The sequence below is a fragment of the Candidatus Omnitrophota bacterium genome, from assembly GCA_041648975.1.
In the GTDB taxonomy this organism is placed as follows: domain Bacteria; phylum Omnitrophota; class Gorgyraeia; order 2-01-FULL-45-10; family 2-01-FULL-45-10; genus JAQUSE01.
Window position 1 is genome coordinate 57672 of the sequence record JBAZNZ010000003.1, and the last position, 46750, is coordinate 104421.

43 protein-coding genes (1 of these 43 running past the window's edge) are annotated in these 46750 nt (G+C 50.6%); 41 read left to right on the forward strand and 2 right to left on the reverse strand.

What is annotated here, in order from left to right; translation table 11 throughout:
• The 27 genes in view from WC592_01390 to WC592_01520 are tightly spaced (at most 13 nt apart) and all read left to right on the forward strand, a layout consistent with a single transcriptional unit that may run on beyond the window.
• Window positions 1-1061, forward strand: the 3' portion of a protein-coding gene (locus tag WC592_01390; protein MFA4981109.1) for a GNAT family N-acetyltransferase. 13 nt of this gene lie to the left of the window's left edge; the window shows 1061 of its 1074 coding nt (coding positions 14-1074); its start codon lies beyond the left edge, outside the window; it ends in the stop codon at window positions 1059-1061.
• Window positions 1052-1960, forward strand: coding sequence for an aldo/keto reductase (locus tag WC592_01395; GenBank protein ID MFA4981110.1), 909 nt, complete (start codon window positions 1052-1054; stop codon window positions 1958-1960). Before WC592_01390 ends, WC592_01395 begins: the two co-directional genes overlap by 10 nt.
• 2 nt (window positions 1961-1962) lie before the next feature.
• Complete coding sequence (locus WC592_01400) at window positions 1963-2940, forward strand: Gfo/Idh/MocA family oxidoreductase (protein MFA4981111.1); 978 nt, start codon at window positions 1963-1965, stop codon at window positions 2938-2940.
• A complete protein-coding gene (locus WC592_01405; protein MFA4981112.1) occupies window positions 2937-4052 on the forward strand; it encodes a hypothetical protein in 1116 nt (371 codons plus the stop codon). The genes WC592_01400 and WC592_01405 overlap by 4 nt, the downstream gene beginning before the upstream one ends.
• Window positions 4053-4054: 2 nt before the next feature.
• Entirely contained in the window at window positions 4055-4774 is a 720-nt protein-coding gene (gene pseF / locus WC592_01410; GenBank protein MFA4981113.1) for a pseudaminic acid cytidylyltransferase, read from the forward strand.
• A complete protein-coding gene (locus WC592_01415) occupies window positions 4771-6102 on the forward strand; it encodes a DegT/DnrJ/EryC1/StrS family aminotransferase (GenBank protein MFA4981114.1) in 1332 nt (443 codons plus the stop codon). Before pseF ends, WC592_01415 begins: the two co-directional genes overlap by 4 nt.
• The gene (locus WC592_01420) at window positions 6099-7484 is read left to right on the forward strand and encodes a radical SAM protein (protein MFA4981115.1); all 1386 of its coding nucleotides are present in this window, start codon (window positions 6099-6101) and stop codon (window positions 7482-7484) included. The genes WC592_01415 and WC592_01420 overlap by 4 nt, the downstream gene beginning before the upstream one ends.
• Window positions 7485-7487: 3 nt before the next feature.
• Window positions 7488-8537: a radical SAM/SPASM domain-containing protein gene (locus tag WC592_01425; GenBank protein MFA4981116.1), complete on the forward strand. Its 1050-nt coding sequence runs from the start codon at window positions 7488-7490 to the stop codon at window positions 8535-8537.
• 3 nt (window positions 8538-8540) lie between these two features.
• Window positions 8541-10025: an oligosaccharide flippase family protein gene (locus WC592_01430; GenBank protein ID MFA4981117.1), complete on the forward strand. Its 1485-nt coding sequence runs from the start codon at window positions 8541-8543 to the stop codon at window positions 10023-10025.
• Between the two features lie 12 nt (window positions 10026-10037).
• Window positions 10038-10808: an aldolase/citrate lyase family protein gene (locus tag WC592_01435; protein MFA4981118.1), complete on the forward strand. Its 771-nt coding sequence runs from the start codon at window positions 10038-10040 to the stop codon at window positions 10806-10808.
• A gap of 3 nt (window positions 10809-10811) precedes the next feature.
• The gene (locus WC592_01440; GenBank protein ID MFA4981119.1) at window positions 10812-11603 is read left to right on the forward strand and encodes a 3-deoxy-manno-octulosonate cytidylyltransferase; all 792 of its coding nucleotides are present in this window, start codon (window positions 10812-10814) and stop codon (window positions 11601-11603) included.
• Between the two features lie 4 nt (window positions 11604-11607).
• Complete coding sequence (locus WC592_01445) at window positions 11608-12048, forward strand: MaoC family dehydratase (GenBank protein MFA4981120.1); 441 nt, start codon at window positions 11608-11610, stop codon at window positions 12046-12048.
• Entirely contained in the window at window positions 12048-13685 is a 1638-nt protein-coding gene (locus tag WC592_01450; protein MFA4981121.1) for a radical SAM protein, read from the forward strand. The genes WC592_01445 and WC592_01450 overlap by 1 nt, the downstream gene beginning before the upstream one ends.
• Window positions 13682-15565: an HAD-IIIC family phosphatase gene (locus WC592_01455; protein MFA4981122.1), complete on the forward strand. Its 1884-nt coding sequence runs from the start codon at window positions 13682-13684 to the stop codon at window positions 15563-15565. The genes WC592_01450 and WC592_01455 overlap by 4 nt, the downstream gene beginning before the upstream one ends.
• 8 nt (window positions 15566-15573) lie before the next feature.
• A complete protein-coding gene (locus WC592_01460; protein ID MFA4981123.1) occupies window positions 15574-15825 on the forward strand; it encodes an acyl carrier protein in 252 nt (83 codons plus the stop codon).
• 13 nt (window positions 15826-15838) lie between these two features.
• Window positions 15839-17290, forward strand: coding sequence for an MBOAT family O-acyltransferase (locus WC592_01465; GenBank protein ID MFA4981124.1), 1452 nt, complete (start codon window positions 15839-15841; stop codon window positions 17288-17290).
• A gap of 1 nt (window position 17291) precedes the next feature.
• Window positions 17292-18350 carry a hypothetical protein gene (locus tag WC592_01470; GenBank protein MFA4981125.1) on the forward strand — a complete coding sequence of 353 codons (1059 nt, stop codon included), beginning with the start codon at window positions 17292-17294 and terminating at the stop codon, window positions 18348-18350.
• Window positions 18347-19252, forward strand: coding sequence for a phosphoglycerate dehydrogenase (locus tag WC592_01475; protein MFA4981126.1), 906 nt, complete (start codon window positions 18347-18349; stop codon window positions 19250-19252). The genes WC592_01470 and WC592_01475 overlap by 4 nt, the downstream gene beginning before the upstream one ends.
• Window positions 19253-19254: 2 nt before the next feature.
• Window positions 19255-20181 (forward strand): NAD(P)-dependent oxidoreductase, encoded by a 927-nt coding sequence (locus WC592_01480; GenBank protein MFA4981127.1) that lies wholly within the window; start codon window positions 19255-19257, stop codon window positions 20179-20181.
• 1 nt (window position 20182) lies between these two features.
• Window positions 20183-20860: a cyclase family protein gene (locus tag WC592_01485; GenBank protein MFA4981128.1), complete on the forward strand. Its 678-nt coding sequence runs from the start codon at window positions 20183-20185 to the stop codon at window positions 20858-20860.
• Window positions 20853-21494: an HAD hydrolase-like protein gene (locus tag WC592_01490; protein MFA4981129.1), complete on the forward strand. Its 642-nt coding sequence runs from the start codon at window positions 20853-20855 to the stop codon at window positions 21492-21494. The genes WC592_01485 and WC592_01490 overlap by 8 nt, the downstream gene beginning before the upstream one ends.
• Window positions 21491-23275 carry a hypothetical protein gene (locus WC592_01495; GenBank protein MFA4981130.1) on the forward strand — a complete coding sequence of 595 codons (1785 nt, stop codon included), beginning with the start codon at window positions 21491-21493 and terminating at the stop codon, window positions 23273-23275. Before WC592_01490 ends, WC592_01495 begins: the two co-directional genes overlap by 4 nt.
• Before the next feature lie 13 nt (window positions 23276-23288).
• Window positions 23289-24476: a DegT/DnrJ/EryC1/StrS aminotransferase family protein gene (locus WC592_01500; protein ID MFA4981131.1), complete on the forward strand. Its 1188-nt coding sequence runs from the start codon at window positions 23289-23291 to the stop codon at window positions 24474-24476.
• Complete coding sequence (locus tag WC592_01505) at window positions 24473-25195, forward strand: glycosyltransferase family 2 protein (protein MFA4981132.1); 723 nt, start codon at window positions 24473-24475, stop codon at window positions 25193-25195. The genes WC592_01500 and WC592_01505 overlap by 4 nt, the downstream gene beginning before the upstream one ends.
• Window positions 25192-25785, forward strand: a complete 594-nt coding sequence (locus WC592_01510) for a methionine biosynthesis protein MetW (GenBank protein ID MFA4981133.1) — start codon at window positions 25192-25194, stop codon at window positions 25783-25785. Before WC592_01505 ends, WC592_01510 begins: the two co-directional genes overlap by 4 nt.
• Window positions 25786-27678 carry a glycosyltransferase family 39 protein gene (locus WC592_01515; GenBank protein ID MFA4981134.1) on the forward strand — a complete coding sequence of 631 codons (1893 nt, stop codon included), beginning with the start codon at window positions 25786-25788 and terminating at the stop codon, window positions 27676-27678.
• 2 nt (window positions 27679-27680) lie between these two features.
• On the forward strand, window positions 27681-28799 hold the full coding sequence (locus tag WC592_01520; protein MFA4981135.1) for a radical SAM protein: 1119 nt from the start codon (window positions 27681-27683) through the stop codon (window positions 28797-28799).
• On the opposite strand, the gene WC592_01525 is transcribed toward WC592_01520, so the two are convergent.
• On the reverse strand, window positions 28737-29531 hold the full coding sequence (locus WC592_01525) for a polysaccharide deacetylase family protein (GenBank protein ID MFA4981136.1): 795 nt from the start codon (window positions 29529-29531) through the stop codon (window positions 28737-28739). The two genes, WC592_01520 and WC592_01525, sit on opposite strands and share 63 nt — an antisense overlap.
• Window positions 29528-30283 (reverse strand): methyltransferase domain-containing protein, encoded by a 756-nt coding sequence (locus WC592_01530; protein ID MFA4981137.1) that lies wholly within the window; start codon window positions 30281-30283, stop codon window positions 29528-29530. The genes WC592_01525 and WC592_01530 overlap by 4 nt, the downstream gene beginning before the upstream one ends.
• A gap of 154 nt (window positions 30284-30437) precedes the next feature.
• Between WC592_01530 and WC592_01535 the strand changes: the two genes are divergently transcribed.
• The 14 genes from WC592_01535 to WC592_01600 all read left to right on the forward strand — a co-directional run bounded on the left by WC592_01535 (window position 30438) and on the right by WC592_01600 (window position 46550).
• The gene (locus tag WC592_01535; protein ID MFA4981138.1) at window positions 30438-31346 is read left to right on the forward strand and encodes a glycosyltransferase; all 909 of its coding nucleotides are present in this window, start codon (window positions 30438-30440) and stop codon (window positions 31344-31346) included.
• 3 nt (window positions 31347-31349) lie between these two features.
• On the forward strand, window positions 31350-33191 hold the full coding sequence (locus tag WC592_01540) for an ElyC/SanA/YdcF family protein (protein MFA4981139.1): 1842 nt from the start codon (window positions 31350-31352) through the stop codon (window positions 33189-33191).
• 3 nt (window positions 33192-33194) lie between these two features.
• Window positions 33195-34406, forward strand: a complete 1212-nt coding sequence (locus WC592_01545; GenBank protein MFA4981140.1) for a glycosyltransferase family 39 protein — start codon at window positions 33195-33197, stop codon at window positions 34404-34406.
• The gene (locus WC592_01550) at window positions 34400-35590 is read left to right on the forward strand and encodes a glycosyltransferase family 4 protein (protein ID MFA4981141.1); all 1191 of its coding nucleotides are present in this window, start codon (window positions 34400-34402) and stop codon (window positions 35588-35590) included. The genes WC592_01545 and WC592_01550 overlap by 7 nt, the downstream gene beginning before the upstream one ends.
• Window positions 35587-36555, forward strand: a complete 969-nt coding sequence (locus tag WC592_01555) for a GDP-mannose 4,6-dehydratase (GenBank protein ID MFA4981142.1) — start codon at window positions 35587-35589, stop codon at window positions 36553-36555. Before WC592_01550 ends, WC592_01555 begins: the two co-directional genes overlap by 4 nt.
• A gap of 1 nt (window position 36556) precedes the next feature.
• Window positions 36557-37309: a glycosyltransferase family 2 protein gene (locus WC592_01560; protein MFA4981143.1), complete on the forward strand. Its 753-nt coding sequence runs from the start codon at window positions 36557-36559 to the stop codon at window positions 37307-37309.
• A gap of 15 nt (window positions 37310-37324) precedes the next feature.
• Window positions 37325-38302, forward strand: a complete 978-nt coding sequence (locus tag WC592_01565; GenBank protein ID MFA4981144.1) for a sugar phosphate nucleotidyltransferase — start codon at window positions 37325-37327, stop codon at window positions 38300-38302.
• Window positions 38286-39230 carry an SDR family NAD(P)-dependent oxidoreductase gene (locus WC592_01570; protein ID MFA4981145.1) on the forward strand — a complete coding sequence of 315 codons (945 nt, stop codon included), beginning with the start codon at window positions 38286-38288 and terminating at the stop codon, window positions 39228-39230. The genes WC592_01565 and WC592_01570 overlap by 17 nt, the downstream gene beginning before the upstream one ends.
• The gene (locus WC592_01575; protein MFA4981146.1) at window positions 39224-40279 is read left to right on the forward strand and encodes an MraY family glycosyltransferase; all 1056 of its coding nucleotides are present in this window, start codon (window positions 39224-39226) and stop codon (window positions 40277-40279) included. Before WC592_01570 ends, WC592_01575 begins: the two co-directional genes overlap by 7 nt.
• Complete coding sequence (locus tag WC592_01580) at window positions 40279-41523, forward strand: O-antigen ligase family protein (GenBank protein ID MFA4981147.1); 1245 nt, start codon at window positions 40279-40281, stop codon at window positions 41521-41523. The genes WC592_01575 and WC592_01580 overlap by 1 nt, the downstream gene beginning before the upstream one ends.
• Window positions 41520-42611: a glycosyltransferase family 9 protein gene (locus WC592_01585; protein MFA4981148.1), complete on the forward strand. Its 1092-nt coding sequence runs from the start codon at window positions 41520-41522 to the stop codon at window positions 42609-42611. Before WC592_01580 ends, WC592_01585 begins: the two co-directional genes overlap by 4 nt.
• Window positions 42608-44017, forward strand: coding sequence for a radical SAM protein (locus WC592_01590; protein ID MFA4981149.1), 1410 nt, complete (start codon window positions 42608-42610; stop codon window positions 44015-44017). The genes WC592_01585 and WC592_01590 overlap by 4 nt, the downstream gene beginning before the upstream one ends.
• Window positions 44018-44025: 8 nt before the next feature.
• Entirely contained in the window at window positions 44026-44862 is an 837-nt protein-coding gene (locus WC592_01595) for a glycosyltransferase (protein MFA4981150.1), read from the forward strand.
• 650 nt (window positions 44863-45512) lie between these two features.
• Entirely contained in the window at window positions 45513-46550 is a 1038-nt protein-coding gene (locus WC592_01600) for a glycosyltransferase (GenBank protein MFA4981151.1), read from the forward strand.
• The last annotated feature ends 200 nt before the right edge of the window (window positions 46551-46750 follow it).

Consider the following 46750-nt stretch of genomic DNA (forward strand, 5'->3'; position numbering starts at 1 on the left):
ACGTTTTTCAGGATGGGAGGAAGAATGATTATTCTAAGGAACTGGAGTGCGCTTATAAGACGTACGGCAAGGGCTCTCCGAAGTCGAAATTTCGCGGTATTTCCGTGGACAAGCTCATCGACCACTCCACAGAGGTGATCATATCGAACGGGCTGCCCAAGAACTGGTATTTCATACTGAAGGGCCTCAACATAGTGACGATCACGCTGGACAGGCTGGATAAGCATTTAAATCTGGCCGACATAGTCATAGATTTCAAGAGCCAGGACAGCAACAGGTATTTTACGGGCCCCGATTATTCCATACGCAACAATAAGGACCTGGAATTCGACAGCATAGCGAACCTGATCAAGAAGCTAGAGTGGGACTCGGGGTTCTTCGGTTTCCCCGTGGCCCTGCTCAGCTCGCGCTATCTTACGGAAAACATAATGCACCGAATAGAGAAGTTCATAAAGCGCGAGAATATAAGACTGGTCGAGTATCTCTGCAACTGCCACGACAGCCGGAGCGTCAAGATTGCCGAAAAGAACGGTTTCCATTTCGCCGACATTCGGCTCTCATTCGAAAAGGTCCTCAGGGAAAAGCATGGTCCGCAAATGCCGAAAGCGATACGGTTCGGAAAGGCTGATAAGAAGGATGTGAGGACGCTCAAGCATATCAGCGAGGACCTGTATAAGGACAGCAGGTACTTTTTCGATACCAATTTCAACAGGAGTAAGATAAACGAATTCTACCAGAACTGGATAGAGAAAGCCGTCCTGGGAAAATACGACGATGAATGTTTCTGCCTTTATACGAATGGCGTTCCCGTGGCTTTCTGCTCGTTGAAATATAATATAGGATCGAGCGTCACCATAGGGTTGTTGGGGCTCTCCAACGAATATCAGGGCAAGGGGCTGGGCAAGGTGCTGCTATACAGCATCTTCGATATGCTGATCGACAGGGGGGTATCGAGAGTATCCGTCGTCACGCAGGGGCGTAATTATGCGGCCCAGCGCCTATACCAGAACGTCGGGTTCCTTACCAAGGCCACGGAGCTCTGGTACCACAAATGGATCTGATGGAGAAGATATCGAGGTTTACCCTGGGCGCGGCGCAATTAGGGCTGCCTTACGGCATTTCCGGCAGGCCTCTCGTGGACTCGCCGGAGGACATACTGCGAGCCGCCCGCGAAGCGGGTATAGACACGATCGATACCGCTAAGGCATACGGAAACAGCGAAGAGATGATCGGCCGGTATCTGAAAAAGAACGCGGGATGGTCACCTGATATAATAACGAAGATAAAGATAGAGGGCGCAAGCGCCGCTGAGCTCGTTCGCGAGGTCGAGATGAAGTTGGACGACAGCCTGGAGAAGCTCGGCCGCAAAAGCATATACGGCCTCATGCTCCATAATTACGGAGCGTTAGCCAGGCATAAGCGCTCTCTTGTCGACGCGATGGCGCAGTTGAAAGCGGCCCGTAAGGTAGCCAAGATAGGCATTTCGGTTTACGGCGCCGATGAGCTGAAGATCTCGCTGGGATATGATGAGTTCGAGATATTTCAGGGGCCGGTAAACTTGTTCGACCGCAGGATAACGAGTTCGGGATCGTTGAAAGAGATAGTCCGGCGTAAAAAGTCTTTCTTCGCAAGGTCGGTGTTTCTGCAGGGGCTTTTTTTCATGGATGACGAAGCATTGGCCGGCAAGGTCCCGGAAGCCCGGACCTATATAGGTAAGCTGAGGGGATTGTCCGAAAAATCGGGCATGAGTGTGGCGGAACTGGCATTTTCATATACGGGAAGCATCGAGGGCATAACGAGCCTTGTGTTGGGAGTCAAAAGCAGGAAACAGTTGAGCGATCTGATAGCGTTGTTAAAGACAAAACCCATCGCGCGGGACCTTGCGGGACAAATAGAGAAGATATTCTCGGATGTGCCGCAGTATGTATACGATCCCAGGAGATGGCCTAACGCGGTATGACTATGAAGCGATATAAAACGGCAATAGTAGGGCTGGGGAATATAGCGTGGAAATTCGACGCGAGGGTAAGGTCGGCGGACCCGCTTACTCATGCGGGCGCGTATATGAAAAATCCCCGGACTGTCCTTGTCGGCGGCTGCTCGCCCGACAAGCAGGACCGCAGAGATTTCGAAAAAAGATACGGGGCGCCGGCATTCGCGGGCATAGAGGAGATGATCGGGAAGACGGAGCCCCATATAGTAAGCATATGCTCCCCGTCTGCTCTTCATTACGAGCACGTGGAGTACAGCCTCCGCAAGAGGGTGCCGATGATATGGCTGGAGAAGCCGCCTACATTGACGGTCGAAGATATTGACGGCCTTATATATAAGGTAAGGGCAGCCGGTTCGTCCAGGTTACTGGTCAATTACCAGAGGCGCTATTGCCGGTCTTACGCCCGGCTTAAAGAGCTTTTGGCGCGCCGAGCCCTGGGCAGGATCGTCTCCGTGAACTTGACGTATTCGAGAGGGCTGGCGACCAACGGTTCCCATATCCTTGATATGGCGTTTTTCCTTACGGGAGACAAAGTAGATGCCGTGATCGGGCCTGTCTCTCCGGCTTCCGGGTCTGCCAATCCGTCGTTTATGATGAAACTGGCCGGCGGGATCCCGTGTTCCGTATCCGGCATGGACCTGCCGTATCATTGCATCGACGTATCGGTCACCTGCGAACGGGGGCGCGCTTCCATAATACACGGCGGCATGAAGACCGTCTGGGAGATGAAGGAAGAACATGAGCTTTTCCCCGGGTTCTACAGGCTGCGTGACGCGGCGAAGAACCTTATAGGGCCAGGCGGTTTCAAGGGAAGCATGACTGCTGCGCTTGGTGATATTATTAACGCTCATGAAAAGAGAAGGGAGCCTGTGAGCAGCCTTCGCACCGCCAGACGCTCGCAGCTTGTGATGGAAGAGGTCAATAAAAGGATAAAGGCGGCGGGATGAAGATACTTGCGGTTTCGGGAGATGTAGGCGGGGCCAGGGCCGTAATGCCGGTCCTGAAGAAGCTCTTTGACGAGAAGACGCCGTTCGTCATATCGGATAACGGTTTTCTCGGTAAAGAAGCGCCTGCCGAATGGCCGCGCGCGGTCCTGCCGGATTGGAGCGACAGGGATTCCGTGAAGGGGCTTATTGAAAAAGAGGGCGTCACACTTGTGATCTTCACTACGAGCGTCAAGGACGCTGTGCCTCTCGGCGTTGCCCGGGCCGCGCGGAACGCAGGTTTGCCTGTGATATGCATATTGGATAACTGGATGACCTACCGCAAACGCATGGAGGTCGACGGCCTGGAGACATTCCTTCCGGACGTATATGCGATGATGGACGAGCTTGCCTTTGAAGAGGCCGTAGCCGACGGCCTGCCGCCTTCGATACTGAAGGTCACAGGCCAGCCCGCACTGGCGTCCATCGCGGAGTCCTACAGGTCGATGCGCAGAGAGGACTATGCGGACAAACTGCGTTCCTGCGGGATAATGAAGGATAAACAGCTTATAGTCTTTATCTCGGAACCCGCGGAGAAGGACCAGGGGGCGGGACCGTCATCGACGAATTTCAGGGGTTACACGGAGAAGACCGTGTTGCGGCAGTTGTGCGCCTGTTTGCAGCCGTATTCCGGCCGGATCCAGATAGGTATAGCGCCCCATCCGCGCGAAGACCAGGAGGAATTGAGCAGGTCCTGGGAGGCGTACCGGGGCGGCCTGACGGGCGGTATATTGAAAAATACAAGCGGCAGGGAATCGGTATTCCTTGCGGACGGCGTAGCGGGCATGGCATCCATACTTCTTTATGAGGCGTACCTGGTGGGCAAGCCTTCCATAAGTCTTCAGCCCGGCCTGAGACTGCCGCAGTTAGCCTTTATGAAGAAGAAGAAAGGGTGCCGCTTTCTCGACGATCCGGGATCGTGGAAAGAGTATGTAGACGGCTGGATAGCCGATGTCAGGAAAGCGCCGGGGGCGCACAAGATCGACCCGGAGCTTGAATTTCACCTGAAGGCCTCGGACAGGATCATACGCACCATAAAGGATTCCATGAAGCTTATTAAAAAGAAGGGGGCTTGAGCATGAATGTGGCGATAATACCCGCCAGAGGCGGGAGCAAGCGGGTACCAAAAAAGAATATCAAACTTTTCATAGGCAAACCGATCATAACGTATTCCCTGAAAGAGACCGTGGACAGCGGACTCTTCGATAGGGTCATAGTCTCTACCGATTCGGAAGAGATAGCGGCAATAGCCAGGAGCGCCGGGGCGGAGGTCCCGTTCATGCGCCCCGCCGAACTGTCGGACGATCATACACACATAGCGGACGTCGTAGAACATGCGATCAAGTGGCTTAAGGCGGACGGCTGCGACGTTGAATATGTATGCTGTATATTCTGCACAGCCCCGTTCATACAGAAAAAATATCTAAAGGAAGGCCTTGAGAAGATAAGGAAGACCAAGACCGATTCGGTATTCACGGTCACCAGCTTTCCGTTCCCCATATTGCGGGGGATGAGGATAACCGACAAAGGGACCCTCGAGATGTTCTGGCCGCAGTATGAATTCACCAGGTCCAACGACCTCGAGGAGGCATATCATGACGCGGGGCAGTTCTACTGGCTGGAGGCCGACCGCTTCCTCAAGAATAAGAGATTTTTTACGAAAGACGCCCTTCCGATAATCCTGCCCAGGTATCTTGTGCAGGACATAGATACCCCGGAGGACTGGGAGACGGCCGAGATGCTGTATGAATCCATCCAGAGAAAAGATAATAAAAAAGAGGAGGGAGTAAGAAGATGAAGTTGGCTATTAACGGCGGAAGCCCGGTAAGAAAGAAACTGTTCCCAGGATACAACTATATAGGCGCGGAGGAGAAAGCCGAGGTCATGAGGGTGCTCGATTCCGGAGTGCTGTCCCAGTTCCTGGGGTGCTGGCACGCCGACTTTTACGGCGGGCCCGAAGTGAGGACACTCGAAAAGGAATGGGCCGAGTATTTCGGCGCCAAGCACGCTATCTCGGTAAATTCCTGCACCTCCGGGCTGATATGCGCCGTAGGGGCCACAGGCGTGGAACCGGGGGAGGAGATAATAGTGACTCCGTACAGCATGTGCATATCCGCCGCGGCGCCCCTGTTCTACAACGCCGTCCCCGTTTTTGCCGATGTTGAGGAGGATTACTATTGCCTCGACGCCGATTCTATCGAAAAACGCATCACGCCGAGGACGCGCGCCATACTGGTCGTGGACCTTTTCGGCATGCCGTATGACGCCCAGAGGATAAACGCCATCGCGAAGAAGCACGGCCTGATAGTCATAGAGGATACCGCCCAGGCGCCCGGCGCCCTGAATAACGGCAAGTATACGGGGACGCTCGGACACATGGGAGTCCATTCGCTGAATTATCATAAGCATATCCATTCGGGCGAAGGCGGCGTCATCCTGACCAATGACGACAAGCTGGCGGAGAAGGTCCAGCTGATACGCAACCACGGGGAGGCCGTCGTCGAGAAAAAAGGAACGAAAGATATAGTGAACATCATCGGGTATAATTTCAGGATGACGGAGATGGAGGCGGCCGTAGCGAGGTGTCAGCTCAGGAAGCTGAAGAAACTCTTATCCGATCGCCAGGACAACTGCGCCTATCTGAACGAAAAGCTCGGGCAGGTCCCCGGTATCGTCCCGACGAAGCTGAGGAAGGGATGCACGCATTCCTACTATGTCCATCCCCTGAAATATAAAGAAGAGGTCACCGGCGTGCCCCGGAACGTCTTCATAGACGCGGTCAGGGCGGAGCTCGCGCCGTTGGCGCTGCGCGAAGGCGAAGGCGTAAAGATAACGTCCGGTTACTGCAGGCCGCTGTATTTACAGCCGATATTCCAGAAGAAGATCGCTTACGGGTCCAAGGGTTGCCCGTTCACAAAACCGTGGTATGAAGGCAGCGTAAGTTATGACAAGGGAATATGCCCCACCGTCGAGCGCCTCTTCGAGAAAGAGCTGTTTATCCACGAGATGATAAGCCCCCCGATGACGAGAGAGGACCTTAACGATGTGGTCAAGGCATTCGAGAAGGTATACGAGAACAGAGAAGAGCTAATGCAGAAAGCAGCAGGAAAGGAGACAGTTAGATGAAGTTGCTATTCGTGATGTATGACAATGAAGGGCCGAAAAACAGTATGCCGGTCGGGCCGTGCTACGTGGCGGCCTATGCCAAGGAGAACGGATACGGCGATATAGCCTACTACAGCCAGGATGTTTATCATTATCCGGAAGAGCATCTTACGAAGTATCTTGATGACAACCGTTTCGATGTGGTGGGCATCGGTTTTTGCGCCGGCTATTTCCAGCTGAAAAAGATCAAGATGATATGCGACGCCATCCACAAGTCGAAACACAGACCCTTTATAGTGTTGGGCGGTCATGGGCCGAGCCCCGTGCCGGAGTTTTACATTAAATACATGGGCGCGGATGCCACTGTTTCGGGCGACGGAGAGCTGCCGTTCCTGAATCTTGTGAAGGCGCTTGAGAACAAGACTCCTCTTAGCAAGGTAAAAGGGATATCCTACCGGGACGGCGATAAGGTGGTCGTGAACGAACGGGAAGCGGCCATAAAAGACCTGGATAGTCTGCCGTTCCCTCTTTACGAACTCCTGCCTATGGAATATTATCTTGCCGCCAAACTGGCGGGCCAGAGCGCTACAGACCGCATGATATATCTTACGCCAAGCAGGGGATGTACGTATAATTGCAATTTCTGCCAGCGGCTTGAGCCCGGGATCCGCCTCAGGTCTCCCGGCAACATAGTAGAGGAGATAAAAAAATACAAGAAGGACTACAACGCGACGTTTATACATTTTGTAGATGAGCTGTTCATGTTAAGCAAGAAACGTATCTATGACCTTACGGAGGCATTTCTGAAGGCGGACCTTAATATAAAATATTTCTGCACGGGGCGCCTCAACATCGCCGATGAGGAGATACTCGGCATGATGAAACGCTCGGGTTGCGCATATATAGACTACGGCATAGAACAGTTCGATAACGCTGCTCTCGCTGCCATGGATAAGCAGCAGACCGAGGATGATATAATCCGCGGCATAACGGCGACACAGAAGGCCGGCATCAACATCGTATTTAATATAATATTCGGCAATATCGGGGATACGAAAAAAAGCCTTCGTAAGTCGATAGAACTGCTGAAGAAATACAATGATTACGGCCAGGTCAGGGCGATCAGGCCGGTAACGCCGTATCCGGGCTCGCCTCTTTATTATTATGCCATAGATAAGGGGCTTCTTAAGGGGCCGGAGGATTTTTACAGGAAGCATACGAATCTTGAGCTTCCGACGGTGAACTTCACCAGCATACCGGACAAAGAGTTCATAGACCTGATGTTCGAGGCTAATAAGGAAATACTTCACGACCACTACGACCATGTAAGAGATGAGACCATTGAAACTTTCCGGAAGGTCTATTATGAGAAGGACGCGAGTTTCAGGGGGACGAGGCATTAGAATATGAAGAATAAGGCCGCGGAAAAGGAATGGAAGCAGCTACGGTATACCAGGGACCCGGACGAGATGATCGCCGGTGTAGTGGGTAAAGAGTATATGGAATACCGCAAGCGCTGGGAGCGCGCCGGCCGGTTGCAGGTGACCGGCAAATATCCGACGCATCTCGATTTCGAATTCCGGTACGGGTGTAACTTGAAATGCCCCTATTGCATACTCCAGATAGGGTCCTCGGAATTGGGCGAAAACCACCCTTATCACATCAGGAATAAGTCGCTCAGCATCACGTTCGAGAAGTTCGAGGAGATACTCAAAGAGGGTATATCGCATGGGCTTTCGTCCATTACGATAGGCGGCAATAATGAACCCCTGCTGACGCGAGATGTCGCCAGATACATAAAACGCGCCAGGGAACTGGGCATAGTAGATGTAATTATGCTTACCAACGCTACATTGCTTACGGAGAAGATCTCCGCAGAGCTGCTGGATTCCGGAATAACCAAGATATATTTCTCCCTGGACGCCATACGGCAAGAGACATACAGGATAGTGCGCAAGGGCGGCGATTTCGGTAAGGTCATGAAGAATATAGAATATTTCCTGAAACTGAAGAAAGAGAAAGGGCAGGTCCTGCCGATAACCAGGGTCTCTTTCGTAAAGAATAAGCTGAACGAGGCCGAAGCGGAAGAGTTTGCCGAGTACTGGAAAACAAAGGTCGATTTCCTTTGCTTCCAGGCGTTCGTGACGCCGGCCTACGGGTATTCGGGCTATGAGACGCTCCGGAAAAAGTTCCAGATGGAGAACAAGGAGCTGAAAGAACCGGGCGTCTGCAGCCAGCCTTACCAGCGCCTGACTATTTACAGCGACGGGTCCGTGCATCCCTGCTGCCGGTGGTACGGATCGACCATAATCCTGGGAAATATTAATTCAGAGAGTATCTATGATATATGGAATTCCGCAAAGATGAAAAAATTCAGGCTTGCGGTAAATGACAGCGTTCCGGATAATGTGCCCAAGGAATGCCGGATATGCAGGAAGACTATCTTTGGTGAATAGATAATGGCCACAGCGGAACATAAGATAAAAAATATATTGTTCTACCTTATACCTTCTTTCATAGGCAACGCGCTGCCTTTTATCACGCTTCCTATAATAACGCGTTTCCTGTCGCCGCAGGATTTCGGCATATCGGCTCTTGCTATGAGCACGACGCTGATCATAGCGAATATCCTGGTATGCAATGTCGATACGGCGGCGTACCGGTACTATTTTGAATACAGGAAGAACGCGAAAGAAGTGGCGGGATTGATAAATACGAGCCTGGCGTATATTTTACTGGTCGGCGTCGTCTCCATTCCGATCGTCTATTTTGCCAGTAACGCTATTTCGAGGCTTATTATAGGTTCTGCGGAATATGCGCAGGCTTTATTCATTTCGTACATAAGCGCCTGCCTTTCCGTGCTGGTAAATTTTTATCTGATGTTCTACCGGAATATGGAAAAGGCCAAAGATTTCTCTTATTTAAAGACAATCCAAACGCTTATAGGCACGATACTTACTCTGGTATTGATCATAAAATTCAGAATGGGTTATATGGGGCTCATATACGCGACGTTCGGATCGTTTCTTATCGCGTTCCTGGTAGTTTCCGCGCGGTTCATGATAGATTTTCCTTTTCATTTCAGGGCTAAGATGCTTATCGATAACCTGAAATACGGGATACCGCTTTTGCCTAATATGTTCAGCGGCTCCATATACCAGTTCTTTGATAAATACATGCTGCAGAGGATCGTCTCGCTGTCGAGCACAGGCATATTCAGTATAGCGCAGAACATATCTACGAGGCTCTTCACGTTCATGACCGCGGTCCAATCGACGTTCGAGCCGATATTCATGAAAGACATGTTCGACCGCGGCGCCGAAGGGGCGAGATCGGTCGGAAGGAATTTCACGGTATTTACATACATATCGCTGTCCGTCATCCTCGGCACTATATTGTTCGGGGAGGAGATAATCTATATCCTGGCCCCGAGCAGCTATTATGGGGCTATAAATGTTTTCATGATCCTCCTGGGCGCTATATCAATGCAGACATTCGGCAAGATCGTCGGGCCGCAGCTGGCATATCCTAAAAAAGCCTATCTGTCGTTCCCCATAAGCCTTGCGGGGCTGGCAGTCAACATATCGCTGAACCTGTTCCTTATACCGAAGTGGGGGGCGTCCGGCGCCGCGTTCGCTACATTCGTTACCATCGCTTTGAGTAATGCCATATCGGTCTTCATAGCGCAAAAATTCTACAAAATAGAGTATGAGAAATTTTTCCTGCTGCTTATATATTCGAATGTTTTTATCAGCACATTCCTGCTGATATATATGAGGCTGATTGACGCCCCGATCCTGCTTAAGTATGGGTTGAAGATAGCGTCGTTGGCCGCTTACGCTTATGCCGGAGTAAGGGCCCGGATAATTACAAAAGGCAACATCAGGATCGTTATGAACATATTAAGATTAAGAACCTCTACTGAAAAATATGTAGAGATATAGAAAGGACCGATCATGATAGACCTGAAAGCCAGGTTAAAAGCCAATAAGCTTACTATAGGATCCTGGATCACGCTTGCGTCCCCGGCCATACCGGAGATCATGGCCCGGTGCGGGTTCGACTGGCTCACAGTCGATATGGAACATTCGGCTATAACCATCGAAATTGCCCAGGACCTTATACGGATCATCGGGCTGTCAGGCGTCGTGCCTCTAGTGCGCGTCGGCAAGAACGACCCTAATCTAATAAAGAGGGTCATGGATGCCGGTGCGCACGGCGTGATCGTGCCTATGGTGAATTCGCCGGAAGATGCCGAGAGGGCGGTCAGCGCCGTCAAATATCCGCCTGTCGGGAAGAGGGGCGTCGGCCTTGCGCGGGCGCAGGGGTACGGCCTTGAATTCGGGAAGTATAAAAACTGGGTCAATAAAAAAAGCGTAGTTGTCGTCCAGGTAGAGCATATAGACGCGGTCGAAAGCCTAGAAGGCATACTCGCGACCCCGGGGGTGGATGCTTTTATTGTGGGACCGTATGACCTGTCGGCTTCGCTGGGAAGACCTGGGGAATTCGAACATCCCGACGTCAAGGCGGCGCTTAAAGAGGTGATTTCTGTATCGAAACGGATGAATAAATGCGCCGGGTTTCACGTCATCCCGCCGGACAGCCGGCTGCTTGCTAAAAAATCCGAAGAAGGCTATAGGTTCTTAGGGTTCAGCCTCGATACGCTCTTTTTGGGCCGGTCATGCATGGATGAAACAACCGCCGCGCGCAGGAAGATGAGGAGATAAGAGATGAATATCGCAGCTATAATACCCGCCAGGATGGCGTCGACAAGATACCCCGGAAAGCCCCTTGCCAGGATACTCGGCATGGAGATGATAGGCCATGTCTATTTCCGCAGCCGCATGTCCAAGCTCCTTAACGGTATATATATAGCCACATGCGATAGCGAGGTGAGTGATTACGCGAAATCGATAGGCGCGCCGTACATCATGACAAAGGATACTCATGAGAGGGCGTCCGATCGCGCGGCGGAGGCTATGCTTAAGATCGAGGCGGATACCGGAAAGAAGCTGGACATAGTCGTGATGATACAGGGCGACGAGCCGATGATTGCGCCGGAAATGATAGACGAGGCCGTGAGGCCGCTTGTCGAAGACAGCTCGATACTCGTGTCGAACTCCATGGCCGATATCATGACCAGGCAGGAGCAGGAGGACCCGAACGAGGTGAAGGTCGTTGTCGATAATGACGGCTTTGCGTTATACTTTTCGCGCGAGCCGATACCGTCATGGAAGAAAGGCGCGAAGGCCGTGCCGATGCGCAAACAGGTATGTATAATACCTTTCAGGAGGGATTTTCTTTTGAAGTTCAACGGGCTTAAGCAGACGCCGCTCGAGATCGTCGAGTCGGTCGACATGCTGAGGGTCCTCGAAAACGGATATAAGGTAAAGATGGTCCCGACGAAATATGTGACGTACAGCGTCGATACGCCGGAGGATCTAAGGACCGTCGAAGAGGCCATGAAGGGCGATAAGCTCCTGGCCGGGTATTTCCGGGCCGCAAAGGCAGGGAGGGGGTAGCCGTATGGAAAAGGTCTCCGCGCTGAAAATAGAGGACTTTAAGGAAGGCAAGAGCTATTCGTTCGAAAAGACCGTGACGGCCGCGGACATCGACGTCTTTGCCGCTATAACGGGCGATATCAGTCCTCTGCATATGAGCGATGAGTTTGCCCGGGCTAGAGGGTTCAAAGGCAGGGTCGCGCACGGCGTGCTCCTCGCGGGATTTGTGTCGAAGATTATAGGCGTGGACTTTCCCGGCGAGAACTGCCTCCTACAGACCATGAGCCTGAAATTTTCCACGCCATGTTACGCCGGAGACACATTGCGTATCACCGCGTCCGTCAGCCAGGTTTCAACCGCCGCAGGCGCAGTGGTCCTTGATATAGTGATAGAAAATGCGGCAGACCGCGTAACTGTGGCAAAAGGGAAAGCGCAGGTAGGTTTTACGAAGACGACAGGAAAATAATGAAGGATATAGAGTTCATTTTTATAGCGCAGTCGGAGACGATCGATTACGGAGGGTATTCAAAGCTGCCCGCCGACAGGATCGAACTTTACAGGGATCTCGTCTATCCGCGCATGGTGTATTTTAAGGGAGCCTTCCGTTCGCATCTCGACCTGATAAATTATTTTACGGAAGGAAAATTCTTTAACGAGGCAGGATACGCTGAGCGCCGTAAGCTTCTTAACATGTGGAACCTGCCCGGCATGAACAGCCTCCATCTTGCGAACTACCTCGCGCAATACGGCATTGCGGCTAAGGTTATAAATAATTTCGACGCGGAATGGGATATATTCCGCGACGCGTACGGATCCGCGAAACGCCCTCCGATCGTCGGCATTTCGACTACGTTCCATCTTTCTTATATGGAGGCTAAGCGTATCGCAGGAGAGATAAGGAAGGAATATCCGGACGCTGTCATAGCGCTGGGCGGCGCATTCGTGAACGAGCAGTCCATAAACGGGGAACTCAGGGACATGGAAAAGCCTATGCGCAAATACGGCATAAATTACATACTCCATGCGTTCAATTCCGAGGCCGATCTGAGGGACCTTGTCCTGGCCTCAAGAAAAGGCGCGCTGCCGGGCAGCGTTAACAACCTCGCCTATCTCGGCGGCGGCGATCTCAAGTCCTGCGCATTCGGGACGACGGGGACGAAATGGAACGACCCTGTCCTGGAGGATGATCCCGAGTTATGGGATAAGCTGGATATGAAGTTCGTGAACCATACCGTCCAGACGAGGACTTCGTACGGCTGCCCGTTCTCCTGCGCGTTCTGCTCATATCCGAAGACGGCGAAAAAATTCTGCCAGATGGACATCGATGCTGTCGAAAAACAGGTAAATGGGCTTCTGAAGATTCCGGGCGTCGATAAGATAATATTCGTCGACGATACATTTAACGCGTCTCCTGCCCGTTTTAAGGACATATGCCGCAGTCTCGGCAAATATAATTTTGAATGGTTCGCCTTCCTGCGGGCCAACCTTATAGATGAGGAAACGGCAAGGCTGATGGTCAGGTCCGGATGCAGGGGCGTCTATCTCGGTATAGAATCGGCCGATGACGCTGTGCTGAAGAATATGAACAAGAAGGCCACGCACTCTCAATGTCTCGAGGGCATAAGGTTTCTGAAGAAATACGGCGTAACTACCGTGGCCGCGTTTATAATAGGTTTTCCGGGCGAGACGGAAGAGACCCTTAAGGAAGATGTAGAGTTCATAGAGTCGAGCGGGGTCGATTTTTACACCCTGAAGGAGTTTTATTACATGAAGCATACGGCCGTATACGAGGATCGCGGCCGGTTCGGCCTGTCGGGCATTGGGAACAAGTGGCGGCACGATACGATGGATTACAAAAAGGCGCAAGCTGCGAAGATAGATATGTTCAGGTCAATCAAAAACAGCGTATATGTCGATGCGGATACGAGCCTGTGGTATATAGCTTACCTTTATGACCAGGGATACGATATAAGCCGGACAGCGGCGGCACAGCGCCGTATAAACGGCATCGCGGCCCGGCAGATAGACGGTATGACGGATGATAACGACAGGCTCTTTAAAGAGCTAGGCGAAATATTATCGAAAGAGGCGGTGCGCAAATGAACGGTCAGGATAAAAAAGAAGCCTTGAGGAAGGTCAAAGAGGACATCAAACGCTCCGAATATAAGAGCGCATTTTCGCGCCTCGATCTCATAACCAGCCACGACGACGATTTTGTCCTGCAATCGAGGTATGCCGCCCTTTTCAGATCGATCAGGACGGAAGGCCTCGATCTTAAAAAGATCCGTGTAGCGGTGCTTGCGACCAGCACCGTCAGCCATTTCAACGATATATTAAGGTACTGGCTGGCGAAAGAAGGATTCGACGCCGACATATACGAATCGGAGTATGATACTGTCAGGCAAACGATAATGGACAAGAACAGCCCCCTCTACGACTTCGGACCGGACATAGCCGTGATATTTACGAATTACAGGGATGTCGCGTTCGATGTGCCGCCGGGCAGCTCCCGCGAGGAAATTAAAAGCGCGGTTTCGTCGGCGGTCCGCGATGTAGCGTCCCTCTGGGACGCGCTTAACAGGAATTCGAAATGCCATATAATACAGAATAACGCGGACCTGCCGTACCACCGCACTTTCGGAAACTTCGAAGGCGCGGCACCATGGACGAAGATCAATGTCCTGAGGCTGTTCAACCTTGAGCTCGCCAGCGCGGCCGTGCCCGGCGTGACCATATTCGATCTCGATTTCGTATCGTCGGCGTACGGTAAACGCAAATGGCATGACGCCGAGTATTGGTACCATTCCAAACACGCTTTCAGCCTGGATGCGACAGGGCTGGTCGCACACGACCTGTCTAAGGTGATAGGCTCGATAAAAGGGCGGGCAAAAAAATGCCTCGTCCTCGACCTCGACAATACCATCTGGGGCGGAGTAATAGGCGATGACGGTATCGAGGGCATCGCGCTCGGCAGCGGTCCCGACGGCGAAGCATTCGCGGATTTCCAGCGGTATCTCGCGCTCCTGAAGAGACGCGGGGTCATACTTGCCGTATGCAGCAAGAACGACGAGGAGACCGCCAAAGAGCCGTTCCTCAAACACCCGGACATGCACCTTAAGCTGGAGGACATGGTCGTATTTAAAGCGAACTGGGATGATAAGCCGTCCAATATAAGGCAGATAGCGTCAGAGCTGAACATAGGGCTCGACGCAATAGTCTTCGTCGACGACAATCCGGCCGAGCGGGAGCTCGTGAGAAGCACTCTTCCGATGGTGAGCGTCCCGGAACTGCCGCCGGACCCGGCCGGTTACGTCCACGCGTTGACAAGCCACTCATATTTCGAGACGGTCTCATTCTCCGACGAGGATAGGGCTCGGACCGAATATTATAAAAGTAATGTCACGCGCCTGGGGTTTCAAAAGCAGTTTACCGATCTCGCCGATTATCTGAAGAGCCTTGGCATGGAGATGGCGGTATGGACATTCGACGATTTCAACCTCCCCCGTATATCGCAGCTTGTGAATAAGTCGAACCAGTTCCATCTTACTACGACCAGATACACCGAACAGGAACTGAGATCGATGCGGGACGACCCCAAGAGGATCTGCCGGTCATTCAGGCTTAGGGACCGTTTCGGCGACAACGGCCTGATATCGGCGGTAATACTTGAGAAGAAGACGCCCGGCGAGGCGGTGATAGATACCTGGGTCATGAGCTGCCGCGTCCTGTCGAGAAGCTGCGAGGAATTTATCTGCCGGGAGATGATAACCCTGGCAGAAGAGGCAGGTGTGAAGAGGATAACGGGTAAGTATATACCGACGAAGAAGAACAGGCTCGTCAGCGGATTATACGAAAGACTCGGCTTCCGTACCGCAGGTCAGGAAGCCGAGGCGTTTCTATGGTCGCTCGATATCGGCCGGGGGACAACGCTTCCGGAGACATTCATAAAGAGGGCCGTTGAAACAGATAGTGTAAGGATGTAAGGAGGGCTATGACCGGCAAGAGGGATTCTATAAAGGAGCGCCTGAACGGGATTTTCAGGGAAGTCTTTGACGACGATACGATCGAGATATCGGATACTATGACAGCGAAGGATATCGCCGAGTGGGATTCGCTGAATCATATAGTACTCGTAGTCGCCGTGGAGAAAGAGTTCGGCCTGAAGCTTAACGCCGCAGAGGTCGGGAAGCTGGAGAATGTCGGATCGATGCTGACGCTCCTCGAAGGCCGCGCTACAAAATAATAACGAGGCACGGATGGATTTCATATCTATTAAATTTGCCGTCTTTGTAATGCTTGCGCTTACCGCATTTTCGGTCTGTCCGAAAGCGCGCCGCATGAGTGTTATCATGCCGTTTATCAATCTGGCGTTCCTAGCCACGTTTGTGACCGATCTGCGGCAGCTTGCGCCCCTGGGGCTGTTTTTAGCCGCGGGGTTTGTTTCCATAAAGATGATTGAACGTTTTCCGACGCGGGCGAACATGGTAGCCGCGCTGGCTGCTATACTTGCCGTATTCGTATATTTGAAAAAATACACGTTCTTATCGTTCGTTCCGGCCCTGCCGTGGCCGTATCTCATGGTCGGACTGTCCTATATATTATTCAGGGTCCTGCATCTTGCCGCGGACATATACGGCGGCGCGATAAAGGAAAGGATATCATCGACGGTATTTTTTAATTATACATGCTCTTTTCTCACCTTTATCGCGGGGCCTATCCAGCGTTATGAGGAATTCGCCGCCCAGGCCGAAGCCGCCGGGGAGAAGGCCGTTTCGCAAGACCAGGCATTCTCGTCGTTCTCCAGGATGCTGAACGGCCTTCTGAAGATAGCGATACTGTCGCCGTTCCTGCTTGCGATACATAGCGAGTTCCTGAGCCGCGTGGCAGAGACAAGATACGCGCTCACCATGCAAAGCGCATTTATTACATATGTGGGCGCGTCGTTCTTTTACACGCTTTACCTGTATATCAACTTTTCCGGATACATGGACGTAGTGATAAGTATCGGCCGTTTCTTCGGGTTCGATCTGCCGGAAAATTTTAATAAGCCGCTTTCGAGGTCGCGCAGCTTCCTCGACCTTTGGTCAAGATGGCACATGACCCTTTCGGACTGGTTCAAATTTTACGTGTTTAATCCGCTTGTGAAATTCATGACATACAAGCGGGAGAACCCGGCGCTGATCCCATATTATGCCGTCGCGGCGTTCTTCGTAACATTCCTTTTAATGGGGATATGGCACGGCACGTCGTATTCGTTCGTCGTCTTCGGACTTTTTCTCGCTTTCGGCACGAGCGTCAATAAGCTTTACGACATAGTGATGCGCCGTCTCGTCGGGAAAAAGGCGTATGGACAGCTGTGCGATAACGGCATTTACGCAGCGATATGTTCCGGGCTTACATTCTCTTATTTCAGCATGGGGCTCACGTGCCTCTGGCTGGATTTTGACAGGCTAATCAGCCTATTTTCCGGGCTTGGGATCGCGGGATCCGCGGTTATCTTTATTTTAGGCGGACTGCTGGCCGCGGCCATTATTGTGTCATACCGGGCTCTCACGACTATAGTTTCAGGTATGCGTAGACTTATCTGGCGGGCCGCTGAAAATTTTTATTTGAAACAGTTAGGTCTTTCGTTCAAGGCCTTTGTGCTGCTGCTCTTCGTGGTATCTAAACTGCAGACGGTGCCAGAATTCATATATAAGGCATTCTGATATGAAAGCTGTAGCAAGACAATTTTTGATACTGGCGGTATTCTTCGCGGTGTGGTATATGTCCGCGATCGCGCTTTCTTACGCTTTTTTTCCGCAGACGGTGATCCCGAAGCCGGTAGATACTCAGGAGGCGGATCGTACGATATACCAGGTGCCGTCGAGATACATTACGATGTGCATGCCCAATTTCGCGAAGTCGGCGGATAAGAAGATATTCATAGTGGGCTCTTCCAATGCGCGGGAGGGATTCCGGCCGGAGGAGCTCGAGGAATATGCGCCCGGCCGGGAGATATTCAATCTCGGCATGGGCTCATCGAACATCACGCAGGCGCGCGATACGGCGGATCTGGTGTGCGCAGTATTCCCGGAGTCGTCCATAAAGGGATCCGTCTTCGTCCTCGGGATATGGTACGGCTTATTCGTGACGGACGATATGCGCTGGGGCCGAAAACCGCCGGATCTGGTAACGGAGGAAACGCGCTACGGTCTCTACAGGACGTCCGGGGATGAAGTCAGCCTTTCGGTCAGGCCGGAGCTCTTACCTTATATAGTGACGATACTGCGGCCGTATCTATTGCTGCATGCGCCCATGTACAAGTTCTATTCGTTCGTCGAGGATCTTAAGACTTTTGCGCATAATGTGCTCAGGGAGAGGAAGATCGACCTGTCGGTGTTTAGGCCCGGCTATCCGGTGGTCGATCAGGCATATAAAGATGCTGCGCTCAGGCGTTGGAGCGATTACATGGGGCCGCGTATAGGCCGCCTGCAGAACGAGCAATTCGAAAAGCTGCTTGAGCTGTGCCGGCTGCTTGATAGGCGCGGTGCGCGACTTGTCATAGTCGATATGCCGCTTCCCGCGTGGCACAGGAACGCTTCGCCGTTTTACGGGGATTACCGCGCGAAGGTCGGGTATTACATGGAAAAGGCGCGGCGGTCCGGCAATGTCCGCTATATCGACATGTCGGGCATTGCGCCTGATGAAGATTTTTACGATTCCGCCCATCCCAAGAGGGGAAGAACGAAAGGGTGGAGCGCAAAACTGAAAGAGGCAATATTATGAAGATATTCGTATCGACATCGTCATTCGGGAAAATTGACAGGTCTGCCGTCAATATGCTGAAGAAGAAGGGATGTGTTGTTAGCTTCAATCCGCATGGCAGGACGATGAGCGAGGCGGAAATCGGCGCCGCCATAAAGGATGCTGACGGCCTTATAGCGGGAACCGAGCCGCTCACGAGGAGAGTGATGGAAGGCGCCCGCAGCCTGAAGGTCATATCGCGCTGCGGCACGGGGATGAGCAATATCGACATGTCCGCGGCGGGAAGCGCGAACATTAAGGTATTCAACACTCCCGATGCCGCAACATCGGCGGTGGCGGAGCTGACGGTCGGACTTATGCTCGGCATTCTGAGAAAAACGGTTGCTATGGACGCGTCGATCAGGAAAGGCAAGTGGGACAAGTCCATGGGCAGTCTCCTGTGCGGCAAGAGAGTCGGGATCATCGGTTTCGGCAGGATAGGCAGGAGCGTCGCGGCGCTGCTGAAGCCTTTCGGATGCGAAATAGCGTTCGCGGATCCGCGTGTCAATTCCGCGCCCTCCGGTATCCGCCGGATGGGAGCAGGCGCGCTGCTCCGATGGGCCGATATAGTGACGATCCACGTCTCGTCGAAAGATGAGCTGATAGGAGCCAAGGAGCTGCGCATGATGAAGAAGGGGTCGTGGCTTGTCAATGTCTCGAGGGGCGGTGTTGTAAATGAAGATGCCCTCTACGGCGCGTTGAAGGATGCCCATCTTGCGGGCGCGGCGCTGGATGTGTTCGAAGAAGAACCATATAACGGCAGGCTTACTGAGCTAGACAATATAATACTGACTCCGCATATAGGTTCGTACGCAAGGGAGTCGCGGATACTTATGGAGAGAGAAGCCGTGCAAAACTTATTAAAAGGACTGAAAGCGAGGTAACGATGAAGGTCGTTGTATTCGGAGGTTCGGGGTTCATAGGGAGCCACGTGGCGGATGCGCTTAGTCACGCCGGCCATGATGTGACTGTCTACGATATGGTCAGATCACCTTATCTTGCGCACAGGCAAAAGATGGTGATCGGCGACATCATGGACGATCTCCTCGTAGAGAAGACGCTGAAAGGCTGCGATGTTGTCTATAACTTCGCCGGCATAGCTGATCTCGATGAGGCGAGCAGAAAGCCGCTCGAGAGCGTTAAGTCTAACATAGTAGGAAATTCCATAATACTGGAGGGGTGCCGTAAATTTAAGGTAACGAGGTTCGTTTTTGCAAGCTCCCTGTATGTATATTCGAAGGCGGGCGCTTTTTACAGGAGCACGAAGCAGGCATGCGAGCTGCTGATAGAGAATTACGAAGAGGTCTTCGGCCTGAAATACACGATATTAAGGTACGGCTCGCTCTATGGCCCCCGCGCCAACGGCGGCAATTTCATACACAAGATACTTAAGCAGGCGTTCGACGATAAAAGGATTGTCAGGCAGGGCGACGGCGAAGAGATACGCGAATACATACACGCGCTCGACGCGGCGCGTCTCAGCGTCGACATCCTGTCCGACGAATTCGAGAACCAGTATGTCATAATAACCGGAAGCCAGCAGATGAAGGTGAAGGACCTGCTTACGATGATACGCGAGATGCTGAGCAACAAGATCAAGGTGGAATATGTGGAGCCGCGGTTGAGCCACCATTACGAGATAACGCCTTATTCGTTCGCGCCGAAACTTGCGAAGAAGCTCGTGCCGAGGACATACCTCGACTTAAGTCAGGGCATACTCGACTGCATGCACAGCATCTACAAGGACAAGAACCCGCTGCCGTCGTACGACGGTCTCGTAGTGAGCGCTAAGACAAGGAACAACAGAAGATAGCATGACGCGATATATCAGGTTGTCCTATCCGATCACGAAGGATATGCCGCTTTATCCCGGCCTGGAGCCCGTTGTGCTTGAGCCGAAGAGGAGCATTGCCGGCGGCGATACGTCGAACTCGTTCCGCTTTACGATGTCGAACCATGCGGGGACCCACGTAGACGCGCCGAGACACTTCGCCGGGAAAGGACGCGCGATATCCGAATACGGCATGGATGAGCTTATCTTCTCGAAACCGCTGGTATTGGATTGCCCAAAACAGCCAGGCCAGAGGATCGATGCGCGCGACATAGAAAAAGCGCTCCCGGGCGATTGCGATATTCTGTTAATACGTACGCATTTTTCGAGATGGAGGGTCGCAGGTAAGACGCGATACGCCGAAGAGAACCCGTTCCTTGATCCGTCCGCCGCAAAGCTGATAAGGGAGGGATTTGCCGCCATAAAGGCGATAGGCATAGATACCATTTCAATCGCCTCCGCGACAGACAGGGAGCGCGGCAGGGAATCTCACAGGATATTATTGAAGGACGACAGTTTTGGGACAGGACCTGTCCTTATAGTGGAAGACATGATGATCCCCGAGGGGCTATCGCGACTCAAGTCGGTGATAGTGTTGCCGGTCATGGTCGAGGGGCTCGACAGCGCTCCGTGCGCCGTATTGGGGGTAATCGATGATTAAGGCGGTATTTTTCGATTTTGACGGTGTGATAGTGGAATCGGTCGATATCAAGACGGCGGCTTTTGCAAAAGTTTTCAAAGGCGAAGGCGATGAGGTCGTTCAGAAGGTGATCGATTATCATGTCCGCAATACGGGCGTTTCGAGATATGACAAGTTCAAATACATATATAAAGAGATATTGAGTAGGCCGCTCACGGACGCTAAGTTCGGCGAGCTCTGCGATAATTTCGCGGCTATCGTCCTGGACGAGGTAATCAAAGCTCCTTACGTAAAGGGCGCGCTGGAGTTCCTTAAAGATAGCGTCAAACAATATAAATATTTCATTGTATCGGCTACGCCGCAGGATGAGATAGAAGGGATCGTCAAGGCCCGCGGTATCAGCGGCTTCTTTGAGAAAGCGTACGGCGCGCCTACGAAGAAGGCGGACGCGGTGCGTGAAGCGCTGGATTCGTATAAGATAAAACCGCGCGAGGCTGCATACATCGGCGATGCCATGAGCGACTATGCGGCTGCAAAAGAGAACTCGGTAAATTTCATAGCGCGACTGAGCGGCGGCGAGAACGTCTTCGAAGGAATCAGCTGCATTAAGATAAAAGACCTGTCGGTCCTCGATGGGATAGTGAAGGGATTATGATCACGATAGCTTTTGCGGGTAAACTCAAAAAAATGGAAAACGGACTGAGCCGGGGCGCGCGCTGGTGTTATCTTGGAAAAGATATTGCCCTGAGAGCTAAGGTCTCGGCCGTTCTGGGAGAAGAAAAGAGACTTTATCTTAAAGACAGGCTTCATAAGGTGTCGCTGGATATGAGGCAGCCCTATCTCGACTTTGTCGGAGATCTCGGAAAAGACCGGCCCGACAGGCTAAACTGGTGGGCGGGAAGGTTCGCGTCGAAGAGCCATTTTCAGACGGACTTTTTTCTTCTCGTCTGCTATAAGGTGTTGGCGGCGAGCCTGATCGAAGCGAACGGGGATGGCGAGGAGCTTGTCATATTTGTAGAGGACCCGTGGTTGTTTACAGATCTTAAGGATGAAAATTCCGGCAAATCTGTTATCTTCCTGGGGACCCCTGACCTTTTCTTTAAGAAAGCGGCTTTATTACTGAGGGGGATCGCATACAGGAAATTTTTGGTTTTATGGTTTGTCGTCGCGTGGGCAATGGCGCGTTACTACCATGGCGCTAAAAAGCCTAAGGCCCTGGATTGCGGCGGTCCCGCAGTGTGTATTCTGAACCCGTCGGAGACAAGGACGTTCAAGGGCGGCAGATATGTAGACAATTTTAAACCGGGGCTTTCCGAGCTCTATGAAAAGAAGGGGATAGCGTATTTTTACCTGTATCTCTTTAATTTTCCGCTGTCTACGGCAAAATATCTGCGCAGTAATAAAGATATCCTGTGGCCGCTTATATTCGACGTAAAATTTTCGGATGTTATCAAGGCGGCATTTACGAGATGGAGGATCGGAACGCCGGAAGGCGCCAAGGTCTTTGCCATAAAAGGATGCGGCGCAGCAAAGCTTTTGGAAAGGGAAGAGTGGGTCGAATTCTCAAGCATGGGATTCAATGTCAGGCTCGTCCTTTTTAAAACACTGAGCGCTTTTTTTAAAAAAGGATGGTGCCGGTCGGCCATATATGTATTCGAGAACCAGCCGTGGGAGAAGATGCTCTGCATGGCATCCGCCGCCAATAATATAAAGGCTTTCGGCTATCAGCACAGCTCGATCTGGAAACAGTATCTATCCCAGTTTATCGGCGAAGGCGAAAGCGATATCGCGCCGCTTCCTTACAGGATAATAACATCGAGCGGTTATTTCGCCGGCCTCTACAAGGAAGGCGGGATACCCGACGGGAAACTTGCTGTAGGCGGCGCATGGAGATACGCGCATTGTTCGGACCAAGCGGCCCGGAAGGTGCCGTCCGCCGGGTCTGTGGCCGCAAAACCAGTGGTCATGGTAGCCTTGCCCATAGACCGCTTCATAGCGAAATCCATGCTCGAGAGCGTTCTTAGGGAAGTGAAAACAAAGGGGTTGGGCGCCGCGGCGGATTTTTGGATAAAACCGCATCCCGGATTTTTGAAACAGGACAACGACATGGTTAAGGCGATCGTGTCGGGATACCCGATAGTCTCGAAACCGTTCAATGAATTGCTGGATGAGGTCGATATAGTCATATCCTCGGCTTCGACGTCCGGGCTTGAGGCGTTCCTGTACGGCAGGAAGGCCGTGGCCTATGTCGCGGAGAATCTTCTCGCTTCGGACCCCCTGCTTGACATAAAGGACCCGAATGTTCTTATATGGTATGAAGGCGAAGATCTCGACGCAGGTTTTTTTAGACCCAAGAGCTTAAATAGTGAAGGAATGAAGAACAAATATTTCGACAATATAAACCAGGACGTATGGCTGGAATGCGCTAACGCCTAAGGAGAGGTATCGTATGGACAACTTTATCCCTTTTGCTCTTCCCGACATAGATGAAAACGATATAGCCGAGGTCGTAGACACCTTAAGGTCCAATTGGATCACTACCGGCCCTAAGGCCAGGGCATTTGAGGAAGCTTTTTCTAAATATACCGGCGCCCGTTACGCGCTCGCGGTAAATTCGGCTACAGCCGCTCTGCACCTCGCATTGGAGAGCGTAGGCCTAAGGCAGGGAGATAAGGTTATAACGACGCCTTACACATTCGCGGCGACAGCCGAAGTGATCAGGTATTTTAATGCCGATCCGGTATTTATAGATGTCCGGAAGGAAGACTGCAATATCGACCCCGCGGGAATAGAAAAATTCTGCTCGGAAGAATGCGCTGTTAAAAAAGGCGTCCTCTGCCATAATAAGACGGGGAGCGCCGTAAAGGCTATCATACCCGTCCACATAGGCGGCGTACCGTGCGACATGGATGCCATATCCCGGATAGCGAAAAAATATGGCCTGAAGGTTATCGAGGACGCCGCTCACGCCCTACCCGTCTCTTATAAAGGTAAAAGGGTCGGGACGATATCGGATATAACAGCCTTCAGTTTCTACGCCACGAAGACGATAACGACTGCCGAGGGGGGCATGGCCGTTACCGGCGACAAGGCCCTTTACGAACGGATGAAGGTCATGCGCCTTCACGGTATAGACCGCGACGCGTGGAACAGGTATTCCGGAAACGGCGCCGGATGGTATTACGAGATAATAGGAGCCGGTTATAAATACAATATGACCGATATCGCCGCAAGCCTCGGTATAGGCCAGCTCAAGAAAGCCGACTCCTTTTATGAGAAGAGAAAACATATCGCGCAGATATATAATAAAGGATTGAAAGGCATCAAAGGGCTGGAGTTGCCGCCTCACGCGATGGACGGTAGCTCATGGCATTTGTATATCGTTAAGATCGATTCCGATAAGGTATCGCGCGACGATTTTATAAAAAAACTCCAGGAGAAGGGCATCGGGACAAGCGTCCATTTTATACCTCTTCATATACAGCCTTATTACAGAGACCTTTATAAACTTGCCTCGGACGATTTCCCGGTCGCGTACGATTCTTATAAGAAATCGGTGAGCCTGCCTATTTATACCAGGTTGACGGATAACCAGGTCGCTTCGATCGTATCGGCAATAAAGGAGATATTCGCATGAGCCTTTCGATAGTACTTACCTGCTATAATGAAACGCCGATAATATTCGAATCGTACGAGAAGATAGTCGATATGATGAATATCACGAAGATCGACCATGAACTTATCATAGTGAATGACGGCAGCGCGCCCGAGGCGACGGGAAAGATGAAAGAGTATTTCAGGGAGAAGCCTCATACGATATTCATATCGTCGGAAACTAACGAGGGAAGAGGCGCGGCTGTTACCAGGGGCATGAAGGCGGCCTCAAAGGATTACGTCGGTTTCATAGATACGGATCTCGAGATACCGGAGTATTCGCTGCTTACCCTGTATCACGCCATAGTCTCGCAGAAAGCTGATGTAGTCCTTGGCAGGCGCAGTTATGTCATGAGGTGGGGGCTGAACGCGTTCCTCCGCTACGTGTGCAGCCGGATGTACTTCTGGTGCGAGAGCCTGTTCCTGCATCTCGGCTTTCTCGATACGGCGACCGGGATAAAGATATTCGACAGGAGGAAGGTTCTGCCGGTACTGGATCTTGTCCGGGACAAGAGATGGTTCTGGGATACGGAGATCGTCGCGGAATGCCTGTACAATAATATGAAGATAGTCCAGGCCCCGGTATTTGTCATAAGAAAAGAGAAGCCGAGTTCCGTAAGGCTGGTAAGAGATACCCGTAGGTACCTGTCTTCGCTTTACGAATACAGGAAGAGGCACCTGAAAGCGTCGGATGAGAGATGAAGAGCATAAACCACTGGCACCCGTCCATATATTCCTTTTTTATAAGGTTGAGCTATAGGCGGAATTACCGCAAGCGGTATGAACCCATAGTGGATCTTATAGCCGACGGAAGTTCCGTCACGGATGTATGCTGCGGGGACTGCAGGATATACGGATATCTGAAGGATAAAAATGTAAAATATATAGGGCTCGATTTCAATCCGCAGTTCATAGCATCGGCGAGGAAGAAGGGCATAGACGCAAGGATATTTAACGTGTATGACGGCGATATCCCGGTATCCGACTATGTCATGATGCAGGGTAGCCTCTATCAGTTTTACCCGAGGCACGTCGACATACTCCGGAAGATGTACGCCGCCGCGTCAAAGTACCTGATAATCAGCGAGCCGGTAAAGAACAACGCGGACTCGGGTTCCCCGATAATTGCCTCGTTAGCCAGGGCGCTCAACAATCCCGGCGACGGCACGAAGGCGCATCGTTTCAAGGTCGATACTCTTAAGGTCGCGCTTGAACCGTTTCGCAATTTAATAGTGAAGGAATTCCCGGCGGCCGGCGGCATAGATTACGTAGCCGTGATAAAAAAGAATTAAATGAAAACAGTAACCGATAAAGATAGAATGGGGTGGAAGGATATATTATCTTACGTAGTGCTGGCAGCTGCATGCGTATACTGTCTTTCTATCGGCCTCCCAACGATAAATAACAATATAAACGAATCCAATCTTATCAGGTATTTCAATAACGACGAAGGCTGCCACATGGACCTCATGTGGTTTTATTACAGCGGGCAAAAACTTCCTACTCTTCGATGGGATTACGATTACGGACTTGAGCTATTATATCTATCCGACCTAAGCCGGCTTATTTTATCCCGGTTCATACATTTCGAACCGGCTACATTTGTCCTGATATTCAGATGGATCCACCTCATATCCTGGATACTCGCGCTGATTGCCTTGTGGTATTTCGTCGGCCGCCATTTCGGCAAGGGGTGGCAACAGGCTCTTGCGGTCCTGCTTTTGGCGGCCAGGCCGGCTTTTGCCTACGTGCTGACGAACATGAAACCGGAGCCGCTAGTGCTCTTATTCATGATCTTAGGTCTCCATTACACATTGCTCATCGTCGAAAGGCCCGTGTTGAAAAATATCGCGCTGGCATGTCTCTTCGCCGCCCTGGCGTTCCTGACGAAATTCTCGGGGATATTTCTTCTGCCCGGCATAGTATCGGCCATATACATATCAGAGGTCCGTCGTCAGAATGATCCGGCCTCTGCCGTCGGCTGCAAGGCAATGCCTGTCTTCAAAGCCGCCTGGGCGTTCCCGTCGTTAGTGGGCATAGCATTATTAGGCGCGTTGTTGTCGGCGATCCTGTTTTATGTGCGCAAATCGACGGGATCGACCTGGTGCGCCGAATTCGGTTTCTGGGGCAGTATTACCAACAACAAATACCTGCTGGCATTATTCGCCTGCGGCGCATCCCTTGTAATATTATCGGTATTGATAAAGGCGCTGGAGGCGTATGGTCCGGCAGCCGTAAAAAGATTTACGCGATTCATCAACACGGCCAATTCTTACGCGCTGATAGTCTCTTCCATATTTTTCATAATGATCCTGATCCTCGGATTCAGGTGGGTCATAACGCCGCAGTATTTTATCAATACGTATTCGCAGATATTTTGCTCCGCGTCGAACGCATCGGTGGGCCTGGTCGAGGCTGAGGGGATCGTGCGGACGTTTGTCCGGAACCTGACAGACCAGTTCAGGGCCCTCGATCCCATGATCTGCGTATTATTCTTATCGTATGTCATCATCGAGATATCCGCCGCGAGAAGGAATGCGAAAGCGGCTTCTCTTGTCTTCTTCAAAAGGATGGCGCTTTTGTCTTTCCTGGCGATACCGTTATTGTATTCCTTTTCGATGCTGCGCATGGCGCAGCACCACATGCTCCCGTTCTTCGTCGTGATGTCCGTCCTGGGCATACAGGGCCTCGACATGATGATCTCTTCCGGTTTTAGCGGTCGGAGGACGCTTAAAAAGACCGTCGTCCTGTTTGCGGCCATGCTCTTTCTTGCGGATATAGGCGTAAACGCTTTCGAATCGCTGAAGATGCGCATATACGAGTTTCACCAGAAGGACGACGTCGTATTCGATATAGCTCGGTGGTGGAGGGCGAATTATCCGCCGGATACGCTCATAGTATCCGACCACCCGTCGTTTGCGTATTTGCCCATGGAATATAATAACGTAAAATATTTTAAAAGCTATCAGAAGGATAAGGTGGAACGGCTGCGAGAGCTCGTATACAAGTGCCACCCCAGGCTCGTCTACTATAACGAATGGTTGTCGGGGCCGGATAAGATGCCGTTCCCCGCCGAGATATTTCCCGGCAAGGCAGTGCGTTTTGTGAAGATATTCGAGAATGCCGGCAGGCCGTACCAGAAGTGGCCCGGAAGCCGGTTTGTCGTTTATGAGGTATCGGATTAACCATGTATAGACGGATACGAAAACTATTATTTAATTACATCCCCGCGATGCTGAAGGCGTCGGCCCTGCGAAAAGCGCCGTTCTTATATAAGGCCTTTGAGATAAAGCCGAGCTCCGCGAACATCATGCTTACGAACAGGTGCAACCTCAGGTGCATGATGTGCAAGCAGTGGAAGGGGCCGTTTGAGAGGGAACTGTCGGCCGAAGACTGGAAACGGGTGATATCGGACCTTAAAAAGAACGGTATCCGAAGCCTCCATTTTACCGGAGGGGAGCCGTTATTGCGCAATGATCTCCGGGAGCTTATCGCATACGGTACTGAGAACGGTTTTGCCGTGGGCATGACGACTAACGGCATGCTATTGGACGCCGGTTCTCTTAAGGGGCTTGTCGATTCAGGCCTAAGGTCCGTCGCCGTTTCTATCGACGCCCTGGACTCGGAGTATGAAAAGGTGCGCGGTATGGCCGGTTCGTTCGCGAAAGTAAAGAAAGCCGTTTCCGCGATAGGGAACGCGGTCAGGACAAGAGGCATGGACGCCTACATCAATTTTACCCTGATGAAAGGCAACATGAAAGAGTTACAGCGCGTCAAGGAGTTCGCGGACGGGTATAATATCCCCGTCCACGTCTGCCTTCTCGACAGGAGCTCCTCTATCTTCGATATCGAGGAGAATAAAAATGATTTCTGGATAAAGACCGACGATGATTTTAAGGAGCTGAAAGAGCTTACCGCCTTCCTGAAGGACGAGATGACGTCAAATCCGCGCAGCCTCATACTCAATTTTCCCGGAGTGGAATATATCGAAAGATATTTCAAGGATCCGCGGCAGGCCTCCGTACCTTGCGTTGTTTCCCAGGATAGGATATATATAGATCCTTACGGCAATCTTTTGAGCGGCTGCCTTTCAATGGGGACGTTCGGTAATGTCGCGGCGAGATCTTTTGGCGAGCTTCAGAAGGATGGAGAGTACGTTTGCGCGAAAAAGAAGATGTTTTACAAAATCTGCCCCGGGTGCTCCTGCGGTTATATGTACAATATACGCAGCTTTCCCGGGCTTTTAATAGCCGACGTTTTTGCCAGGGCGGGATACCGTTCCTCCTCCGCCAAAACCCGCAAGTAAATCCACCCAGTTATAAGCGCCGGCAACCTTCATCCTGAACCTGAAGATCGTGTCTGTGGGGTATATCCTGATCCGCCTTATCTCAAAATTGTCGCCTCCGCCGTTTGCCATTCCCATGATGTTGCTGTAAGCCCTCTTGTAACCCGCCCTTTTAAGAGCGTCTTCCGTCGTTCCATTAAAAGATCCTGCGTTGCCGAAAGGGTAGGAGAACGAGAGCGGGTTGCAGCCGGTTGCCTCGGCTATCCTTTTCCCGGAAGAGAGCGCCTCATTGTAGGCCTCGCCTTCATCGAGCCCGGACATTACCCGGTGAGTCGCCGAGTGGCTTCCCAATTCTATTCCCGCGGCGGACATCTCCTTCACCTGTCCCCAGGTGAGCGCTTTAGGCGCCTTCCGCCCGCTGAAAAACCGGTCGAAAGAGACCTTCCCGTCGATGTGTCCCGTCGTCAGAAATAATATAGACCTTATGCCGTATTTTTTAAGGATGGGAAAGGCGTTCAGGTATACATTCTCATAGCCGTCGTCAAAAGAAACGACGAACCTATCACGGTATTTGGACAGGTCCGCCATCTGCTTTTCGAAAAGTTCGGGGTCCACGCTGATCTTATTGGGATCGTAACTTGCGTCTATGCGTTCTACGGAATGGTATACGAGGACGGCGCATTTGCGCCTGCTAAACGGCAGCGTTATTATATACAGTAGAAGGCTTAAGGCGTCTTTTATAAGGGTGATCATCTTTTTCTTGCTTTGATGATGTGGTCTATGCCTATGAATGGGCTGGATACGAAATTCATTCTCTTCGTGATCGCGAGAGAGGTCTTCGGGAAGAGCTTGTTCAGGAACGAAAGCCTGAATATATGGAAACGCGATTTCTCGATCTCGAAACCGTTTTTCCTGAGCGAGCCGTATATTTCCCGTCGGGAAATATATCGGGTGTCGTACCCGTATGTTATGGCATTTTCCAGGAAACCCGCCTTAAATATCCGGCGAACAGACCTTAATATGCCGCGCGTGACGCCGTCCAGCTTGTTCAACAGGCTGGTGCCGTTAGGTACGGTGAATATGGCGATGGCCCCGTGTTTAGATACCCTGGCGGCCTCCTTGATCGCTCTATTGATATCGGGAAGATATTCCAATACGCCTACGCATATGACTCCGTCAAAGAAACCATCCTGGAATTTCAAGTCTTCGGCCGTTCCCACGAAAAAGGATGCGTTTTCGAACCCCTTCGTTTTTGCTATGCCTATCATATTTTCGGAGGGATCTACCCCGTAGATCTCATAGCCCGCTTTAGAGAGAATATCGGTATACACGGCGGGGCCGCACCCCACATCAAGGACCTTTCCGCCCTTAAGGCGGAACATATCCATTACTATCCTTTTACGCTCATCGAATATGAAGGATCTCAGGTCAGAGACCTTGTCATAGGCCCTGTTATAGTTTGCCGCTTCAGTCTCGAAATACCCTTTTTTTTCCGCTTGTGCCATAATCAGATCCTTTGTGGCTGCGTAAAATTATAGGGTATTTTATCAACCGGCATGACAATAGTCAATGATAACCTTACGGCGCCCGGTATTAACATATTGAGTCTATATATATATTATGATATAATAACCACTCAAAATAGCCAAATATAAGGGTATGTATAAAGAAAAGTTAGCAATAATAGTTCCTACCAAAGACAGGCAAGACGAGCTTTTACGTCTTTTGGCCAGCGTCTTAAGGCAGGAATATAAGCCTTTCCAGATAGTGATAGTCGATGGAGGGAACTCCCCGGTAGAGAACGCTCTGAAGAGTTACTCCGGCCTCAATATCGACTATGTGCGTAAGGTCCCGCCGTCCCTGACAGCCCAGAGGAACGCGGGTATAGCCGCGCTCGACGGCGGCGTTACGCTGACGGCGTTCCTTGATGACGATATAGTGCTCGAAGACGGATCCTTGGAAAAGATGATGAGGTTCTGGGAAGAGGCCGATCCCGGCGTAGGGGGGGCGTCGTTCAATCTCGTCAATGAGATATACGAAAAACCGTCTCTTATCGAAAAATTTTTTATGGTGAAAGCGGATGAACCGAACGCCATTCTGCGTTCGGGATTCCAGGGCAAGGTAGCGTGCGTAGACCGCACGATACCGGCCCAATGGATGGTGGGCTGTGCCATGGTATTCAGGAAGAATATATTCGGAGAGTTCTCTTTTGATGAGCGTTTTTCGGGCTATGCCCGCTACGAGGACGTCGACTTCAGTTATAGCGTAAGTAAGAGATATAAGATGTATGTAGTCGCCGACGCGAAGGTCAGGCACCTCAACAGGCTGGAGGACGTCAATTTCAGTTTTCCGCTGGGCAGGATGGAGGTCCTGAACAGGCTGTATTTTGTAAGAAAACATAAAGACCTTTCTGTCCCGCTTTGTTATTGGGCGCTCTTCGGTATATTGCTGAATAATATAGCGAAAGGATTATTGAAGCCGGACCGGCGGTATTTTAACAGGGCAAGAGGTAATGTTGCCGGCTTTGTTGTTTCCGTTTTAGACCATGATGTTTTGAATAAGGGCTAAGGCATGCTTAAAGGCGAAGACATCATATGCATCTCCAGTATAGACTGGGACTTTATCTGGCAGGGCCACCAGGAGATAATGACTCGCTTCGCCAGGGGCGGGAACAGGGTATTCTTCATCGAGAATACGGGCGTGCGCGTCCCCACGTTAAAAGACATCCCGAGGATAAAGAGCAGGCTGAAGAATTGGCGTAAAGGGATAGGCGGTATCAGGAAGATCGAGGACAATCTCTATGTGTACTCGCCGCTGGTATTGCCTTTTCCTTATTCGCGCGTCGCGAGGCTGCTCAATAAAATGATAATTTTAGCCGCGATAACCAAATGGCTTAAGGCCATGAGGGTGAAGGCGCCGATAATCTGGACGTTCCTGCCTACGGGGCTGGCGCTGGACATAATGAAAGAGGTGGACCACAAGCTGTTGGTCTATTATTGCATAGATTCGTTCGTATCGAGCTCCTCCGCCGCGAGGAAGATAAGCCATACGGAGCATCTCGTTATAGAAAAGGCCGACCTCGTATTTGTTACATCGATGGAACTCAGGCGGCATTGTTCGCAATATAACGGTAATGTCCATAATTTCCCTTTCGGCGTGAACCTCGAGAATTTCGAAGCCGTGAGGAACGACCCGGGCACGAAAACGCCGGCCGATATGCCTCCCGCAAAAGGGCGCGTCATAGGATATATCGGCGGCATACACAAGTGGATAGATTTCGACCTGCTCGCTTTCCTGGCGGAGAAGAATCCCGGAGACGCTTTTGTATTGGTGGGGCCGGCGCAGGCGGACCTCTCGAAGATCAAAGATATAAAGAACATATTCATTCTGGGCCAGAAGCCCGCCGCCGAGGTGCCTCTCTATATAAAATATTTCGACGCATGTCTTATTCCGTACCTGATCACGGATTATACTAAAAATGTGTATCCGACGAAACTAAACGAATACCTGAGCATGGGTAAACCGGTCGTATCTACGCCGCTTCCGGAGGTCGTGGAATTCAACAAAGCCCACAAGGGTGTGATTTTAGTCGGGCGGGATAACGGCGATTTCGATATGAAGCTCCGCGAAGTCCTGAGCGGCGGGGGCGGGGCGCTTTCGAAAGTCCGGATAACGGAGGCGGAAAAGAATTCGTGGGCGTCTAAGGTCGAAGAGATGTCGTCTGTCATCTATAATGCGGAAGCCGTGAAGAGCGAAAGAACGCAGAAGGACTGGAGCAGTAATTTAAGGCGTATATACAAATCCACGAAGCGGGGCCTGATCAAGGCGGCCGTTGCCGCTCTCCTGATATATCTGGCGCTATTCAAGACAGGCGCCGGATGGTATCTTGGCGAACCTCTCGCGATATCCGACGCGCCTCAAAAGGCAGACTGTATATTAGTTCTCGGCGGAGGCGTGGGCGAATCGGGCAAGGCCGGCCAGGGATATGAAGAGAGGGTTTCGAAAGCCGTGGAACTTTATAAGAAAGGCTATTCCAAAAACATCATATATTCCACAGGCTACACCTATATACTCAAGGAGGCGGATGTCATGTCCGCGCTTTCGGAAGCTATGGGTATCGATAAACGCGATATAGTTATCGAAGACAAGTCCGTTAACACGCATGACAACATAGTGAACAGCGGAAAGATCATGGAGGGGAGGGGCTGGAAGAGCGCCCTAATCGTCAGCTCCAAATACCATATGAGGCGCGTAAAGCTTGTATGCGATAAGTCTATCCCGGGAGACAGGGTCCTGTTCATTCCCACGGCAAGCAGCTATTACTCCGGCGACAACATAACGTTCAGGCATATAGAAGGTTTCCTGCACGAATACCTGGGGATTTTATTTTACAAGATGAAAGGATATATTTAGGATATGCTTTTAGTCCTTGTCCTTGCGTTCGCGGTAAGACTCAGCGCTATATTGGCCCTGGGCCGGCACATCAGCCCGGAATTATGGGAGTACGATACCATAGCGCTCAATATACTTAAAGGCGAAGGCTATATATATCACGGCGTTTTCAACACCGATTACCGTTCTTTCGGCTATCCCGCGTATCCGTATATATCGGCGTTCTTCCATTATATGACGAACAGGAATTATTTCATCCTGGAGATGTTCCAGGTGGTACTGTCGGTCGGGATGTGCTGCCTTATTTACAGGATAGCGAAAAAGATCTTCGATGAGAGGACGGCGATAGTCTCTTCGCTCCTGGTCGCCCTGCATCCGGGTTTGATAGTATACACCACGAAGATACATGAACTGGTGCTTGTCGCGTTCCTGATATCGTTGACATTCTGGCTTATAATATCTATGGACCTCTCCAGGACGTCTAATAACGTCCTGATAGGCCTTCTCATAGGATTCGGAACGCTCACCAGGCCTACGCTGGTATTCTTTTTGCCGGTGTATATCCTGTATGTCTTCGCTTCGGCGCCGGCATTTAAAGGCCGCCTGAAGCAATGCCTGGTCGTAGCTGCGTGCGTTTTCATCGCGATACTTCCATGGACGATACGGAACTACGTCGTGCATAAAAAAATAATATTCATAACCACTATCTCGGCCGAGCAGTTTTGGCGCGGGAATAATCCTCTGGCGTCCGGGTCTGCCCTGACGCCCGGCGGCGACGCCATCATAAACGCAGCGCCGAAGGAATTCCTGGATAAACTTTACGGCATGGACGAGATTGGACAATACGGCTATTTTTACGGCGAGGCCTTCAAATTCATAAAGTCCAACCCGGCCCTTTTTATAAAATTGACGCTTAAGAAATTTTTATATTTCTGGACATTCTCGCCGCAGACAGGGATGAGGTATCCGGCCGCCTGGAAGGCCGTTTACGGGATATTTTACGCGGCGGTCCTGTTATTTTTCGCGGTCGGTTCATGGTTGGCCGTTAAAAAAGGAGGGGCGCTGGTCCCGTACGTCTTATCTATTTTTGCGCTGCTGTTATTCATATCGGCTGCGAACAGCCTCTATTATGTGGAGATGAGGCACAGGTGGGCTTTAGAACTCCTGATGCTGATATTCTCCGCTTACGGAGCCGTGTCCACGGTAGGGTTTTTGAGAAGGAACGCCCGATGGTAAAAGTATTGAGGGTAATAACGAGGTTGAATATCGGAGGGCCGGCGATCCACACTCTGTTATTGTCGAGCTCCCTGAACAACGGCGGCGGTTACAAAGATATCCTAGTTTGCGGGAGGGTGAGCGAATCGGAAGGGGACATGTCGTATCTTGCCAGGGAAAAGAACGTCGAGCCGGTCGTCATAGATGAGTTGGGCAGGGAGATATCGTTTGTGAAAGATACCAGGGCGTTCTTCAAACTGTGCGGAATAATGAAAAGAGAGCGGCCGGCTATCGTGCATACGCATACGGCCAAGGCGGGGACTCTTGGAAGGCTCGCGGCTATCCTGACAGGCGTCCCTGTGCGGATACATACCTTCCATGGGCATGTATTCGACGGATATTTCAGCCCCCACAAGGCAAAGGCTTTTGTATTAATAGAGAAATTCCTGGCGCGTTTTACGAGCAGGGTAATAATGGTGAGCGAAGGGGTAAGGAATGAGATCGTAAAAGAGTTAAAAGTAGCCTCGCCGTCCAAGAGCGTTGTGATACCTCTAGGCCTTGAGCTTGAGCAGTTCCTGGACAGCGAAAAGAGAAAAGGCGCGCTCAGGTTGATGCTTGGCATAGGAGGCGACGTCATGCTCATCGGCATCGTCGGCAGGCTCGTCCCGATAAAGAACCATAAGATGTTCCTGGACGCCGCGAAAAAAATATCGGATAGAAAGCTGTCCGCGAAGGTGAAATTCCTGGTCATAGGCGACGGGGAGCTGAAAGAGGACCTGGCGGTATACGCAAAGAAATTGGGCATAGAAAAGGACGTCATATTCACAGGATGGGTGCAGGACCTGCCCATGGTATACGCGGACCTTGACATAGTGGCTCTTACGTCATTGAACGAAGGCACGCCGGTATCGCTTATAGAGGCTATGGCGTCGGCGAGGGCTGTTATAGCTACCTCGGTCGGCGGTGTAGGCGACTTGATCGCCGACGGATCGAACGGCGTCCTGACCACGGCGCAGGACACGGATGGATTTTCCGGGAAACTTCTCGGCCTTATCGAGGACAGGAGCGGGCGCCTGGCCATGGGCGGCCGCGCCAGAGAATTCGTCAGGGACAGGTATTCGAAGCAGAGACTTGTCGGAGATATAAAGAAACTTTATGAAGAATGCTTGTATGAAAAAAAACAAGCGGGAGGAATAAAGAGATGAGAAATCTTATTACCGGCGGCGCGGGGTTTATCGGTTCGCATCTGGCGGAAGAGCTTTTAAATAAGGGCGAGGAGGTTACGGTTATCGACAACCTGTCGACCGGGGATATTAATAATATAGAGCACCTGAGATCGCATGCGAAATTTTCCTGCCATATCGATACCATAATGAACGAGAAGCTCATGAGGAGGCTGGTGAAGAATTGCGACTGTATTTATCATCTGGCCGCCGCGGTAGGAGTAAAATATATTATAGACAATCCGCTCGTCTCGATAGAGACTAACGTCAAGGGGACGGAGATGGTGCTTGGGCTTGCCAATGAACTGGGCAAGAAGAAGGTCGTCATCGCCTCCACGTCCGAAATATACGGGAAGGACAGGCCCGGCAAGCGCGAGTTTTCCGAGAGCGACGACAGGGTGCTTGGCCCTACCAGCATATCGAGATGGAGTTACTCCTGCACGAAGGCGATAGACGAATTCCTCGCGCTTGCGTATTGGAGAGAGAAGAAACTGCCGGTCGTTATAGTCAGGTTCTTCAACACCTGCGGGCCCAGACAGACGGGAAGATACGGCATGGTCATCCCGAGATTCGTGAAGCAGGCTCTTATGGGACAGCCGATAACCGTCTATGGCAGCGGCAGGCAGACGAGGAGCTTCACGTATGTCAAGGACGCGGTGAGGGCCATAATAGCTTTGGCTAAGCATCCCGGGGCTGTGGGGGAGCCGTTTAATATAGGCAACCCGAACGCCGTCACGATAAAGAAGCTGGCCGAAATGGTGAAGTCGCTCACCAAGTCAAAGTCCAGGATCGTATATGTGCCGTATGAAAAGGCTTACGAAAAAGGTTTTGAAGATATGATGCACAGAGTGCCTAATATCGGTAAGATAAAGAAACTTATAGGCTTTTATCCGGAATACGATCTGGATGAGATACTTGAGAGTATAATAAGTTATTTCAGGGAATAAGATGAATACCGCGGACTCCAAATACAGAAGCTTGAATAAGAGCATCTCTATAGTTATGCCGGCCTATAACGAAGAGCAAAATATTGAAAAGACCGTGAAGAAGTGCGCTCACCTCCTGGATAGCCTCGCGGTCAAAGGAGAGGTGGTAGTAACAGACGACGGGAGCGTCGACAGGACGAAAGAGATACTTAGCGGCCTGAAAGGAAAGATGGCAAACCTTGTGGTCGTTGAGCATAAAGAGAATAAAGGTTACGGCGCCAGCCTGAACGACGCCATCATAGCTTCTAAAGGAGACCTCATAGTCAGCATCGACTCCGACGGGCAATTCGATATAGATGAGCTGCCCTTGCTGCTGGACCGGTATATGGAAGGCCACCCGATAGTCGCCGGTTTCCGCAAAGAAAAGAAAGACTCGTTCTTTAAAGTATTTGCCGACAGATGCATGAACCTTATGGTGAACATGATGTTTGGTTTGAGGTTAAGGGACTCTAACTGCGCTTTCAAATTGTATGAAAGAGATATCATCAAGCCGGTGAAGGTAGAATCCATGGGGTTTTCCGCTCCTACCGAGATAATGGTTAAGCTCAAGACTAACGGGCATTCGTTCGCCGAGGTGGGTATAACCCATTCGGCGAGAGAGAAGGGTAAATCCGCCCTCAAACTTGTGGGCACAAGCTTAAATTTTTTCACATTCCTATTTTATCTGAAATTGAAACAGGGCCTGTACAGGAAGCGCGTGATCAATAACTTTTAAATAGAGAGGCACAAGATGGAAGACAGGAAAGAGAAAAAAATTTCCGGTGTAATACTGGCAGCTGGAAGGGGAGCGCGCATAAAACCGCTCAGCCTGTCTATCCCAAAACCTCTTCTTCCCGTATGCAACAAGCCTATTATGCAGTATCAGATCGAGGAGATGGCCAGGATCGGTATAAAGGATATCATCATTGTTGTCGGCCATTTAAAAGACAGGATAAAGAATTATTTTAAGGACGGTTCGGCGCTGGGGGTAAATATTTCATATGTAGAACAGAAAGAGACGCTAGGCATAGCCCACGCAGTCGGCCAGCTTGAAAGCTATATAAAAAATCCTTTCCTTTTGTGGCTGGGGGACATCTTCTTTGTCTCCAGGAATATAGATATGATGCTGAAGATCTACAGCCAGAGGCGCGCATGCGCGGTGCTTGCCGTTAAGAAAGAGAAGGACGCGGTCCTGGTGAAGAGGAATTTCGCCGTTCTTCTGCATGAGAGCGGGATGGTCAAACGCGTCGTCGAGAAACCGTCGTATTTTCATACCGATCTGAAAGGCGCCGGGATATACCTTTTCGATCTGGATATATTCGACGCGATAAGGAGGACGCCCCGGACAGCCATGAGGGATGAGTATGAGATAACCAGCTCGATTCAGATACTTGTGGAAGACGGTTTTCCCATATATCCCGCCGATGTGATCGAATGGGACATGAATATAACGTACGCCTCCGACCTTCTGTTCTGCAACCAGTCCCAGCTGAAGATATGCGGCAAAAATATGATAATAGGAGAAAATTCCAAGGTGCATAAAGACTCTCGAGTGAAGAGTTCTGTTGTCGGAAAGAATGTCACGATCAAATATCCCGTTAATATAGTGAATTCTCTTGTGATGGACGGCGTGAGGTGGGATTCAAAAAAAGATATCGAGGACTGCATTGTAACAAAGGGATCGGTCATTAAATCAGGCCGCGCGATTAAAGATGAAGAACAGATATAAGAGAGCGCTGGTTACGGGCGGGGCGGGGTTCATCGGCTCGCATATCGTCGACAGGCTGGTCGAATCCGGCATGGAGACGGTGGTGATTGACGATCTTTCCACGGGCAAGAAGGAAAATGTGTCCTCGAAAGCAAAACTGATTGTCGGCAGCATCCTTTCAAGGCGTGACTTGAAGAAGGCCATGAAAGGCGTCGATGTCGTATTTCACAATGCCGCCAAGGTGAGTGTCAGGAATTCTTTCCAGGATATCTATGATGATACCGAAACGAATGTCATGGGCACGGTGAACGTACTTAATGCGATGGCTGAAAATAAGGCCAGGAAGATAATACTCGCGTCCTCCATGGCCGTATACGGCAAGAATAAGCTGCCCGTACCTGAAACAGGCATGCTTGAGCCGGTATCGCCGTATGGTGTAGGAAAATTGGCGTCCGAAAAATATTGTTTTCTCATGAGCGCTTTTTACCGTTTTGACGCGGTGGTCTTGCGGTATTTCAATACGTACGGGCCGAAACAGACTCTAACGCCTTATGTGGGCGTGATAACGATATTCATAAATCGCCTGCTCCGCGGCGAGGCTCCGGTTATTTTTGGAGACGGGAAACAGAACCGCGATTTTATACACGTAAAGGATGTAGCCGAGGCTAATATCCTGGCGATGATGAGCGACTGCGCGCGTGCCGTTTTGAACGTAGGGACAGGCCGGGGGACAAAAGTGTCGGAACTCGCGCGCCTTTTAATAGATGAGATGGGATCGGACCTTAAACCGGAATACGAAAAAGCAAAGCCCGGCGAACTGGCCGATTCCGTGGCAGACATAAGGATGGCTAAAGATACGATAGGATTCATCGCAAGATACCGGTTAAGAGATATGATCGCAGAGACTGTAGGAGTGGTAGCAAACAGCGGTAGAGGCGTAAAATGTTGAAATGGACCGACGTAGCAGAAGCTTTCATAATAACGACAGTTGTTTCCTATCTCATTATGCCGTTCATGAGGATGGTGGCATTGAGGACGAATTTTGTGGACCATCCCAAAGATAACAAGGTCCATGCCCGCCCCATACCGCTTTTGGGCGGCGTCGGAATATACCTGGCTTTCATGATAGGGGCGTTCAGCAATCTTGGCATTTTCCAGGATCCGAGATGGATGGGTATATTTATTGGGGCTACCGTCCTTCTGGTCATAGGGCTCATAGACGACAGGATGGGCATGATGCCCGAGATCAAGCTTCTGGCGCAGATATTGGCGGCTATGGCTGTCGTAAAATCGGGCGTGCGTGTGGAGTTTCTGCAAAATTATTACCTTAATACTGTCTTGACCTATATATGGATTGTAGGCATAACAAATTCTTTCAACCTTCTGGATAATATGAATGGGTTATCCGCCGGAATAGCGGTTATAGCCTCGGGCTTCTTCGGAATAATAATGTTGTCAAGCAACCAGGTGGAGATAGCCGTCATATCTTTTGCGGTGACAGGCTCCTGCCTCGGTTTTTTAAAGCACAATTTTCCCAAGGCCAATATCTTTATGGGCGATTCCGGAAGTCTCGTAATAGGTTTTATACTCGCGTCCTTAGGAATACTGGGCAGTTGGAAGACAAAGTTCCTTACGACGTCGTTGGCTATGCCTGTGCTTGTGCTGGCATACCCGATATTTGATACGACGCTCGTGACTATTATGAGACTTTTGGAAGGGCGCTCAATATTTCAAGGAGGTAAGGACCACTCATCTCACAGATTGGCGCTTTTAAGTTTCAGGAAGCGGAAGGCTGTCCTGGTGATATACATCATCTGCGTCCTGCTCGGATTAAGCGCTCTTGTGATACAGAGGGTCCATATCAGGGCCGCTTTCGCTATAATAGCAGTTGTCATCCTGTTTTTGACGGCGCTGGGCGTAAGGCTGGGCATGGTAAATACGGGCAGGTTCGGCAGAAAGAAGAAAGATAATGGGAAAAGAAAAGACAAGGGCTCGTAATGCAGAAATTTAATGAGATATGCAGTATGACGATAAAATGGTGCCTGTGCGCGATAGTCTTTGCTGCGCCGTTCTCGAAATCGATATCCGAGATAGCTATAGCTCTTGCCATAGCCGTATGGGCGGTGAAGAAAGTATGCAATAAAGATCTTCGCATCCATAAGGACGCCTTGATCATCCCTTTTCTGATATTTGTGGTAACGATCATACCTTCGTTCTTCAATTCAGCATATCCTGCCATCAGCGTAAAAGCCTTTTTTACCAAAGTTTTAAAATATGTATTCCTGTATTTTGTCATGGTTGAATCAGTGGACAGCCTATCTAAGCTTAAAGACATCCTTATCATGGCGGTCGCGTCCATTGTGGTGATAATGGCGGATGGGTTTATACAATTCAACTTAGGCATAGATCTACTGCACGGTTATCCGTCATTTAAGGGCTATATGCCGATCATGAACGTTGACGTCGCGTCGAATTATTTCAAAGGGTTTCCAACCGCGTCATTCCCGTATCCTAACGATCTTGCGGCATGGATATTGCTGGCTATCTTTCCTGTAGTCTGTGTCGCCATATTTGGCCCTAAAAAGACGAAAGCGCGGTATGCCGCATGGCTCATCTCCATAGGCCTGTTTGTCCTATTCTTTTTAACCAAGGCGCGCGGAGCGTGGATAGGATTAGGGCTATCAACCGTGTATATAGCTGTCTCTAAAAATAAGATATGGTTGATAGCTATCCTGGTATTGATGTTAGCTGTTCCGTTTTTATTCAGGATGGAAATGGCGCAGCATATATTTTCCAGAGTAAGCGTCGATGACAGGATAGGCATGTGGAAGACGGGATGGCAGATATTTACGGAGCATCCCGTTACGGGGAACGGCCTCAATACATTTTTCCGGAATTTTCAAAAATACAGGAATGACGCTGATAAGGGTATGAAAGGAAGCTATGCCCATAATTGCTATCTTCAGATGGCCGCCGATACCGGCATTATAGGTCTGGGAGGATTTTTATTCCTCATAGCCGCGTATTTTTTGTCTGTGATAAAGAGCCTCCGGAAGATAAGGGACGATCTTTACCAGTCGGTCCTTTGGGGACTGTCCATAGGCATATTCGCGTTCCTGGTACACAGTTTTTTTGACACCAACCTCTATTCATTGAATCTGGCCACGTTATTTTGGTTCGCCATAGGGTTAAGCGGGGCGATATCAAACGTCGCTCAGGACAAGGGCGTATCAACGATATGAATATTTTGATAATCAATCCGTTCGGTATAGGCGATGTGATATTTTCGACTCCGTTGGTCGCGATATTGAAGATGAAGTATCCTGAAAGTTTCATAGGCTATATATGCAATAAGAGGGCATATGAAGTCCTGAAGACAAATCCCAACCTCGATAAAATGTTCCTTTACGAGAAAGACGACTACAGGCACATCTGGAAGAGGTCGAAGACAGGATGTCTGAAAGAGATATTTTATTTTTTAGATAAGATAAGGAAGGAGAAATTTGACCTGGTAATAGACCTTTCGCTGGGATACCAGTACAGCATGTTAATGAAACTTATCGGGATAAAGGATAGGATAGGTTTTAATTATCGCAACAGGGGCAGGTTCCTGACCAGGAAGATAGATATAGAAGGGTTCCATGAAAAGCATGTCATAGAATATTATCTCGACCTCCTCAGGCTTATTGATATAGATATTTCAGGATATGATGCGGGGCCGAAAGTCTATACCGCCGCCTCGCAAAAAGGTCCGGCAGACAGATTTCTCGAGGAGCACGCTGTCACGGATAAAGATATGATCATAGGGGTGGTCGCCGGCTGCGGCGCAAGCTGGGGCGCAGACGCCGTATACAGGAGGTGGGACGGAAAAAAATTCGCGCTGCTGTCAGATATGCTCATGAAACGGTATGGAGCCAGGATACTTTTACTCGGAGACCATAAGGACGCGGATGTATGCCGCGATATAGAGGCGTTTACGGATGACAAGGTCATCAACCTGTGCGGCAGGACATCCATGGGGGAGTTTGTGGAGTATCTGACAAGGTGCAGGATGGTGGTGACGAACGACGGGGGGCCTCTCCATACGGCTGTGGGCCTGGGTGTGCCGACCGTTTCCATATTCGGCCCGGTCGATGAGGTCGTGTACGGGCCATATAAGAGCGATGTCGTCCACAGGGTCGTATCAAAAAAAGAGTTACCCTGCCGCCCGTGTTATAAGCGGTTTAAATTCAATAAATGCGATAACAGGCTCTGTCTCGATTCAATCACGGTCGATGATGTCATGAAGGCCTGCGAAGAGGTCATTGCCGCGGGCAAGGAAGAGAGATGAGGATCGCTTTAATCTATCCGTCCATCTACGAATCCGGTTTTAATAAAGACGGGCGGGATATCGTATTTAACCAAGTCCATCCGGGGCTGTGTTACCTGAGCGCCGTCTGCAAGAAAGAAGGCTTAAAGGATATAACGCTTGTGGACTTGAGGACGCTGCGGGGTTGGGATGATTTTAAGGAAAAGATACGCCAGGCCCGCCCGGAAGTCGCCGGGATCACCATGATGAGCCCTGACTATAGTTATGCCATGCAATGCGTCGATATAATAAAAGAAGCGGCCCCCGCGGCAAAGATAGTGGTAGGCGGATATCACCCCACCATAATGACGGACCAGGTCGCGGCGAACGATAAGGTTGATCACATTGTAGTAGGCGAAGGCGAGATAACTTTTCCCAAACTTTTGCGCCGGCTGGAGAGAGGCGAGAGCGTAAGCCGTATAATAAAAGGCGAGATGCCCGACGTGGATTCGCTCCCATTTATCGACAGGGAGCTCTTCGATTGCCTGGAACTACCGTTCGATTTCTTCCTCCCGGTCCCGTTCTTTTCGATACTTGGAGGCAGGGGATGCCCATATAATTGTAATTTCTGTTCTCCGGCCGGCAAACTGATGCACGGCTACAGGATAAGGCGAAGAAGCGTCGATCACGTCATAGAAGAACTGCGGTTCCTTCGCGACGTATACACGTTTAACAGCCTCCAGTTCTGGGACGACTGTTTCACGGAGGATAGGGGTTGGGTAATGGAGTTTTGTGAGAAGTACAAGAGGTCCGGTTTTGACAAGCCTTTCATCGTCCAGACGCGCGCCGATATAATATGCAAAAACCCCGATATGATGAAGGCCCTCAAGAAGGCCGGGCTTGTTATGGCCCAGATAGGTTTCGAGAGCGGCAACGATCGCGTGTTAAAGTTCATGAATAAAGGGACGACGGTCAAGCAGAACCTTGGCGCGGCCAGGATCTGCAAGTCTCTCGGCATAAAGGTATGGGCATATAATATGTTCGGGCTTCCTACGGAGACGAGTGAAGAGGCGCAGGATACGGTCAGGATGATAAAAAAAATAGCGCCATACAGGTCGAGCGCGGCGTTCTTTACGCCGCATCCGGGCAGTCATTTTTACGAATATTGTAAAAAGAACGGCCTGTCGCTCATAGACCATAATGACGCCTTTGCGCGTTATCCGGAAGTAGACAAGCCTAAGATAAAAGGCGTGGACTATGACGCCATGAGGAAGTTGGCCAGGGCGTCGAAGGACCTGTCCCCGGCAGTGAAGCTGAGAATAAGGATCGAAAGGATATTTGCCCATAAGAAGAACAAGGTCTTCAGGATAAGGTTCGCCGAGTGGCTTGCGAAATATCCGTCTTTGAACAAGACGGCGGTTTTAAGGATGATGAATCAGGCATCGTGAGGGGTGATATGCCGAGAGTAAGCGTAGTAATGCCGACGTATAATTGCGCCAGGTACCTGGGGGAATCGATCGACAGCGTCCTTGACCAATCATATAAGGACCTGGAGCTGATAGTAGTGGACGGCGAGTCGACCGACAACACAGACGCTATAGCCGCCTCATACGCGAAGGACCCCAGATTCGTTTTTATAAAGAAGCGCTCCGGCATCGCCGGCGCGCGCAATGTGGGGATAAGGGCCGCCAAGGGCGAGTTCATAATATTCCTCGATTCGGACGATCTTTTGCTGGAAGGGACCATAGCCAAACAGGTGGCTTTCATGGACAGCCATAAGAAATGCGGGATATGCTACGCAAACACGATATATTTCAATACGGATACGAAGAAAGAAGTGATGACCACCTATCATAATTTTTCGGGCGACATATTCTATTACCTTAAGAGGAACAATTTTATCCATCCGTCCGCTGTGATAGCTACAAGAAAGCTTTGTCTGGAAACGATGTATGACGAGACCCTGCCGCCGCACGAAGACTGGGACTTTGTCCTGAGGATAGCGCTCAAGGGCGTGAAGTTCTATTATATAAAAGAGGTCCTTACAAAGATAAGGGTAAGGGGCGGCAGCACGACGACCGGAAACAAGGATTTTAAACTGGCTAGGGACGTTGTCGGATTGAAAGCGAAGATGGTATATTGGAGGCAGTTCAAGAGCGGGATGAACGTCTATTCTCTGAACGGCTGGTGGACTATATACAGGTACCTTAAATTCAAGATAGGGGCGTTCCTTATCGGTTTTCCGAAAGCGGCGCGTTATAACAGGCCCGTTCCCAATGAGTTGGTCGGGTGAAATTTTTCGCTCCACCACAGGGCAGCTTAACGGCAGGCGCCCTTTCGGCTAATTTTGCCGTCAAGAGTATTGAGCTTGGTATTAGTTATATATTTTTTATCTTGCTGTTATGGAGACAACGGCTCTAAAGGGTTTGTGTTGCGGTGCGGCCTCGGCAAAATATAACGCCTCAAGGGCAACCTGCCGTTATCTGCCCCTGCAGTATGAGCGAAGAAATTTTACTAAGGGGGCAGGATAGAAGTAGCTTCGGCAACCGCCCGTAAGTTCCCTGCCCGCCTGAAGCAGTCTCTTGCTGGCAGGCGGGTGCCATCTGAGGAGCGAAAAATTTTACTGAAGGAGTGAGTTTGGAAATTTTTACGGGTGATGCTCCTTCCAGACTTTTTCTCGATAAGGGCGAAGTTTGGGATGGGGCAGTACAGATACGCGCATAGAATATACCGATATGTAATGACTGAATGCCAAGTTAGACCGTTATTTACAGAGTTTAGTATAAAGAAATAGGGAGATTGTAAACCCCAAACGAGCCCTTTAAAAGAAAAAGTCGAAGGAGCAGCAGGACCCGTAAAAATTTCATAATGAGCGAATATTTTCAGTGCTCGAATAACGAGGCTTAGATTGAAGCAGAATACGCAAAAAATATTGAGTGATATATGAGCGAATGCGACATAATAATACCGGTGCTGGATAACCTGGAGCTGACGAGGAATTGCCTCGAGAGCGTTTACGCCAATATACACACGCCGTTCGGTTTGATTTTGATAGATAACGGCTCTGCGCCCGAGACAAAAAATTATCTTAGGGAGTTCGCGGCTTCACATAAGAACGTGCGGCTGATGGAGAATGCTGAGAACGTCGGATGGGTGAAGGCGGTGAACCAGGGCCTTAAAGCGTCGTCCTCCCGGTTCATGTGCGTCATGAATAACGACACGATCGTAAGGACCGGCGATTGGATTTCAAAATTGATCGCGGTCGCGAAGAGCGGGAACGATATAGGCCTCGTGAACCCGTTCTTCCAGGCGAAAAGGATGTGCCCGGAATGCGACGCCCCATTTACCGAGATAGATTTCTGCCGCGGTTATTGCGTATTGATAAAGAGGGAAGTGCTGGACAAGATAGGGCTGTGGGACGAGGCTTACGGGATCGGTTACTACGACGACCACGACTATTCCGTCGCGGCGATACGCGCGGGATTCAGGTGCGTCAGGGCGAATGACGTATTTGTCGAGCACCTCGGCGACTCTACTTTTTGCGCTCTTTTCGATGACGCGAAGAGGCGCGCGTTACACGAAAGGAATAAGAGGTATTTCTATTCAAAGTGGGGCAGGCGGCTGAATATAGTCTTTATTTTGGCGAGGAGAAATAATAATAAATCGGTCGAGGATATCCTCTTGGCGCTTGCGAGGAGGCAGCATATAATATATCTCTGGAATCTGACCGGTTTACGTCTCGCGATAAAGCATATTAATATAAGAGAGAAGGTCGTGCCGCCGATTATCTTTAAACTGCTCCGGTTCATTTCGATCCGGCTGAACGGGCTGAAGAGAGAGTCTAAGAGGTATGACTTAATATTTGTAAATGACGGCCCGTCCGCCCTGGATGATACAGCTAATGTGTATCATGTAGACGCGGGAAGGGACGCAGGCAGGATAATGGAAATAGCCGATAAGGCAGCAAAGGTGGTAGGATAAAATTTTTCGCATCCCAGTCCGGCGTGGAACTTTCGGGCAGTTGCCTCAGCTTCGCCGCAAATCGGCATTGGGCATCACTCGTGTCCAAATTATGATTGAAAAAGCCCAACCGAATCCTTATGATGGTGATAGAACAGAACCGTCACCAACTACCGATTCTCGTCGGTATATAAGGAGGGTTAGGCTATGCACCATAATAA

What these genes read in the sequence shown, in the direction of transcription:
- WC592_01395 (MFA4981110.1), top strand. Translation starts at nt 1,052, where the DNA reads ATGGATCTGATGGAGAAGATATCGAGGTTTACCCTGGGCGCGGCGCAA.
- WC592_01400 (MFA4981111.1), top strand. Translation starts at nt 1,963, where the DNA reads ATGAAGCGATATAAAACGGCAATAGTAGGGCTGGGGAATATAGCGTGG.
- WC592_01405 (MFA4981112.1), top strand. Translation starts at nt 2,937, where the DNA reads ATGAAGATACTTGCGGTTTCGGGAGATGTAGGCGGGGCCAGGGCCGTA.
- pseF (MFA4981113.1), top strand. Translation starts at nt 4,055, where the DNA reads ATGAATGTGGCGATAATACCCGCCAGAGGCGGGAGCAAGCGGGTACCA.
- WC592_01415 (MFA4981114.1), top strand. Translation starts at nt 4,771, where the DNA reads ATGAAGTTGGCTATTAACGGCGGAAGCCCGGTAAGAAAGAAACTGTTC.
- WC592_01420 (MFA4981115.1), top strand. Translation starts at nt 6,099, where the DNA reads ATGAAGTTGCTATTCGTGATGTATGACAATGAAGGGCCGAAAAACAGT.
- WC592_01425 (MFA4981116.1), top strand. Translation starts at nt 7,488, where the DNA reads ATGAAGAATAAGGCCGCGGAAAAGGAATGGAAGCAGCTACGGTATACC.
- WC592_01430 (MFA4981117.1), top strand. Translation starts at nt 8,541, where the DNA reads ATGGCCACAGCGGAACATAAGATAAAAAATATATTGTTCTACCTTATA.
- WC592_01435 (MFA4981118.1), top strand. Translation starts at nt 10,038, where the DNA reads ATGATAGACCTGAAAGCCAGGTTAAAAGCCAATAAGCTTACTATAGGA.
- WC592_01440 (MFA4981119.1), top strand. Translation starts at nt 10,812, where the DNA reads ATGAATATCGCAGCTATAATACCCGCCAGGATGGCGTCGACAAGATAC.
- WC592_01445 (MFA4981120.1), top strand. Translation starts at nt 11,608, where the DNA reads ATGGAAAAGGTCTCCGCGCTGAAAATAGAGGACTTTAAGGAAGGCAAG.
- WC592_01450 (MFA4981121.1), top strand. Translation starts at nt 12,048, where the DNA reads ATGAAGGATATAGAGTTCATTTTTATAGCGCAGTCGGAGACGATCGAT.
- WC592_01455 (MFA4981122.1), top strand. Translation starts at nt 13,682, where the DNA reads ATGAACGGTCAGGATAAAAAAGAAGCCTTGAGGAAGGTCAAAGAGGAC.
- WC592_01460 (MFA4981123.1), top strand. Translation starts at nt 15,574, where the DNA reads ATGACCGGCAAGAGGGATTCTATAAAGGAGCGCCTGAACGGGATTTTC.
- WC592_01465 (MFA4981124.1), top strand. Translation starts at nt 15,839, where the DNA reads ATGGATTTCATATCTATTAAATTTGCCGTCTTTGTAATGCTTGCGCTT.
- WC592_01470 (MFA4981125.1), top strand. Translation starts at nt 17,292, where the DNA reads ATGAAAGCTGTAGCAAGACAATTTTTGATACTGGCGGTATTCTTCGCG.
- WC592_01475 (MFA4981126.1), top strand. Translation starts at nt 18,347, where the DNA reads ATGAAGATATTCGTATCGACATCGTCATTCGGGAAAATTGACAGGTCT.
- WC592_01480 (MFA4981127.1), top strand. Translation starts at nt 19,255, where the DNA reads ATGAAGGTCGTTGTATTCGGAGGTTCGGGGTTCATAGGGAGCCACGTG.
- WC592_01485 (MFA4981128.1), top strand. Translation starts at nt 20,183, where the DNA reads ATGACGCGATATATCAGGTTGTCCTATCCGATCACGAAGGATATGCCG.
- WC592_01490 (MFA4981129.1), top strand. Translation starts at nt 20,853, where the DNA reads ATGATTAAGGCGGTATTTTTCGATTTTGACGGTGTGATAGTGGAATCG.
- WC592_01495 (MFA4981130.1), top strand. Translation starts at nt 21,491, where the DNA reads ATGATCACGATAGCTTTTGCGGGTAAACTCAAAAAAATGGAAAACGGA.
- WC592_01500 (MFA4981131.1), top strand. Translation starts at nt 23,289, where the DNA reads ATGGACAACTTTATCCCTTTTGCTCTTCCCGACATAGATGAAAACGAT.
- WC592_01505 (MFA4981132.1), top strand. Translation starts at nt 24,473, where the DNA reads ATGAGCCTTTCGATAGTACTTACCTGCTATAATGAAACGCCGATAATA.
- WC592_01510 (MFA4981133.1), top strand. Translation starts at nt 25,192, where the DNA reads ATGAAGAGCATAAACCACTGGCACCCGTCCATATATTCCTTTTTTATA.
- WC592_01515 (MFA4981134.1), top strand. Translation starts at nt 25,786, where the DNA reads ATGAAAACAGTAACCGATAAAGATAGAATGGGGTGGAAGGATATATTA.
- WC592_01520 (MFA4981135.1), top strand. Translation starts at nt 27,681, where the DNA reads ATGTATAGACGGATACGAAAACTATTATTTAATTACATCCCCGCGATG.
- WC592_01525 (MFA4981136.1), bottom strand. Translation starts at nt 29,531, where the DNA reads ATGATCACCCTTATAAAAGACGCCTTAAGCCTTCTACTGTATATAATA.
- WC592_01530 (MFA4981137.1), bottom strand. Translation starts at nt 30,283, where the DNA reads ATGGCACAAGCGGAAAAAAAAGGGTATTTCGAGACTGAAGCGGCAAAC.
- WC592_01535 (MFA4981138.1), top strand. Translation starts at nt 30,438, where the DNA reads ATGTATAAAGAAAAGTTAGCAATAATAGTTCCTACCAAAGACAGGCAA.
- WC592_01540 (MFA4981139.1), top strand. Translation starts at nt 31,350, where the DNA reads ATGCTTAAAGGCGAAGACATCATATGCATCTCCAGTATAGACTGGGAC.
- WC592_01545 (MFA4981140.1), top strand. Translation starts at nt 33,195, where the DNA reads ATGCTTTTAGTCCTTGTCCTTGCGTTCGCGGTAAGACTCAGCGCTATA.
- WC592_01550 (MFA4981141.1), top strand. Translation starts at nt 34,400, where the DNA reads ATGGTAAAAGTATTGAGGGTAATAACGAGGTTGAATATCGGAGGGCCG.
- WC592_01555 (MFA4981142.1), top strand. Translation starts at nt 35,587, where the DNA reads ATGAGAAATCTTATTACCGGCGGCGCGGGGTTTATCGGTTCGCATCTG.
- WC592_01560 (MFA4981143.1), top strand. Translation starts at nt 36,557, where the DNA reads ATGAATACCGCGGACTCCAAATACAGAAGCTTGAATAAGAGCATCTCT.
- WC592_01565 (MFA4981144.1), top strand. Translation starts at nt 37,325, where the DNA reads ATGGAAGACAGGAAAGAGAAAAAAATTTCCGGTGTAATACTGGCAGCT.
- WC592_01570 (MFA4981145.1), top strand. Translation starts at nt 38,286, where the DNA reads ATGAAGAACAGATATAAGAGAGCGCTGGTTACGGGCGGGGCGGGGTTC.
- WC592_01575 (MFA4981146.1), top strand. Translation starts at nt 39,224, where the DNA reads ATGTTGAAATGGACCGACGTAGCAGAAGCTTTCATAATAACGACAGTT.
- WC592_01580 (MFA4981147.1), top strand. Translation starts at nt 40,279, where the DNA reads ATGCAGAAATTTAATGAGATATGCAGTATGACGATAAAATGGTGCCTG.
- WC592_01585 (MFA4981148.1), top strand. Translation starts at nt 41,520, where the DNA reads ATGAATATTTTGATAATCAATCCGTTCGGTATAGGCGATGTGATATTT.
- WC592_01590 (MFA4981149.1), top strand. Translation starts at nt 42,608, where the DNA reads ATGAGGATCGCTTTAATCTATCCGTCCATCTACGAATCCGGTTTTAAT.
- WC592_01595 (MFA4981150.1), top strand. Translation starts at nt 44,026, where the DNA reads ATGCCGAGAGTAAGCGTAGTAATGCCGACGTATAATTGCGCCAGGTAC.
- WC592_01600 (MFA4981151.1), top strand. Translation starts at nt 45,513, where the DNA reads ATGAGCGAATGCGACATAATAATACCGGTGCTGGATAACCTGGAGCTG.